This window comes from Acetobacter sp. KSO5 (genome assembly GCF_044094635.1).
Classification (GTDB): domain Bacteria; phylum Pseudomonadota; class Alphaproteobacteria; order Acetobacterales; family Acetobacteraceae; genus Acetobacter; species Acetobacter cerevisiae.
Genome location: NZ_CP172014.1, coordinates 723166 through 777925 on the forward strand (window position 1 = coordinate 723166; position 54760 = coordinate 777925).

Genomic DNA, 54760 nt, shown 5'->3' on the forward strand with positions numbered 1-54760 from the left:
GGATGCCTCCGCATGGAAGCAGAAACTCTCTCAGGGCACATGGGGCGCCATCATCTACGTCCCCGCAGGTATCGCCACCATGACGGGCCTGTAACCGCCTCCTCCCCGCCACGCCCGGCGGGGATTTCCCGCCCAGTGCAGTTTTCTCCTTCCTCCACCAGCCTGTTTCAAAGGATCACCCCCCGGCATGGCCACACCCTCCACCGTTACCATTGGTTGCAAACTGCCCAACGGCCTCGTGCTCTCGCTGGGGGAAACCCGGCATGAGCTGGCCGGCACCCGCGCCTCGGCTGTTATCGGCGGTTATGGTCTCACCCCCATCCCCGCAGACTTCTGGGCCGCATGGTCCCGCAAATATGCGGAGTTCCCGCTGCTCAAAAGCGGCCTGATTTTCGCACAGAGTACGCTGGATAAAGCCACCGGACAGGCGCGGGAACAGGCCGCCCTGCGCACCGGCGTAGAACCCCTGAACCCGGCCACCCCAGCCCCCGGCATCACCCCGGTCTGATACGCCACCGGCATTTCTGCCCCTCACACACCAACGCGGTTTGCCCGCCTGTTCCTCAAGGAGTTCTGCATGCCCCCCGTGCTGTTTGATGCCCAGGCCTGGCAAACCCGCTACCCTGCGCTGTTCGCCACACTCGGGGCAGAGGGCGCGCAGGCCTGTTTCGATCAGGCGAGCCTGTTCCTCGCGAATGATGACACCTCGCCCGTCAAAAACCCCACACGCCGCGCCGCCCTGCTGGGGCTGATCGCCGCGCATCTGGCGCAACTGGGCTTCGGCAGCGGCTCGGGCTCCAGTTCCAGCGTCTGCGCGGGCGGGGCAGGGGATACCACAGCATCCACCTGCGCGCCGACACAAACCACCAGCCCGGAGCAACCCGCACTGGTAGGCCGCATCACATCAGCCCGTATGGGCAGCGTCGCGGTCGAGGCCGATATGGGGCCAGTCACCGCCGCACAGGCATGGTGGGCGCAAACCCCCTACGGCGCGGCCTACTGGGCGGCCACCGCCTTCCTGCGCACCGCCCGCTACGTGCCCGGCCACCCGCAAACCCCGCTCACATGGCCCTGAGCGCACGCCTAAATCCGCAGCGCACGCTCCTCTCCACCGGCCCCTCTCGTGTCGGCATTCTCCCGCACCAGAATAAGGCATTCCCTTCATGCCTCTTCCTTCCGCACCACTCAGCACGACCACCAGCCTTTCGTCCGCACCATCCTTCGGAAACCCCAACGTCAAAGCCGGATTTTTCAAAACCGCGACGGAAGCAGACGGCACCCCCGTCGCCGCCATAGCCGCCGTGCAGGAGTTTGGCGCGGTGGTGCGGGGCAGGGAGGGGCACAGCATCGTCATCCCACCCCGACCGTTCCTGCGCCAGACTGTCGCCACCCGCCGCACCGCATGGGTGCGCCTGCTGGCGCAAGCGCTCAAAATCAGCCTGCGCACACCCGGCAGGGCAGGGGGCACCCGGCACGCTCTGCAAACACTCGTCCAGCGCCTCAGCACGCCCACACAGGCGCTCACCACGGTCGGGAAAGCCATGCAAACCGACATCACGCAAACCATCCAGCAGACCCACACGCCGCCCAACGCCCCTGCCACTATCCGGCATAAGGGGTTTGATAAGACGCTGGTGGAAACAGGAACTCTGCAAAACAGTGTCACCTTTCAGGTGGAGGCATGAACAGCCTGTTCCGCATCGCCGCCGCACAGATCAGCAGCCTCGCACCGCCCATCCTCGCCACCCTGCGTGCGCAGGAGGGCACGACCACACAGCCCGATGGCACGGTCATCCCGCATTATGTGGATATCCTGCTGCGCATCATGGTGCAGGCCGCCTCCAGCGCGGATCTCACACAGGTCGCGGGGCTTAACCAAAGCACAGACACCCGCGTGGTCTATCTGCCCGCAGAACTCAAAGGTATTGACCGCGCCCACCAGTTTGGCGGTGACCTTCTGGTGTTTGAAGGCTCGGAATGGCTGGTCACCGGCCAGCCCGAAACATGGGGAGGCGGCCAATGGTCGAAACTTCTGGTTACCCGACAGCGTCCGTCAGCCTGCCCCCCGTAACGGCGGCAACCACCACGGCGCTACGGGCTTTTTTACAAACCATCCTGCCGCCAGACCTCCCGGTTCTGCTGGCCAGACAAAACCGCATGGCCGCGCCCAACGGCCCCTTTACCCTCATGGCGCTGCTCATGCACCAGCAAATTGCCACCAGCGCCACCCGCTACACCGCCAACGCCCGCATCATTCTGCAACAGCAGGATATCACGGTGCAGGTCAGCCTGTTTGGAGAAGGTGCGGCAGATAACGCCCAACGCATCAGCACCCTGTTCCAAAACGGATGGGCCGCAGAATTTTTCAAGACTTTTCACGAAAATACCTCACCCGAAACAGCATCAGACGCCGCTTCCGATGCACCTTCCGGCACATTTCCACCCCCACTCTCCACACCGCCGCCCCGCATCGCCCCCCTCTACGCCGGGCCAGCCCGCCAGATCCCCTTCATCAACGGTGAGCGGCAATATGAAGAGTACTGGCAGATCGACCTGCATCTTCAGGCCAGCTTCGCCCTTTCACTCCCGCAACCAATGGCCTCTGCCGCCCGGCTTGCTCTGGCAGATGTCACCAGCCCACAGGGTTCCCCTTCCGCATGACGCTCCCTATCAGTTCCCTCGTTACCGTCACACCGGGCGTTCTCTCTCCGGGTGGCACGGTCAGCCTGCTGAACGGCATGGTTTTTTCCGCAAATACGTCGCTTGCATCGGGTGTTTCCACATTCACCTCGGCGGAGGATGTCGCCACCACCTGTGGTGCATCATCCGTGGAAGCCAGCATCGCCAGCATCTATTTCTCGGCCTACACCAACGCGCAGGACACGCCGGAAAAGCTCTATATTTTCCAGCTCCCCGCCACCCCCACTGCGGCAGATTACGGCACCTATCTTTCCACCGCAGCCGATCAGGCAACAGACTGGGCGCCCTTCCTGTTTGCGTCAGAACCGGAACCCGCTGCCAAGACCCAGATCGCCACATGGCTCGCCGCCCATCCTAACCGCTACTGGGGCGTGGTGCAGGATAGTGACACCACTATCCTGACCGCCAACGCAGCGGCCAGCTTCGGGGCCACGGTCAAGGCCGCGAGCACACCGGGCCTGACCTGCCTGTGTAATGTGGAGAATAATAGCGGCACTCTGGCCGGTGCCCTCTGCCTTGGCTGGGCGGCCAGCCTCAACCCCAACCGGGCGAGTGGCCGCACAACGCTGATGTTCCGCAATAATGCGGCGGTTCTGCCCCTCAACAGCCTCACGGCCTCACAGGCACAGGCCCTGCTGGGGAACGGCTACAGCTTTTACGGGTCTTACAAAAGTACTGACTCTACATTCAGTTTTCTGAATAACGGTGCCGTCTCCGGCCCCTTCGCCTGGGCGGATAGCTACATCAACCAGATCTGGATGAACGCCAGCTTCCAGACTGACCTCATCACCCTGTTCTCCAACGCCGGGCAAATTCCCTATAACGCGGTGGGAGATTCCCTGATCGCCACATCCGTGCAGGGCACGATTGATACCGCTCTGTCCTTCGGCGCAATCCAGCCCAACGTCACCCTGTCCGACGCACAGAAGCAGGCCGTCAATGCGGATGCCGGGCGCAGTATTGATACCGTCCTCTCCACCCGTGGCTGGTATCTGCTGCCGGGTGCGTCCACCGCGTCTGCTGCTGTTCGGGCTGCACGCGGCACGGTGCAGGGACGGTTTTTCTATATGGACGGTCAGTCCGTACAGTCCATCGCCCTAGCCTCTGTCGAAGCCCAGTAAAAAACCCCGCAAGGAGGCCAGACCCCATGTCCGATTATGACATCACAGCCGCAAATTCCGTCTACACCCTCACCGTGCCGGGGCTGTATAATGCCCCCATCACGCTGGAAAATTACGCCGCCGACCGCGCGTTTGAAACCGAAGCGCGTGAACTGGCCGAAACCGCCATGAGCATTGACGGTTACCTGAACGCCGGCTGGATTCCCAACCCCGTCACCCAGACCATCGCACTGGCCGCAAGTAGTGAAAGTGCGTTGATTTTTGAGGCTATTGTCATGGCGCAGGACGCCCGGCGCGGCCTGTATCGCATGGGGGCGGAAATTCAGATCCCCGCCATCGGGCGCAAATACACCATGGTGCGCGGCCTGCTCCGCTCCATTGTCGGTGTGCCGACAGCAGGCCGTGTGCTGGAAGCCCGACATTTTGAAATCACGTGGGAACGGGTTCTCCCCGCCGCCATCTGAGCGCCGGGGCCTAGCCCCTCGCTTCTAATCCAGACCCCCGGCTAAAATTCCAGCCAAAGCACCCGCCAGACATCCGCCTACCTGCTGCCCTGTGTCGCATCCCGTCACACCAGACGCAGGCCGTGCCCGTTTCAGGAAGACCTTCATGAAAACACTCGATTATACGCACAGCAAAGCCGGAGCCGATCACGGCAAACGGTTTGTCTTAACGCGCATGGATGCCTTCTCAGCCGATAAATGGGCGCGCCACATCCTGCAGGCGGCCATTCGTGGCGGGGCGCGGATTGGGGCCGATCTGGCAGAAGCCGGTGTTGCCGGTCTGGCCGGTCTCGGTATCGAAATCTTCGGCTTCATGGAAGAAAACGAGCTGGACCGCGCTCTGGACCGCCTGATGCAGTGCGTCGCCCTGCGGCCAGACCCGGCCCACCCGGATACAACCCGCGCTGTCATCGCCACAGATTTTGAGGAACCGGATACCCTGGGCCTTGTCCGTGCAGAAGCCTTCCGGCTGCATGTGGGTTTTTTACTGGCCGCCGCACACCAGCTCTTCCCCGTGGTGGCGGCCTTGCTGGGAGAAGCCGCGCAGGAGACGCCCAGCCCGTCCGCTGCGTAAACGTCTCGCCTGCGCTGGCGGCGGTCATCACTGCGGGTCTCGCCACCCTGCACGAGTTAAAAACGCTTTATGACAGTGAGGATCTTTATGATCTTCTGGAAATCCTGTCTGTCAGAAACTGCAATGCCACCCTCGCCAGCAGGGGTTTTCAGGAACACATGCTCCCCACACCGGGCGGCTGAGGAACACCACGCATGTCGGAAATGCTGATTGATGAACTGGTCGTCCGGCTGGGGCTGGATACCACCTCCCTGCAAACCGAAGCGAGACAGACCAGCCAGCTTCTGGACAAACTCCGCCAGAGCGCAGAGCAGACAGCCGCCAGCACCCGGCAGGCCAGCACACAGGCCACATCCGCTCTTGCCCGCATGCGCGGCGAGGCCGTCAGCCTGCTCGCCGTCCTCAGCGGCGGACGCGGCCTGAACCGCCTGCTGGCCGATCTCTCCACCCCCGGCAGCCAAACCACCCCCCGCAGTGCCTCAACCGGCATCCCGTCGCCCTCTGCCCACGCCACGCGAGAAATCCGCGTCCTCCGCGCGGACCGAAACTTTACTGCGCAGGGAGCACGTTTTCCGTTTTCAAGGCAGGGCAGTTCTGCGAACAGCTTCCGCTCTGGTCACGCCGCAACACCCAGCAGTAAGCCCACCAGCACATCCACAGGCACACGCGCCGGTACACCGACCGGCACGTCGCACCTCTCCCGTTTTGGCCCCTCGCGCACAGACTTTTTTTCAGGTCTGGCCGCGTTACCCGGCACCCAGTCTGCCCCGTTCTCAGGCTCGCAGACCGCCGCCTTTTTATCCCGCCTGCCGGGTGTCACTCACGCCGTCGCCGGTGGGCACAGCGCCGCGACGGGCGATCGTGCAACACAGTCCGCTTCCCGCTCATCCCACGTCATCCCGCGCACAGCAGGGGCTTTCCCCAACACGGATTTTCCATTCCGCAACCAGACGGGGCAGGGCAGGGTCTCTCACCGCACCCGCCTGAGCGCCTCAGCGGCCATTCAACTCACGCCGCCCGCAACAGTCCACCCTGCGCCAACGCGCCAGCACCGCACCCTGGCAAACCCACTTTTGCGACCGTTCTACCGCTCAGTTACAGAACAGGAGAGCATCGCAAAGACAAAGAGACTGCAAGGTTTTTTTGCACCCGTAGCACACCGCACATCTCCGCTCGGCACCTCCTCTTCCAGTTCCCGCACACAGGCAGAGCACACACTCGCCACAGCCCTAACCCGGCTCATCACCCAGACAGCCCACCGCGTTGGCCAAAGCCCAGTCACCCATTCGTCCGGCCAGCGAGACGGCAGCCGCGCGTTCCCTTCGCCCGCAAACCGGCGCGTCTCCCGCACCAGCCTCAAACCCTCCCTGGCCGGACCTGCTGCCGGATATCCTGCCGCACACAGCCTTACCAACCCCATATCCAGTCTTTCCCCCAACCACACCGTCACTGGGCAGGCCCTTTTCCGTTCCCCACACACGGACGCGCTCACAGCCCAAACGCGCACGCTGTCGCGTGCTCTTGCCACGCTGCACGCCCATGCAGGCAGGGCACTCGCGGTGCAACCCTATCTGCCCGGATCTCCCTTGCTGCATGCGGCAGGCTCCCAGACCACATCGCACTTTGCAAGCGCACCGCGCCCCACAACAACGACCCATATCGGCCCCGTTACCATCACAGTCCCATCTGGAAATCCGCAGGCCATCGCGCAGGCTTTGCAAGGGCTTGGGGGAGAGGACAGTCATACCCTCACCAGCCTCGCCACCATCGGCACGGTCTAAAAACAGCCTTCTAACATCAGAACAGTTTTAAAAGGAACACTCCCATGCCCATGGTGCCCGTCACCCTGCCTTCGGTGTGGGATATCCCTGTTGCGGCAGGCGTGCCCGCTCTGTTGGGCCAGTCTGTCTCAACCGGCGTGCGCGCCGCAGCCTCCGTCAGCCTCGGCACGGTGCTGGATGATCTGATGATCAGTCAGGCCGCAGGTCAGTGGGGTATCTTCACCAGTACTGGCACCTGTGTTCTGTCCGCTGCCCGCGTGATGTCTGTTTCGGCAGAAAGCAGCAGTCCCATTGCGACGGCCCCTCTGGAAGACGGCGCTTTTCTCTCCTACAGCAAAGTGCAGACACCTCGGCAGCATCGCGTGCTGATGGTGTGTGATGGGTCGGAAACCGGCCTTTCGGCCACAGAGGCCACACCTTTTTCCGGTCTGGACCTCACGCATCTTGCAGGCATAGAGGCTCTTTATGTGCGCAAGACTTTTTTCAATACGCTTGCCGCATTGGAAGCGGATCTGTCGCTCTACGCCGTCATCACACCAGAACGCAAATACAGCAATGTTAGCATTACCGGCCACCGCTGGGTGCGAGACGCCCGCCACGGCATCACCATGCCCGTGGTGGAAATCACCCTGCAGGAAGTGCGGCTGACGGGCACGCAGAGCTTCACCCAGACACAGGCCCCGCAGGGTAGCAGAACGGTCTGCACGGGTCTGGTCTCTGCCCAGTCCGTGCAAACATCCGGCTCTTCTCAGGCCGCCGCATTCGGCACCAGTCAGAGCAGCACACTCGACGCCGCCAGCCTGCTGGCCAACGCGCTTTAAGGGAAAGTGCCCCTTCAGCACCCGGCACCAGCAGTGACATCAAAGGATTAAGGTTCTCTCTGGTATTTCGGAGCCATCCTCTTTATCTCTTAAGGCTCCTTATTTCCCTTTTGATTTAACCATCCAGACCAATGAAACCTGTTCCAAAAATAGCGCGTCCATCTCATTCTAAAGAGATCCCCCACACACAACGCTGGCTCGTGCCTGTCTGGATGCACTGCCTGGCAGCCGCTTCTGTCTGTCTTCTGGTGTCAGGGTGCGCGGATGATCATGGCAGAGGGGACATGCACGCCGCTGTTTCAGAGTGTTTTTTTAAATACCCCTTTGCAAAAGGGACAGCCTACAAGCGGTTCAACTGCATTTATCAGGCCCATGCCCATTATGGACCGGAGGCCATGGGGGCGCAGTACAGCCTGCGCCTGCAAGTCGATCTGGCATCCCTGAAAGTCGGGCAGGATGTAGATTCCGGCACTCTAACACCGGAAGAAGGCAAGACGACCCTGCGCTGGGTGACAGAAAAGGCCTATGCACAAGCGTCCCAGCAACAGGCATGGGTTGCGGCACAGCCAAAAAGAAACTGATAACGCCTATAAAGAAAAAGAGGGAATTCCGCCTGAGCAACACTCCCTCTTTCCACATAGAAGCCAGAAATTTTTAAATCTGTGTTTTACTGGGCCCGCGGCACAATGGCAGGAGCCGTGGAATTTTTCTCAGTATTCAGCACAGCATTGCCGGACTGTTTGGAGTAGGTCGCAGAGGTAGACTGCTGCGGCGTCCGCGGCGGATGGAAGGCGGAAACCCCAAGGATACCACCAGCAGAGCGCTGCATCGTGCCTTCCGGCTGGCGCGCACACCCACGGGTAATAATGGAACAAACGCCGTCCGTGCCAATCATTTCATCATCATTGCCGGTATAATGCACGTCAGAAACACGGTCATTATCCAGACGGACTACAGCCGTACAGCCCGTGCCGCCGCCGCCGCCCAGCACGTTGACGAGCGTTGAAATATCACCAACCGGAATAAGGGTAGACCCACCATAGCTCGGGGCCGGCTGCGTTCCGGAATAGATGAAGATCTGCGTCGTATCATTAATCTGTTTGGTGGAAGCCGGCAGACCGGCACAGGCCTGCAGATCGTAGGATGTCATCCCGATCATTGTGACTTGTGCCTTATGAGCAGCGCGTGAATCAAAATACCCGCAACCGCTTAAACTGACAGAGAGTGAGGCGACCGCAAACAAACCCAAAAGACGACACTTCATTTTTTCGACTATCCTCACACCGTGTCCAAAATATTCATAACAAGACGTAGAAAGTTATTACGCTACTGTGTTCTTCCTCTGCAATGCAAGAGGCTGAGCGATGCATAAAATATTTCTTTTCTGACAAATATCTTTCCAGCGCCTTAATATCCTGATTGCATTGTCTGTTCTATATCATTTCGATTATAATGGAAAGTGGCTCTCTTCTAGTCTTGCCTTTTCCTCCCCATCATACGCTATTATCATGGGGTTGTTTAATTGTACTGTCTGAGACCTCACGCAGTCCTGCAAAACGGTCCCTGAGGTCAAAGGAGAATTTGCTGATCATGTTGCTTCCGTCCCGTCATCAGGTGCTTACCTGCTCTTCTCTTGTCGTCTCGCTTTTCGCGCTGAGCGCCTGCATGCACCCAGGTCAGCCGCCTGCACCGCCACTGCCCGCTCTGGCAAAAGCCACGCCCTTTACGGCGGCTGATACAAGCTTTGCCTCCAGGCTCAATGATGAGGACCTGACCCACATTGCGCTGGCAAACCTTGCCAAAACACACGCCGCACGCAGCGATATCGCGTTGCTTGGCACGACAATCGTCAAAGACCTGACTGATAACCATGATAAGCTGACAGCACTGGCCACCACCGGCACTGCAACGCTGGCTGCAAAACCTTCCGCGCAGAGCCAGAAGATTATTGATCAGATGCAGCGTCTGCACGGTGCTGCGTTTGACAGAAGCTACGCACGCTATCTGGCAAGCAACACAAAATCGACCAGCCTGTTTATTGATGCCACCAACGCCACGTCCACAAATGCGGATCTGGTGAAACTCGCCACCGACCTCAAAACCAAGCTCCTCGGTTACGAAGCGCAGGTGAAATAAAGCCTTTTCCAAAAGACCAATTGCTTCCCATCCGGACGAAAGGTCTTTTGATATCCTGAGGCTTCCTGCTGACAAGGCAGGGAGCCTCAGTCGCTTTTGCGGAACGCATAAAATTTCCACTCATTGCCAGCCGCCTCGCGTTCCTTTTCAGACATAAGTGCCTTAGACGGCTGTTTGAAAAACACCAAAACAGAGCAAGCATATTCCAAAAGATAACAGGCTGTTATCTCAATACTAAAAATAGAATAGATCTTTATTTCTCAGAATATTTCAGTGAACATCCGAAAAAATGTGCACCTAAAATCAGCTCCAGCTCCAGCTCCAGCTCCAGCGTGCGTGGCCATAGTCTCACATCACCCTCTAAAATTACCAATCCTCAGCAACATGCAATAAAAGCTGCGCTGTTTTTCCAGATCCATAAATATCCCCTCCAAGCCCGCATAACCGGAGTGGCCTCCCCATGCTCTCAGCCACACTGCAACCTTCTCTATCCACCACCCCTCAGGCAACCTCTCAGTGCAGCACGAACAACACTAGCCTGTCTCTGCTCACGGTGCCTCTCACCGCCGTCCCGGCGCAGACATTAAAGGTCGCGCTGTCCGGCACCCTGATCCAGATCACCCTGCGTCAGCGCAGCACCGGCCTGTATGCAGATTTCGATGCCAACAGCACGCGGTTTCTGTCCGGCGTGCTGTGTCAGGACCGCACATGGCTGGTGCGGGATGCGGCAATCGGCCTGCCTGGGGACTTCCTGTTTGCCGATACACAAGGCCAGCAAGACCCGGACGGCACCGCCCTCGGCTCCCGCTTTCTCCTCCTCTACCGTCCCGGCTGGACGTCCTGACGACGACCACCACACAGTCCTGCGCCCGCCACTTCCTGCATTTCGGAAACTCCCGCACCATGTCGCAAACAACGCTTCAAAACCGCGCCGTGGATGTCACATTCCGGCTGCTTTCACAGGCGTTCGGCCCCAATGGGGAAGATACGGTCACTCTCTCCGGCCTGCGCGTGCATGCCGAGGTCACACAGGCCCGCTTCCCCACGGCAGAAAGTGCAACGGTACGGATCGAAGGCATGACCCCGGATGTCATGAACCGCCTCAGCATGGCCGCGCCGGACCCCACGCGCCAGAGTGCAAGTGAGCTTATCCTCACAACGCAGGACGGGGCAGGGGGGAACACCCTCATCTTTCAGGGCGGTGTCACGCTGGCCTATGTGGATTATACCACTGCTCCCAATGTTGCCTTTGTTGCACAGGCTTTTTCAACAGTTCTGCCGAATGCCATGACGGCCACCCCCACGGGCTACCGGGGTGCTGTCTCCGCCGGGCAGGTGCTTGCCACCATTGCCAGCAAGGCCGGCCTGAGCCTGCACATTCAGGATGTGGCCGCCACGCTGCATGATCCTTATTTCCACGGCAGCCCCGGCCAGCAACTTACCCAGTGTCTGGAAACTGTGCCTCTGTGTGCTGGTCTGGGGCGCGGTCAGCTCTCCGTCTGGCCCGCAACGTCTGCCGCCTCACAGCCGACGCCCCTCGGCATCACACAAGCCCTGTCCCTCTCCGCAGAAACCGGGCTGATCGGCTACCCCGCATGGTCCGCTGGTGGACTGGCTTTGCGGATGCTGTTTAACCCGCTTGTCAGTTTCAACAGCCTGATCGCCCTGCACAGTCGCTACCAGCCTGCGGGGTGGGGGCAGCAAAACGGTCCGGTGCCGGTCGGTCTGTGGCGCGCCATACAGGTGCGCCACACCCTGCAAACAGAAACGCCGCACGGCGCATGGTTTACGGACATCGTGGCGCAGGCCTATCGGGAACCCACCGCATGACCCAGTCCAACACAGCCGCGCAAACCGCCAGCCAGAGCGCACCGCAGGCACCCGCCAGCGGCTATCCCATTTTCAACCGGGCTGATGCTGCTGCGTCAGACTTTAATGCTCTGAACAGCGTCATCACGCGCCTGCTGTCAGGCCGCCGGACCATCGTGCCCGTGCAGGTCAAAGCTGTTTCGGGGGCAGGGATGAATCCGGTCGGCACGGTAGATGTGCAGCCCATGGTGCATCAGCAGGACGCCTCTGGCCGCATCATGCCGCATGGCGTGTTGTATAATGTGCCGTATTTTCGGCTGCAGGGAGGGTGCCGCGCTGTTATTCTGGACCCGATGGAAGGCGACATCGGCCTCGCCCTTATCGCGGACCGCGACATCTTCAACGTCAAAACCGCCCGCGCCAGTGCTGCCCCCGGTTCGTTCAGGCAGCAGAACATGGCGGACGCCCTCTATATCGGCGGCTTCCTCAACGGTACCCCGCAAGAGTATCTCTGGTTCAGTGAAAACGGGATTACACTGAAAACGTCTGGCACTGTCAGCATCGAAGCCCAGAACACGCACATCACCGGCCCCGTCTCCATAGACGGCAGCCTCACCGTCTCGCAGGACGCCACCGCCAATGGCATCTCCCTGACCCAGCACACCCACCCCGGCGTGCAGCCGGGTTCCGGCATCACGGGCACTCCGCAGGGGTAACTGCATGGGACTGTTCGGGGACTTCCCAGACGCAGACATAAAAAACGCGACCACAGGGAGACCCATGGTCGCGTTTCTCATTGTTTTTAATGCGTAGTCTCAGTGTGCAAACCTGACTGCGGTATTTGGCAGGATCCTTAACAGAATCTTGCCAAATCGCCTGTCAGCTCACACGGCGTGCACCGACGCCTCACGCGGCCAGAAGCGCAGGGCGCGGCAGGTTTTGATGAACCCTTCCGCATCCTTACCGGCTTTCAGCGCAATCACGCCATCGTCCACGGCGTCATCTACCACACCAGCGCGTTTCAGCAGCGGCAGGGCTGCCGGAACGTAGCCAATAAACTTGGCGTGGGCATAGGCATCCGTCACAAAATCCCGTGCATCGGAATCCTGCGCAAGCTGCTTCGCACCCTCTTCAGATGGCAGCAGAATGACCGCATCAAACAGCACGGACGGTCCACCCGGCACACGCTGGGCCGCAGGCACATGCTTGCCGTCAGAGGTCGTAATCCCGCCAATCTGCGGGGCGACAATCTCCACCTCAGTGCCTTCTGCCTTGGCCGCTTTCTTCAGGGCTTCCAGCAGCGCACCATCCGCGCCATTGGTCGCCAGCACGCCAATCTTGCGGCCCGCAAAGCTCTTCGGCCCGTTTTTCAGAATGCTCAGAGCGGGTGAGGGCGGCAGATCCACCACGGCCCGTGCAGGCGGTGCGGCTTCCGGCAGTTTTTCCAGCCCCAGACCTTTCGCCACGGCTTTGGCCAGGCCCGTATCAATATTCAGCAGGTGGGAGACGACGCGGCTGCGAATAACCGGGGTTTCCACCTTGCTGAGCTCAAAGGTGATGGCCATCTGGATATGCGTCTGCTCGACTTCAGTCTGGCTTTTGTAAAACTGACGCGCCTGACTGTAATGGTCCGCAAACTTCTCGGAACGCACCCGTTCCTTCAGGCCGCTGACTTCAGAGGGGAACGTCTTATATCCCTTCTCCGGGTTTTCACGCGGGCCACCCGCTTCACCACCCCAGGAATTCGGCTCGTAATTCGCACGGCCTTTGGGGTTATGCATGGCCATGTGGCCATCCTGTTGCAGGGTATGGAAGGGGCATTTCGGCGCATTGATGGGGATATGCGTAAAGTTCGGCCCACCCAGACGTTTCAACTGCGTGTCCAGATAGGAGAAGTTACGGCCCTGCAGCAGCGGGTCATTGGTAAAGTCCACACCCGGCACAACATTCTGGGTGCAGAAGGCGACCTGCTCGGTTTCCGCAAAGAAGTTGTCCACCATGCGGTCCAGCACCAGACGGCCCACCGGCTGCACCGGCAGCAGTTCTTCGGGGATCAGCTTGGTGGCGTCCAGAATGTCAAAGTCGAACTTGTCGGCAAATTCATCGTCAAAAAGCTGAACACCCAGTTCCCATTCCGGGAAATCCCCGGCCTGAATGGCATTCCACAAATCCCGACGATGAAAATCCGGGTCCGCCCCGCTGATTTTCAGCGCCTCGTTCCACACCACGGACTGCAAGCCCATTTTCGGCTTCCAGTGGAATTTGGCATAGGTGGACTGGCCCGCTTTATTCACAAAGCGGAAGGTATGCACACCAAACCCTTCCATAAAGCGGAAGGAGCGGGGGATGCCACGGTCGGACATCACCCACATGATCATGTTCATGCTTTCCGGGGTGAGAGAAATAAAATCCCAGAAGTTGTCATGCGCGGACTGTGCCTGCGGAAAAGCCCGGTCCGGTTCTTCCTTTACCGCATGCACCATGTCCGGAAACTTGATGGCATCCTGAATGAAGAACACGGGGATATTGTTACCCACAATGTCCCAGTTGCCTTCCTTGGTATAAAGCTTGACGGCAAAGCCACGGGCATCACGCGCAAGGTCTGTCGAACCCTTGCTGCCTGCCACGGTAGAGAACCGCACAAACGCCGGAACCCGCTCGCCTTCACGCTGCAACACATCAGCACTGGTAATGTTGGAAAGGGAATGCGTCAGTTCAAAAAAACCATGCGCTCCATAGCCACGGGCATGCACCACGCGCTCGGGGATGCGCTCATGGTCAAAGTGGAAAATCTTTTCACGAAAATGGAAATCTTCCATCAGGCTCGGGCCGCGCGCACCTGCCTTCAACGTGTTCTGGTCATCAGAAACCGGAACACCCTGCTGCGTTGTCAGCGTGGGAACATCGCCGCCTGCGGTCTGGTGGGTTTCTCCGCCGGCCCCACGCTGCACGGTTTCGTCCCCGAGTTTTACTGTGGTGTGGTCTGTATGGGTTGATTTGGCGCTCATGATGATGTGCCTTTGTCTGCTGAAATAAAGAACGATGGCGCGATTAAGAAAGTTTTAAGAGAAATCCTCAGTCTGATCCTGCCTGCATGCCCTGCCGGACATGCAGGATTCAGGCCCGTTCAGACCCTCGCTAAAACCGATCCATCGCGTATCTGTCACGACAACGCATCATAGACAGCAAAGTTGCTTATCCGCTCCGTCCTTCGGGCGGATAAAACCTATTCACTTTTGTGGGAAGCGGAGCCGATTGCGCCCCCGCGTGGTCACTCCTAGCGTCCGTGCAGACTGAGCCTCCCCACACGTCCAAACATGCAAAAGAGCTTCCAGATGCAAACCCTGCTTCTCGACCGATCAACCTGGGATCTGGTGGTCGATGCCAGCGGTAGTATTGCCCAGGCGTCCGCGCCTTACGCCGTTGCCCAGAACGTCGCCTGTGCGGTGCGCGTGTTTCTGGGGGAGTGCTGGTACAACACAGCCCTCGGCCTGCCGTATCTCACCAACATTCTGGGCCGCACCCAGTCCGCAGCCCTGTTCCGTGCGGATGTGGAGCAAACCGCCCTGAGTGTGGAAGGGGTCGCACAGGCCGTGTGCGTGCTCACCGGTCTCAGCCCGGCCCGCCGTCTGTCCGGCATCATCCAGTTAACCCTTACTGATGGGAGCCAGACCGTTGTCAGCCTCTAATACCGCCACAGGCACCACATCCGTCCCGGCCCCGGTTCTGGATGCTACGGGCTTCATCATGCCGGAAGAAGCCGACATGCTGACCGGCATTCTTGCCGATATCAACGCTTCTTTTGGCAATACGCTCAATACGGACCTCTCCACCCCGCAAGGGCAACTGGCGATGTCCCTCACCGCCATTCTGGGGGATGCGTATGACCAGTTCCTCGCCCTCGCCAATGGCGTAGACCCCGCTCGGGCCGAAGGCCGCATGCAGGACGCGATCGGGCGCATTTATTTCATGTCCCGCCTGCCAGCCTCCCCGACAACCGTCACCTGTATCTGCATCGGGGCGGCGGGCACGGTCATCCCGCAAGGCGCGCTGATCAAGGATCAGTCCGGCAATAGCTACACGGCAGATAACGCTCTCACCCTAGACGCCACCGGCACCGCGCAGGGCACCTTTACCTGCACCAGCGCAGGGGAAGTGGTCTGTCCGGCAGGGAGTGTCACCATCAGTCAGTCCGTCGCGGGGTGGAGTGCGGTTAGCAACCCCACCGCCGGGGTGACGGGTCGTGCGGTGGAAAGTCGCACAGCGTTTGAGGCCCGACGCAAAACGTCTGTTGCCGTCAACGCCATCGGCCCGCTGGACGCCATTTCCGCCGCTGTGCAGGCCGTTTCCGGTGTGACAGATGCGTATGTTACGGACAACAGCACGGCCGAGAGCATTACCGTCAATGGCGTGCCGCTCGCGCCGCACAGCCTGTATGTCTGCGTCAATGGCGGTACAGATGCGGATATTGCGCTGGCCATTTTACGTAAAAAGCCACCGGGCTGCGCCTATAACGGCAACACCACCGTCACCGTGGCAGACCCATCCAGTTCCTATGCAACCCCGCCGAGCTATACAGTCAGTTTTCAAAGGCCTACACCCACGCCGGTTTACGTCACGGTGCGTCTGGCCTCGTCTGCCGCCGTGCCGTCTACAGTCACCACAGACATTCAGACCGCCGTGCAATCCGCCTTTCTGGGGGATGACGGCGGCACCCGCGCCCGCATTGGCAGCACTCTTTATGCCAGCCGGTTTTATGCTGCGGTGGCGAGCCTTGGCGCATGGGCGCAAATTACGGAAATTACTGTTGGCACCAGCGCAAATCCCACAGGATTTACCGTGCAGATGCAGGCAGACCAGATCCCGACACTGGATGCCTCCACCATCAGTGTGGAGCTGGTGTAATGCAGGATGTGCAAAAAACCGTCCTCTCCCAATATGCCTGCGCCCCCAGCCTGAACGCCCTCATCAATGGCTGGAATCAGGCGTTTGACCCGGCGGCGCTCATTGATAAATGGTATGACCAGATATGGAACATTGCCACCGCACAGGGCTACGGGCTGGATGTGTGGGGGCGGATTGTGGGTGTGCAGCGCGTCCTCACCATTTCCTCTGAAAATTTCCTCGGCTTTGCAGAAGCGACGGACCTGACTGAGCAAGGCTTCAACACAGCCCCCTGGTATAAAGGCACCGCCACCAGCAGCAATATCAGCCTCTCGGATGAGGGCTTTCGTCAGCTTATTTACGCCAAGGCTATGGCCAACATCACAGATGGATCTGTGCTGAGTCTGAACCTCCTTCTCATGGCGCTGTTTGCCGGGCAGGGGGATGCCTGGGTGGAAGATCATGGTGATATGACCATGACCTACGTTTTCAATTTTATCCCGACAGATGTTCAGGTTTCCATCATTCAAAGCAGCGGCGTCCTGCCGCGCCCGGCCGGTGTGGCCGTCTCTTACGCTATCAGGGGGCATGCATGAAGCAGTCTGATTTCCCCACACGCCTCGCAACACCTATTGCAGACAACGCTGCGGCCAGTGATGTGGCAACCATTCCCACAACGCAGGCCCGCTCGGGGGATGGCACAGCCTCGCTCGCGCTGGGGTTTCCGCCAGAAACCTTCATTGCCCGCTCCGCTGGCGGGGTTCCCCCGCGCGGGCAGGACATGAACGGCCTGCTCAACCTCATTTCCAAAATCCTGCGGGCCTATCAGGCCGGATGCTGGGGCACGTTTGACGCCGGATTTGCACAGGCCATTGGCGGCTACCCGGCAGGCGCTGTTGTGTCCGGCGCAACACCCGGCACGTTCTGGGTTTCCACAGCGGATGATAATGTCAGCATGCCGGGTACAGACGGTGCCCCATGGCAAAACCTGTTTACGGGCTATCTGCCGCTCTCAGGTGGTACGGTTTCCTGGCTGAACATCAACGGCCCGGTGGTGCAGGAGGGGTTTGGCGGCATTACCGCGCAGGCGGCCCCGGCCAACCCGCAGAATGGCCAGTATATCAACTATCCTTGCTTTACGTCCAAAGCCGAAGGGCGGGGCAGTCAGCTGCTTTTCGGTTTACAGGAACAAGTCGGCACGACCTTCCGGGCGCTTATGTCTCTGCAATTTGGGGATGGCTCCTGGCGTTATGTCCACTGGGGCGAGAACGAACGCATAAGTGACAGCCAGTATGGGGACGTCGCCTACACGGCTGACCTTGGGGCGTATGTCTCTGCCGATCTTTATAATAGCGATTTCGGAACATCAGACAGCCGTGTGATCAATCTGGCCTATGGCCACCGCATACAGGCTTTTCAGGCGAGTGTCGGGAACGGCTCCACCGCAGGGTCATGGATTACTTTCCCCGTCGCCTTTTCCGGCACACCTGTTTTTTGCGGTGCCCATTCCTGCGGCAATCAGTCTGACCCCACGGATACCGATTACTTCTGTTACGGCGCAACCGCCACCGGCATGTATGTGCGCCCCCGCAGCACAAACGGGCCAGCCAATATCATCGTGATAGGGCCGAAATAATGACAGATGCCAGAACAGCTTATCCAGACCGTTATTATGCAGCCTATGATACCACGGCCCCGCAGCCCACGCCGGTTACCGGCTGGTATGACACAGGCAGTATGAGCAGTCTTGCCGCGGTGCCACCGGCTGCCAGTCTGATCCCCGTCAGTGCAGCAGACTGGGCCAACACCACCAGCTTCCGCCTGCCCAGCGGGCGCGGGGTGCTGAATGGGAAAATCATTGATTATACCGCCCCTGTTCCGCCGGTGCCTCTGGCCACACAGGCGCAGAATGCCCTTGTGGTGGCCCGCCAGGCCGTGTGGGGGAATTATGGCGCGCTAAATGAGCCGACCCCGGAGGCATGGGTGACCTACCTCAAAGCCCTGCGCGCCATTGCGGAGGGGCAGGACACCACCAGCACAACCCTGCCGGAGGCCCCGGCATGACGGCCCCTCTGCCATCCCCCAACTGGCGGCCAGCCCCGGCGCGCACTCTTCCGCTCACTATCCCGCCCGGTTTGCGCCTGCGCGGGCTGGTGGCGGAAGAAGTCTGTCTCGCATGGGCGCCCAAAGCCAGCGGTGATAATCTGGATTTTACCCTTAATCCTAAAAACTGGCTGCACGGAACAGGGGATTATCTGTCGTCCGTTACCGCCAGTGTGCTGACTGCCACTGGTGCGCCAACGGACCTCACCGTTCTCTGGGCGACCGTTTTGCACGGCATGGCCTGTATTTTTCTGGGGGGAGGGCCGCCGGGTACGGTGCAGCAGGTGCAGGTTTCCGTCACCACACAGCAGGGGCGCAGTCTTGTGCAGCCGGTGGCCGTCGCCATTCTGGCAGACACACCCGCTGCACCGCCTCAGCCGGCCCCGTGTCTGGCAGATGGCACCCCGGTTCCACCTAACGCCATGGCGCTGCCGGGGGGCGCAATTCTCACCGGCCCGTCCGGAACCCCTTATCTTATCGCGTAACGGGAGAGCCCATGTCCGGGTCAAGTAGTTTCACGGCATCCACACCCAGTGGCATGCCGCTTTCGGCGTTGCCGGTGCAGCCTCAGCCCGCACCGGCCGATCTTGTTTTTGGCATTTTCAACGGGCAGGGCCAGTTTGTGCCCCAGTCCGCCATCTGGACCGGTGCTGTCTCTAAAACGGGGGATACGCTCTCAGGTTTGCTGAGCTGCGCCCTTGCCCCGACGGATGCCGCGCATCTGGTCAACAAGGCCTATGTCGATGCCCAGAGCGGGCAGGTGAGCGGCACTGTCGCCACGCTCGTCACGCAGGCACAGGATGCCGCAACACAGGCACAAACAGCGGTCGGCCATGCCTCGGACGCGGCGGCCACCATCGTGTCCGAGCAGAAGGGCATTCCCAACGGTCTCGCCACCCTCTCGCCCAATGGCAATCTGGTGCTGGGCGGGCTGGACTGTCTGGGCGTGCAGGACGGGCATGTGCTGATGGCCATGGACCTCCCCACCACAGACCCCGGCCTGCGTGGCGTGTGGTGGAACAACGGTGGTTATCTCTGTATCTCTCAAGGCACATCTTCATGAGCCCTCTTTTCAAAACCCATTTTCTGCTCAGCCTGTGTTCCGGCATGGCATTGCTAGGTGGAGCAGAGGCTAAGGCGTCCGCCCGGCCCAACCACCTGCTGCCGCAATATCAGGCGCTTGGGCAGGCCACCGCGTCTGCATCCGCCAGTCAGCTTTCCACACTGTCTGCGACTGCGGCTGCGGCTGAGACCGCCACCCCGGCCACGGCGTCCAGTTCCGGCACGGCGGCATCTGCTCAAACGCCCACACTTCTGCGTAGTGCGCTTATGGCCAAATCTCTGGCAAGCAGCCTGACTCCTTACGTCCCCACGCGGCCACCGGGCGGGCTGGATGCCGCAACCGGGGTGCCCGCTTTGTGGCAGGACGCCACCATCGGGCAGATTGGCGCGATGGCGGATGGTAGCGTGCAGCAGTCCGACAAAGGTGCGCCAAACGGTGTGGCGGCGCTGGACGCCAATGGGGCCATGACCGCTCCTGTCTCGGGCGATTTGTCCACCGCCACGGCAAAAATTGGTGCAAGTGGCGCGGTCGGCAGGCCGCTGGCCGAACGGTTTGCGGACCAGCTGAACGCAAAGGATTTCGGTCTGGCGCTGGATGGCAAAACGGATGACACCGCTGCCCTTCAGGCTGCCAAAAATGCCGCAGCCTCCGGGGCGGTTATTCAGCTCCCGGCTGGCAAGCTGGCGCTAACGGCCCTGCCCACCGGCAGCACGCCCAATCTGTGGCAGGCCAACGGCACGTTGCAGGCTGATGGCGGCCCGCTGACCACTCTGGGAACCGATGTGCTGGAAAGCACGCTGGAAGGCGGCAAATATTTTGCCCGTGGCCAGACAGCAGCGGATATGGCCCCCGTGCTCCGCAAGGATCTGGACGTCACGCATGCTGGCGGCACGGCGGGATTTGTGATGAATCTGGAAAAGGGAAACTGCACCATCCCCTCCGTTGGGGCTGCGCTGAATGATTACGTCTGGTGCCATTCCACGGTGCTGAACAGCGCGGCCTTTGGCGGCGGCCAGCACGTGGCGCAGGCCAGTCTGGCCCAGCGGCCCGCCAATGCGCTGGCAGATGGCAAGGGTTCGCGCTCTCAGATCTGGGCCGGATATGATGAAACCCGTGATGACACCGGCCAGCCTTCCAATATTGCAGGCAGTCTGGTGGGGCGGGAAATTGACGTTTACGCCAATGCGGATGACCCCAATAACTGGCGTATCGGCCTCCAGCTTCAGATTGCCGGGGCGGATAGTGCTGGCACACCGGGCCGGGTCGGTAAGGGCATTGCGCTGGGGAATAATGACAGCACCAGCGCCTATGGCATCATGATTGACGCCGCAGGCCGGTTTGACACTGCGGGCATTGATCTCTCCCGCAGCACGCCGGTCAATAATGCCCCGGTTCTGAATATCGGCGCAAACCGCAATCTTGCGTTTAGTGATGACCACAAGCCGCATTTTCAGTTTGATTCCGCCGCCTATGCCTTGCGCTACTGGTATGACACCACGCCACTTTTCTCCGTGGGGATGAATGGGGATGTGACCACCGCCATCGCTAATCCCGGCAGCGGTATGGCGTGGACACTGGGCGGACAGGCGCTGATTGGTGTGAATCTGACGAGCCTGAGCGCGCCGGAGGCCATGCGGTTTGGCACAGGGCAGGCGCTCTCCTGGGAGCCAACGGCTGTTGTGCAAACTCGTTTTGCGGACGGCAAACTGACTGATCAGGTCGCCGCAGGTGTCGCCCGCACGCTGGATACGCAGGGCAATGAGACCATTCCGGGCGCTGCCCATAACAGCCAGACCGTGGTCAGCCTCAGCCAGCCCACCGCCGCCGCGTTTGTCGCGCAGGGCACCGCCGCTATCGGGCTGGACACGACCGGCCTGACTGCGCCGGATGCACTGCGCATGGCGGAGGGGCAGCATGTCTCATGGGAACAGACGGCCACCGTGCAAACCCGTTTTGCCAGCGGCATCTTGCAGGACACATGGGGTGGCACGGCCCTGCGCTCACTGGACCAGAGCGGGAATGAAACGCTCACCGGCAGCAACCTGAACAGCGGCATGACCACCAGCATGAACAACGGCTCGGCCAGTGCCATTACGCTGAACGGTACCGCAGGCATCGGCATCAATCTGTCCGGCCTGACGACGCCGCAGGCGGTCCGGTTGGGCAGCGGGCAGACTGTGGCGTGGGAGCCAACCGGCGTCATCACCACGGGCTACACCAGCACTGGTCTGCGGGATACCAATGGCAGCACCACCCTGCGCCAGCTGGATACGGCAGGGAATGAAACGCTCAGTGGCGCGCTGACCCCCGCTGGCGGCATCCGCCTGCCCACCTTCTCCCGCGCGGCCATCAAGGGCATGAGCAACCTGCCGATCGGCACCACGCTCTATGATGCGGATGATGACACCCCGGCCATTTACACCTCCGCAGGCTGGAAACTGGCGGCGCTGACCGCGATGCCGTGAGGGTTTTATGACGTGTCTGGTTCTGCTTGATCCGTCTTATCGCTCTCTTGTAATCTGGTCGTGGATTATTCCGCAGATTATGAGAGGCAAACAGGATTCATGACAAAAAAAACAAAATTTGTCCTGATTGCAGGCGCACTGCTTTTGTGCGGCATGGGGCCGGCGCAAAATGCTTTGGCCCGATCCGTGCATCTCGCACCGCATGTTTCCAGCACAGTTGTTTCTGGCACACTGGAGGGTGAGAGCATTGTGCCCTTCCATGTGAGCCTGAAGGAAGGGCAGAAGCTGGATGTGCTGTGTCATTCCCGCAAAAGCGGCATTTATTTTTTTGTAAAAGATCCGGAAGGCCGGATTGTTTATAATAGTGCGGAAAGTCCGCAGCCCGACAGGTGGACCGGGCAGGCCGCTTCTCCCGGTAAATATACGCTGGGGGTCTTCCAGCAGCATGCGACCGCCCGTAAGGGGCATACGGCATTTTTCCGCCTGCACCTTGCCGTTAATCAGGGTGAGGCTTCAACGACTAGTCTTCTCCCGTAACGCCGCCAGCGCCACCGTCGTGGCGTGGGTGAGCGGTGCGGGCAGGGCGTCCAGCGGGAACCAGTCCAGACCGCTATGTTTGTGCGGCTCCTGCAACACCGGCTGCCCGGTAAAGCCGGAGACCGTATAAACCGGGGCGACCCAGTGGGTGTCGGCAGCACGGTCAATCTGGTCCACCACACACAGCAGGGTGGGGTGGTGTATCACCAGCCCGGTTTCTTCCAGCACTTCCCGCGCCACGGCGGCCGGCACGGTTTCAAACGCATCCACCTTGCCGCCCGGCAGGCCCCAGCATCCGGCTTCCGGCGCACGCAGGCGGCGCAGGAGCAGTAGTTTGCCGTCCTGAATAATCATGGCGCCACAGCCCAGTCGGGGGTCTGTCATCGGGGTGCTCCTTGCTGTGTCTGTCTGCGGTGTGGCCTGCATACCCCGCTGCGGACTTTTGGAAAACAGTGTGGTACACCCCACCCCCTGCCAGCACGGGCAGAGCGGCCTGAAACTCCGGCCGGATGAGACACGAGGGCAGGGGGCAGAGATGTCAGTGGAAAAAAACTTCAAGGCCGTTCTGGATCAGGCCAATGAGAGCATTGCCGTCAAGATGACAATGCTCTTCGGCAGTATCTGGTGCGTTTACGTGTTTTTCGTGTTCTCGCTCATCCCGGTGCTGATGCCGCAATGGCAGAATACGCTGCTCTATATCAGCAACTGTATCCAGCTTGTTGCGTTACCGGCCCTGATGGTGGGGAATGCGGTGCTCAGCCGTGGAGCGGACAAGCGGGCGGCGGAAGACCATCAGGCTCTTCTGGAAATCCTCTCAGACGTGCGGGAAGAGCTGGCGGACCTGAAGGACCGCACAGCGGGGCTTGCGCAAAGTGCGTCAGAAGCCCTGCAGCGCCCGGAGCTGGAAAACGTCTCCATTTCCGACCAGACGTTTGTGGATGTCGAAGGGCAGAACGGCAAGTCGTCCGGCGGCGGAGCATAATGCCTTACAATAAGAAGGAAGCTGGCTGATGACGCCACTGGCCCTGTTTGCTCTGGTGATGACGCTGGCTGCTGTCTTTGCCTTATTGAATGACAGACTGCTCCGCCTGCCGATGAGCATTGGCATTATGATCCTCGCGCTGCTGGCCTCCGGCGGACTGATGCTGGCGGACACCGTGCTGCCGGGCTCCGGCCTTGGGCACGCACGCGCTGTTCTGACGCAGATTGACCTGCCCCATACCCTGCTGGATGGCCTGCTGGTGTTCCTGCTGTTTGCCGGCGCGCAGGCTGTGGATACGCGGGATTTATGGGGGCGGCGCTTTTCCGTTCTGGCTCTCGCCATTCTGGGCACGTTGCTGGCGGTGCTGCTGTTTGCCGGGGCCATGTGGGGTGTTTTTGGCCTGCTGGGCCTGCCGGTGTCTTTTGCGTGGTGCATGGTGCTGGGCGCTATTCTGGCTCCAACGGACCCGGTCTCCGTTGTTGGCATGTTGCGGCGGCTGGGGCTGCCCGGCCCGCTTCAGGCCCTGTTTGCGGGGGAAAGCCTGTTTAACGATGGCGTCGGCGTGGTGATTTTCACCGTCGCCCTCGGCATTGCAACACAGGGCGGTTCCGTCCATGTGGCCGGCCTTGCTGAGCCGTTTGGCTGGGAAGTGGGCGGAGGGCTGCTGCTGGGTCTGGTTGGCGGCGGAGTGTCTCTGCTGGGGCTGCGGGCCGCGCGGGACCCGCATGTGGAATTGCTGATTTCTCTCGCGCTGGCCACCAGTGTTTATAGTCTGGCCGCAGCCTTTGGCATGTCCGGCCCGATTGCTGCCGTTACGGCAGGGCTGGCCATGGGCACACCGACCGCACAGGCCGCCCTCACGTCCGAGGGCCGCAGCGAGATTCCGGCCTTCTGGGGGCTGGTGGATGAAGTGCTGAACGCGCTGCTGTTTGTGGTCATTGGCTTTCAGGTGCTGGCGCTGTCCTTCCACTGGCCGTTTGTGTGGGCGGCGGCGGTCGCGGTTCCGCTTTCCGTTCTGGTGCGTGGGGCAAGCGTGCTGCTGGCCACGCTGCCGCTTTATCTGGTGGGGCGGGAAGCAATGGGTGTGCTGGCCGTGCTGACATGGGGTGGCCTGCGCGGCGGCATTTCTCTCGCACTGGTGCTCAGCCTGCCAGCCGGGCCGGAGCATGACCTGCTCCTGTGCGTCTGTTATAGTGTAATAACATTCACCATTCTTGTGCAGGGGCTGAGCATGCAGCCTCTGGTGCGGGCATTTTATCCTGTCAGCCAGACCGGATCAAAGGAAGGATAAACCCCATGCGGGTGCGCGCTCATGCACGGCCAATCCTGATGGCCACAGTCGTTTTTTCCAGCGCGCTGCCCGCCCCGGTTCTGGCGCAGGCCACACCGGGCGGCGTCGGGTCTGGCAGTGTGACGGCGGAAGAACCGGAACCCACAAAACCGCGCGTGCCTCAGGCCACGGGCGCACGGTCGTCCGGCGTGCGCAAAGCAGGCCCTTCCCGGCAAGCAACCGGGGCTGGTCACACCGGCCCGGTGCAGGCACAGGGCGCGGAGCAGATTGACGTGCATGCGGACCCGGTGGCGCTGCATGCGGGGGGTGGGTTGCTGCGGCCGCAGGATGCGCCAAAGGCTATCAGTGTTGTAGGGTCGGACTTCATTGCCCGGCAGGCGCCGTCTGCCACAGCGTTTGATCTGGTGGCTCTGCTGCCGGGGGCGAACGTGGCGTCCTCCGACCCGCTGGGCTTTTCCCCGCAGACCAATATTTCCGTGCGCGGCCTGAACGGGGATGCCATTGGCTACGTGCTGGAAGGCGCACCGCTGAATGATATTGCCTATTACACCGGCTACCCCAGCCAGTTTGCCGATAGCGAGAACTATGACAGCATTGCCCTGCAGCAAGGCGCTGCGGATCTGGACAGCCCGGTTCTGAACGCAGCGGGCGGCCTGATGAGCCTGCGCTTCCGCACCCCGGCGGAAAAAGCCGGCGGGATGGTGAACATCTCTTACGGCTCCTATGACACCAATCGGGAATTTATCCGGCTGGATAGTGGTGAGATTGGCAAGACCGGCCTGCGCGGCTTTGTCTCCTATTCTCATGGGGCTTCCGATAACTGGCGCGGGCCGGGGCGGGATGTGCGCCAGCATGTGGACTTCAAGCTGCAAAAGGACTGGGGGCACGGCAATACGGCGTCTCTGCTTGGCTCCTGGAATCAGGCCATCGACAGCTATTATCCGCAGGTTTCCAAAGAGAGCTGGGCGCAGGATGGCATCCACGGCGCGAACAATCTGGCCAGACAGTATGATGTGAATAATGAGGCTGCGGGCACGGATTACTGGCGGCTGTATCGCCAGCCCGAACGCACTTTGTATCTGGCCGCCCCGGTGGAACTGCATCTCACGCACGGCCTGACGTTCAAGGCCACGCCCTACGCGCAGGGCGCTTACGGGAACGCGCCCGGTGGCACGCAAATCCCCACATCCGGCCTGTATAACGGCACGCAGCCGCTGGCGGATGAACTCACGCTGCCCAGCACGCAGGATGGCTGGGCGACCGTGCGGGCGGATTACACGCAGCGCAGCTATCGGTCTGGCTTTACCACCGCAATGGAGTGGAAGCGCGGCGTGAATGATCTGGTGCTGGGCTACTGGTACGATTATTCCGACGATAATGAAAAACAGCAGTTCACCGCGATCTCGGACGGCGGCTATGCATCCAACATCTGGGGCAATGGCGGCGGGAGTGGCATTCACCTCTCCGATGGCTCTCTGCTGCTCGGCACCAATAACCACACCGTCACGCAGACCAATGCGCTGTTTCTGGGCGACCGGCTTTCCCTGCTGCATGACCGGCTTTTGCTGACGGCCGGCTTCAAGGAAGTGATGATGACGCGCACCGGCACCAACGCCATGCCGGGGGCGGCTTACCATGCCAATACCAACAGTGCTGTGCCGCTGCCGCGTCTGGCCGCACGGTTCCAGATTACGCCGCATCATCAGGTGTTTTTCAGCGCCACCACCAATTTCCGAACGCCTGCGGAAACCGCGCTGTATGATGTGTTTGACCCCACCTCCGGCCAGACGGAAAACAAGGGCACCACGCACGTCAAGAACGAATATTCCATCTCGGAAGAGCTGGGCTATCGGTATGCGGATGATCGGTTTGTAGGCAGTGTCACGCTGTTTAACTACAATTTTACAAACCGGCAGGTAGAAACGCTGACGTCACAAAACGGATCGTTCGTGCAGTCCACCATGAACGCTGGCGGCCAGACCAGCCGGGGTGTGGATGTGGAATTTGGTCTGCGGCCCTGGCATCACCTCAGCCCGTATGTGTCGGGCGAGTATCTGCACGCCACCATTGATAACGACATTGCCGCCAACGGCGACCTTCTGCCCACACGCGGCAAGACCGCCGTGCGCAGCCCAACCCTTCAGGCGGCGGCGGGGCTGACCTATGATGACGGGCACTTCTTCGGCACGGCCACCGTCAAATATACAGGCCACCAATATGCCACGTTCATGAATGATGAACGGATGTCCGACCACGTGACGGGTAATCTGGCCGTGGGCTACCGGCTTGCTGATGTCGCCATGCTCCATAAACCGGAGTTCCGCATGAACTTTATCAATATCAGCAACCAGCATTATCTGTCCGGCGTGGCAGACCCGACGCTGAACGCGAAGGACACCACAGGTCGCTACGGCAGCACCATTGCGGGCAGTGCGCCGGATTACTACGTGGGCGGCGGGTTCGCGGCGCTGTTTACCGCCTCCACCGGGTTCTGAGCAGCGTGACCGGTCTTCTCGCCCGCCTCTTTTCCGGCCAGCCCCCCAAGCAGTCTCCGGGCACCGTGCCCGGCCAGTTTGGTGTGCATGGCGTGCAGGATAAGCGCGACTGGCCCCCGCTGACGGAGGCGGAAGTGGCGGGCGTTCTGTCCCACTATGCGTCTCTGTCGCCCGTTACCTCCATTCTCTGGCACAGTATGCGGCCTTTTTCCGCCGCTGGCATTGTGCTGCTGAAAGGCGATGGCCCGAAAACGGTTGTGGTCAAGCGGCACCATACGCAGTTGCGCAGCGTGGCGGCGCTGGAGGTGGAACATGCCTTCATGCAGCATCTGCGCGAGCAGGGTCTTCCGGTCAGCACCGTTCTGAGCACGGGCAACGGAGCCACAGCGGTGACTCAGGGGATCTGGACGTATGAGGTCTTTCTGCCGTCGGACGGGGAGGACCTGTATCGGGATACCATGTCCTGGCAGCCGTATCAGTCAACAGATCACGCGCGGGTCGCCGGGGGTGAGCTGGCGCGGCTGCATAAGGCGGCGGAGGGGTTTGATGCCCCTGCTCGGGGTGAGACCTGTCCGCTGGTCTCCAGCATGGTGGCGGTCGGACAGGCGGAGCTTCTCCCGGCGCTGCGGGCGTGGGTTGCCCGGCAGCCGGGGCTGGCCCAGCAACTGGCAGGCCGCCCGTGGGAGCAGGATGTGCAGACGGTGCTGGAACCATTCCACGCAAAACTCCGCCCGCTATTGGCAGACGTTAGACCGTGCTGGGGGCATGGCGACTGGCACGGGTCCAACCTGCTCTGGGGAACGGGTGATGAGGCCGGTGTTGCCAGCGTTCTGGATTTCGGCATGGCGGACCGCACCTGCGCGGTGTTCGACCTTGCCGTGGCGCTGGAGCGGAGCGGAGTGAAGTGGCTTGATCTGCCATCACCCGGCGTTGTGGTGTATCCGCAGATGCAGGCCTTGCTGGCAGGCTACCAGAGCGTGCGCCCGCTGAGCGAGGCGGAACGGGCCTTGCTGGTGGCCTTCATGCCGCTGGTGCATGTGGAATTTGCGTTCTCGGAAGTGGCGTATTTCGGCACGTTGCTGAAGGACGCGGCCTCGGCTGAGGTGGCGTATACGGAGTATCTGCTCGACCACGCCCGCTGGTTTGCCTCCAAAGAAGGACGCGCCCTCCTGCGCTGGCTCCCGACTGAACTGGCGCGCGTCCCGGCCGCCAGACCATGAGCCTGCTGGAACTCCTTGCCGTGCTGTTCAGCGCGGCGGGTGTGTGGCTGACAGGCCGCAGGGCGGTGCTGTGCTGGCCGGTCATGCTGGTGGCTTCCGTGCTGTATGGCGTGGTGTTCTGGCGGGCGCATCTCTATGCCGATGCCGCATTGCAGGGCGTGTTTGCCGCCCTCTCGCTCTATGGCTGGTGGCGCTGGCTGCGTGGCGTGCGGGATGAAGGTGCTGTGCAGGTTATCCAGCCCCCGCAGGGTGTGATGGTGCGCGGCGTTGTGCTGAGCGTGGCGGCTGGTGTGCTGCTGGGCGGTGTGCTGCAAACCTGGACGGATGACCCCAACCCCCTGATGGACGCGCTGCTCAGCACCTTCAGTATTCTGGGACAGATGTGGATGGCCCGGCGCTATCTGGCCAGCTGGCTGATCTGGCTGGGTGTGGACGTGCTCTATACCGGCCTGTTTGTGGTGCGGGAGCTGTATCTGACAGCGGGCCTCTACGCCGCATTTGTCGGGCTGGCAGTGGCTGGCTGGCTACAGTGGCGGGCTGTTTGCGTTATAACAGAGCCCGAAAAACCGCCATTTGAGTAGGTGGACTCTTCTCCACTTGACAATAATTCTCATTATCACGTAAGCGCCGCATATCGGTAACGTATGTGTGGGTAACAAGGTAGCTATGAGAATTTCGCGCTCTGTGAAGGGTGTGCTCCCTGTGCTTTTTCTGGCGGGAGCAGCCACATCGTCGGGCGCAGTGGCAGAAACGCTGCCTGTGCCGGAAAGCCAGTCCGACACGGAAAAATCTGCCGGGAAAAACAAGGCGCGCAAGGCGAGAGAAAAGGCGGAGGTGGTGATTGTGACCGCCACAGGCCGTTCCAGCGCCTCGGCCTCCACCAAAACCCGCACGCCGATTATTGAATCGCCTCAGACAATTTCCATTGTCAGCCGGGAAGAAATCGAATTGCGGGCGTCTCCCACCGTGGCCGATGCGCTCTCCTACACCGCAGGTGTGCAGGCGGAACCGTCCGGCATTGATAGCCGCGTGGATGAAGTCTCGGTGCGTGGTTTTGGCGCAGGCGGATTTTCCTCCAACAACAACTTTGTGGATGGCCTGCGCCTGCCGTCCGGCGGCCAGTGGACCCGGACCTCGTTCGACCCGTTCGCGCTGGAACAGATTGAAGTGCTCAAAGGCCCGTCCGGCGCGCTGTATGGCCAGACGGCACCGGGCGGGGTGGTCAATCTTGTTACCAAACGTCCGACTGCCAAAAGTGAGGGCGAGTTCTTCCTGCAAGGCTCCGGCTTTACCAATCTCAATAACGGGCAGGGGCAGGCCTCGGGCGATCTGTCCGGCAGGCTGAACAAGAGTGGCACAGTCACAGGCCGGGTTGTGGCACTGGCGCGGTATGGTGGCACGCAGGTCAACAGCGTGAATAATGGCCGCTATTACATCTCCCCCAGCCTGACATGGCAGCCCACGGTCAACACCAGATGGACGCTGCTGGCGCAGTATCAGCGGGATCAGGGTGGTTCCACCTTCCAGTTCCTGCCCGCCACGGGCACGCTGTATCCGTCTCATGGCCGCTATATCAAGAACGATGCCAATATTGGTGAGCCGAAGTGGGATACGTTTGACCGCAATCAAGCGCTGATCGGCTCCTTTCTGGAACACAAATTCAGCAAGTATCTGACGGTGCGGAACAACACGCGCTACACCTATCTGGACACGCTCTATCGGGCCACCGTGCTGTCTGGCGATACGCTGAGCAAATGCCCCGCCACCATTGCAGGCTGTGTTGCGGGTGAGACCGTTAACCGCCGTGCCGTGGAAGGGCGCGGGCGCTCACAGGGTGTGGCGACGGATACGCAGATTGAAGGCCATGTGATGACCGGCCCGGTGCGGCATCTGCTTCTTGCTGGCACAGACTACTTTTATACCGACTGGAACCATGACCGCGATCTGGTCAATTCCTCACTGGTCCTGCCGGTGCTGAATATTTTTGATCCCCAGTCACGCGGGTCTGCGGGCTATGGCGCGGCGTTGTCTCCGCAGGTTTATACCTCTACGGAAAGCCGCCAGAATGGCATCTATTTTCAGGACCAGCTCAAGTTTGACCGCCTGCGCGTGACCATCGGCGGGCGGCAGGACTGGGCGCGGGATGATACGCTGAACATCCTGACCAACAAACGCTACATCACAAAATCCAATGCGTTCACATGGCGCGCGGGGGCGGTGTATCTGTTTGATAACGGGCTGGCCCCGTATTTCAGTTACGCGCAGTCCTTCCAGCCGCAGGTGTCGGACCCCTCCACCTCGCGCGATGGCACGCCGTTCAAACCCACCAAGGGGGACCAGTATGAGGCCGGGCTGCGCTACCAGTACGGCAAGAGCATCTACATCACCTTTGGCGGTTATCAGATTACCCAGACCAACATGACCACCCCGGACCCGGACGGCGCGATGTGCGGCACCTCCACCTGCCTTGTGCAGACGGGCAAGGGCCGCGTGCGCGGGCTGGAACTGGAAGGGCGGGCAAACCTTGTGTGGGATACATCTGTTATCTTCACCGGCACGCGGAGTGACGCCAAAGTAACGCGCTCCAACTATGCCGCGCAGGTGGGGAATTATCTGCCACAGGCTCCCAAATGGATGGCGTCTCTGTTTGTGGACAAACGCTTCCGCTCCGGCGTGTTGCAGGGGGTAGGGGCTGGCGGTGGTGTGCGCTATACCGGGCACAGCTATGGCGATACGGCCAATACGCTTTCCATCCCCGGCTATACGGTGTTTGACATGTTCCTGCGGTATGATTTTGGGGCGGCGCGGCCCCGGTGGAAAGGTCTGACCTTCTCCGTCAATATGCGCAACATTGCCAATAAACGGTTTGTGGCAACCTGCACCGCTGTCTCCGCCTGTTATTACGGGCAGGGGCGGAGCGTGATTGGCCGTCTGGAATATCGCTGGTGAGTTCTGTGCTTTTTGACACCTCTTTATGCGCTCTGGCGGTCATGTGCAGTGTAGAAGCGGGTGTGTGTGTCTATCTGACTGCGCCGCGGCAGATGCTGCTGCGTAAGGCGCTGCCTGTTAAAACCGGACTGGGGGTTGCGGTGGCTTTGGCTTTGGCTGCCCTGCGGCTGTTCTGCCAGGTAGTGGGAGTGTTTACCGCCGTGTTTGCCCTGGCGGTGGTGCTGATGAGCGTCTGGTCGCTCCTGCCGCTCTGTGTGGCGCTGGCGCGCCAGGGGCAGGACCGATCATGAGCCGGCCTGTGCGGACGTTCAGTAGCAGGAACTGGTTTTTCAAAGTGCTGGCGGCAGTCTTGCCGGGCGCGTTGCTGGTGTGTGGCCTGATGGGGGTTGTGGGCGTGTTGTGCCACACGGATGGCAGCCCGCGCTCAGCCTCCGGCCAGTATCTGATGTGGATGGGCGCATTGCTCTGGAGCGCGCTGCTCAGCGTATGTTTCCTGTTCCGCTCCGGTTTGCAGGCGTGGGGCGTTCTGATTGTGGCGAATGGCGTGGTCTGGGGTCTGTTTGTTGTGCTGCGGAGTGTCCTCTCATGAAACTGCGTGCGGACCTTGTGCAGCTTTACCGCGATGTTCATAGCTGGGTCGGCATTGTCGCCGGACTTTTCCTGTTTGTGGCGTTTTACGCCGGGGCCGTCACCATGTTTGAGGAACCGCTGCAAAGCTGGGCCTCTGCCCCCGTTGCTTTGCCGCCGCCGGTCAGCCTTGAGCAGACACCCTTACTTTTGGAAAAGGCTCTGGCTGCTTACCCGGAGGCACGGGATGACTACACGATTGCCGTGACCCCGGAAGACGCACAACGCGGCCGCCTGACATGGGATGGTAGCGGCGGCCAGGTGCATCATGGCCCTACGCAAAGCATGGCGGCGGGGCTGGATGCGCAGGGAAATCTTGTTGTGGTGCCCAAAACACCCTCGGAGGCCGCGCATTTTGTGGATGTGCTGCACCAGCAGGTTGGTCTGCCTTTGCCGCATACGCAGGCTATGGTGCTGATGGGGGCCGTCGCGCTCCTCTATGCCGTTGCCCTTGTTTCCGGCGTGATTGCCTATCTGCCGGCTTTGATGAAAACGCTGTTTGCGGTGCGCTTTGGCCAGAGTGTGCGCAAGCGGTGGCTGGATGTGCATAATCTGCTGGGCCTGTTCTCACTGCCGTTCCATCTGGTCATGGCCATTTCCTCCGTCGTGTTTGCCTTCCACGGACAGATTTTTGCTGTGGAGCACATGCTGTTTCCCGGTTCCTCTACCGGTCAGCACGGTGGTCAGCACGGTGGCATGCATGGCGGTGGGCACGGTGGCGGCGGACATGCCGGAGGGCATGGCGGGGCTTCTGGTGTGGGGGCACCCTCGGTAACCGGGGCGGCCAGCGCGTCTTTCACACCGGTTTCCTCACCCGCGCCTGTGCCCGTATCGGTGCCCGTGCTGGCCCCGACCGAGATCCTCGCCATTATGGCGCGGCAGGCTCCGGGGTTTGTGCCGGAAGTGCTGAATTACATGCAGCTTGGCCACGGCAAGGATGTGGTGCGGGTGTTCGGGCATGATGTGCGCTACCCCACACGCGGCCCGACGGGCGGCTTTGTGGTGCTGAACTCCCACACGGGCGCGGTGCAGTCCGGCGAGTATATGCCGGGGCATCAGCCTGCAAAATTTGCGATTGTAACGACGTTTTTTGCCCTGCACTTTGGCAGCTTTGGTGGCACGCCCGTGCGCTGGGGGTATGTGGTACTGGGGCTGGCCGGGGCGTTTCTGTTCTATACGGGTAATCAGCTCTGGATTGTCAGCCGCAGGCGGCGCGAGCGGGAAAGTGGTCTGGTGGTGGAAACTCGCGGCACAAAACTGCTGGCCGCTTTGACATCCGGCTGCACCACGGGGTGTGTGGCAGGGATTTCCGCCGTGTTCTGCGCGGTGCCTCTGTTGCCCTATGGCGGGACGTATGGCGCAGTTTCTGCTGTATATTACAGCATGTTTTGTGTGTTTGTGGTGGCTGCCTTCTGCCTGCCCGGCCAGCGCGGCATCCGGCTTTTGCTGGCGGCAGCGGGGGTGGTAACGGCTTGTGTGCCGCTCATGCTCTGCCTGCACGGGGCGCACCTGCTGCGCACGCCGGAAGGGCTGGGTGTGGCCCTTATGGCTGCTCTGCTGAGTGTGTTCCTGTTCGCCAGCGCGGCAAAGCATACGCGGGAGATTTAGGGGAAGCGGTCTTTATATCAACTACTGTCTGAATGACCTTGAGAACGATGTTCCAAAATCCCAGTCTTTTTAATGTTTCTCTTAGTGGGTGCCCGTCAATGCCATCTGCGCCGCCACAAAAGCGGTGACGCCGGTATTATAGAGCGCGTGGCAGGCGGCGGTGGTCCAGAACGGGCTGCCGCGCCGGGATTTTGCGGTCAGGTAAAAACAGGCAAAGAAGCAGAAAGAGCCGCTCAGCCCGACATCCAGAGCTACGGGCCAGTTACGGTGGGGGATAGCCGTATTACCGCTGGTATGGTGGTCCCACGTAAAAAGTAGCGTGGTGGCAGCAAAGGAAAGCCCCCACAGCCAGCTATGATTTTTGATGAACAGCCGAAAAAACTGGTGCGGCAGATAGAAGAAAATAAAGGTCTCCATAACCGGTGCAACCAGCATGGCTAACACGGCCAGAAGCGGGAGCGATGCCGGAGAGGGACCATTATCCACGGCCCCGCAGAGCCACAAAAGCATCAGCCCCAGCGGACACAGAATGGCCTGAGCCAGCAGGCAGCGCAGGCAATAGCGCCAGTTGACAGCAAACCGGCCTCCCGCCCGCGCAGCGTTGCCAGCGTTGCCAGCGTTGCCAGCGTTGCCAGCGTTGCCAGCGTTGGGCGGGGCGGCCTCTGTCGTCTGGTCCGGGAAGAGCATGGCGCGGGCTTTTTCTTCAGGAAAAGATGATGGTGCGGTGGCCGTTGAGCATCACGCGCTGTTCCACATGCAGTTTTACCGCGCGGGCCAGAACCTGAGATTCAATGGAGCGGCCAGCCGCCACGTAATCCTCGGCGGACAGACTGTGGGTGACGCGGGCGGTTTCCTGCTCGATAATCGGGCCTTCATCCAGATCCGGCGTGACGTAATGCGCGGTTGCGCCAATCAGCTTCACGCCCCGTGCAAAAGCCTGATGATACGGCCGCGCGCCCTTGAAGGAGGGCAGGAAGGAGTGGTGGATGTTGATGATGCGGCCACTCATTTCCGTGGAGAACGCATCGGAGAGCACCTGCATATAGCGGGCCAGCACAATCAGATCGGCTTTGGTTTCGCTCACAAGGGCGCGCAGGCGGTCTTCCTGCTCGGCTTTGTTGTCCTTGTTCACCGGCCAGTAATAATAAGGGATGCCAGCCTGTGCGGCAGTGGCCGCGCTGTCCTGATGGTTGGAGACAATGGCCACAATCTCGGCCCGCAGCCAGTTGACGCGCACCTGATACAGCAGGTTGAGCAGGGCATGGTCAAACTTTGAGACCATGATAATCAGGCGTGGCAGGACTGCTGCATCATGCAGGCGCATGGTCATGTTGAATTCGGTTCTGACCGGTTCCAGACAGGCGCGAATGTCTTCCATGGAGGCAGGGGTGGTAAAGGCCAGCCGCATGAACAGGCGGCGGGCAGTCCGGTCACTAAACTGGTGGGTTTCCAGAATGTCTGCGCCCTTGTCTGCCAGAGCGGTGGAAACAGCAGCAACAATGCCCGGTTTGTCCGGGCAGGAAAACGTCAGGGTAAAGTGCATGGCGCGTTAGCGGTCCTTGTGTCGGCCAGCCCGGCAGGAAGGCAGCCGGGCGTAAGAGGGCGTGGAGTGTGCCAAGGGCCGGGCCATACGGCAACCAGCCGCCGGACTCGCCAGAGAACGCGGGCGGAAAGCCTATGATGTGGATGACTCGCCTCTTTATCGAATCGTTAAGACTGTCGATCCGGCAGATGAGTCAATCACAAAAATGTCAAAAAAGCTCTGAGACGCAGAAAACAGCCATTTATACCAGCTATGTTCTTGAAGAAGAGAGTCTGTTTATCCACAGAAGACGGGGAAAGACTGTGGGAAAACTCTGTGGATAGTTTTGTGTAAGGCTGACAGACAGTGCATTCTTTTCACGTTTCCCGGTTTGTTCTGTTCCGCCGGGTTGAGAAAAGCAAAGGGAGTGTGTGCCGTAAGTGCGGCTATGTAAATTTCAGGAAATGGTTTTCACACAAAATGCGGTCATTTCTGTGTTTTGATGATGCTAACAATTTCAGGAATTTAACAATATATTTAATATTATGATCTACGGGTAATGCTGCGCAGGCTGATTACGGTCTGATGAATCTGAGTTTTAAGGAGGAAACTCCTTATTATTTATAGGATTTTGGAAATGGGCAGCAGCTTTTCTACCGGCGGAACAAATTCGTCAAGTCAGACTTATCCAACAGCGAGCAACCTGTCGGGAGCGTCTTATACCCTGACGAATGCATCTGGCGGTCAGTTGCTGTTCACGCTTCCCGGTGGCGGCTATATCAATAATATCTATGGGAATCTTGTTAATAACGGAATTATATCCGATATCCCATCATCACCGGGGACAGGAAGCACCTTTAATATAGGAAGTCTTGGGGGCAATAACACCTTCAAAAACACTGGAACACTGACGTTTAAGCAGCTGGATGCAACATCAGGAGCCACTGTTAATTTATACTATAAAACAATTGAGAATGCCTCTTCTGCAACAATTGATCTGGAGAGTGCTGGCGCTTCAACCATCTCCGCAGCTTATGTCGCAAATCTGACGAATGATGGTACTATCAAAGTTGTCGATACCAGCGGAACAGGTATGACATCTAATTGGGGAAATGGAACCGGTACATTCAGTAATAACGGCACATTTTCCATTGATGATTCTGCCGCCACATCGGGGTCAACAACCAATTTAAATTTTTTAGGAATCAATAATAGCGGAGCGTTGACGTTAGCTATTCCTGCTGCATCGACTGCTATCACAACGGTTGGAAGTGGTGGATTTACCAATTCGGGAACATGGTCCATCAATTCAGCCAGCGGAGGAAATATTCAAATTATCGGTGGAACCTCCGCCTACACGAATACCGGTACCATCAATGTTAGTGACGCTAACCTGAATATTGCAAATGCTCTGACAGGCACAAATGGCACTGTAAATCTTTCCAATGGTGCTGATGTCACATTGGGCGGTAATAGCAGTGGAGCCGGGCAGACTTTCAATTTTTCTGGCAGTGACAATACGCTGAATGTAACAAATGGTACAACTTTTACCGGTGTTATTCGTGGCTTTAGTCAAGGCGATCAGCTTGATCTGAATGTTGCCGGTACTCCCTCATACGATTCCACAACTGGTATTCTTACAATCACCACGAGTGGTGGAAAAGTTTATACGTATGATATTGGTGCTGGTTACACAGGGTCGTTTGCCAATACTGTAGGGGGAGTGGTGACTTACTCTGGCAGCACTCCTTGTTTCCTTGCGGGTTCAATGATTCGAACGAGCCAGGGAGAGGTGAGTGTAGAAAACCTCCAGGTGGGGGATGAGGTCGTTACGTTCGACTGGAAAAAAGATCAGTATGTCAGCCGTTCTGTTGCCTGGGTCGGGAAGGCAAGCGCTACTGTGCGTTCTCACCTTCCGGATGATGAAGCGGGCTGGCCTGTCCGCATCCTCAAGGATGCCATTGCCGAGGGCGTGCCCTACAAGGATATGCTGGTGACCTCTGAGCATTGCCTGTTCTTTGAAGGTAATTTTGTCCCGGCACGGATGCTGGTCAACGGGGTATCTGTCTTCTACGATAAGTCCTTCACGTCGTATGAGTACTATCATGTGGAAACGGAGCAGCACTCCGTTATCATCGCTGATGGGATGCTAACAGAAAGCTATCTGGATACAGGAAATCGCTCTTCTTTCCGGGTGGAAGGGAAGGTCGTCAGGCTTTTTGGAAGAAATGCGAGCTGGGAAGACGATGCTGCTGCGCCTTTGTGCGTAGACCGTGATTTTGTTGAACCATTATTCCGTAAAATTGAGCTGCGGGGGAATCGTGTTCATGCTGGGCATATTCCCACTGAGACCGTTGAGCTGACACCATATCCAGATGTGCATCTGGTAACAGCAACGGGTGGCCGAATTCGTCCAATACGTACGAATGGTCAGCACTATAGCTTCATGCTGCCATTCGGCACCGAATCCGTTCGCATCGTGTCCCGCACCTGCTGTCCTTCTGACGTGATTGGGCCCTTTGTGGATGATCGTCGTTCTCTGGGGATTGCCGTGGCGGATATTCGTCTGATTCTTGGTAAGCGTCAGCATGATATCAGCGCGCATCTTCAGGCAGAAAAACCAGAAGGTTGGTATGAAACCGAGTCAACTGAATGCGCATGGACTAACGGCAATGCTGTCCTGCCCCTTGGTGACCACCTGTTGCAGGAAAAAATAGGGATTCTTTCTCTGACCATTACAGCGGCTGGACCGTATTTGCAGAATTCTGACGATAGGGAAGTCAATCAGAGGAAAACTGGGTAATCTCTTAGAAGTCGATTTTTTTGAGTGCAAAAGCTGTTCCAGTGGGTCGGGTTAATCCCGATCCACTGGTGCAATGTGTCACGCGTTTCAGGCGGCGTTCAGGGCATCGTCCAGCGTGGTAGCCGGACCGAAGACTTCACGCCGCAGGCGGTCTTCCGGCACCCCGGCAGCGCGCAGGCCGGTAATCATCTCCTGCATGAAACACTCCGGGCCGCACAGGTAATAGATGGCGTCTGCCGGTGTGTTGGCTTTGACCCAGTCCGGCGTGATGCGCCCGGCATGGGCTGTGGTGCCGGGAGCAGCCTGATCGGCCAGGGTATCTGCCGTGCTGTGCGTGTAGAAAACATCCGCCTTAATCGCCCCTTTGGCGGACAGATCTCGCACCAGTGCGCCAAAAGCTTCCGTCCGTGGGGTGTCCGTGCCGTGGATGTACTGCAAGGGCGCGTGGGCACTGGCCGGGCAGCCATGCGCAGCGGCGGCGGCGCGGGCTTCCAGCATGGCGATGAACGGGGTCAGCCCGACGCCAGCACTCAGCAAGACAATGGGGGCAGACTGCGGTGAGGGCAGGGTGAAGGACCCGGCAGGGGCGGAGACCAGCACGTCCGTGCCGACCTGTGCGCTGTCATGCAGCCAGCCTGAAACCAGCCCTTTTTCGGCCCGACGTACGCTGATGCGGTAGCTGCGGCCATTGGGTGCTGAGGAAATGCTGTAATTGCGGCGCTGGTTGCCGTGGCCGGGCACGGTCAGGGAGAAGCTGAGATACTGGCCGGGTTTGTGGGCCATAACGGGTTTGCCGTCTGTGGGCACCAGATCGAAGGAGGTGACCAGTGCGCTCTCTGGCGTGCGGCTCTGGATGGTAAAGGGCCGCCAGCCTGCCCAGCCACCGGGCGCGGTCTCATGCGCCTTGTAAATCTGGCTTTCCCGGTTGATCAGCACATCCGCCAGCAAGCCATAGGCTTTGGCCCATGCATCCATAATTTCCGGCGTGGCAGCATCCCCCAGCACCTGCGCAATGGCACCCAGCAGCGCGCGGCCGACAGCGGGGTAATGCTCGGGCAGGATGTTCAGCCCCACATGTTTTTCCGCAATCCGTTCCACCATGCCGCCCAGCTGATCAAGACTGTTGATGTTGCGGGCATAAGCCAGCACGGCGAGTGCCAGAGCGGTGGGCTGGCTGCCATTTTTCTGATGCGCGCTGTTGAACAGGGCGCTGATGGCGGGGTCTGCCAGCAGGCGTTTGTACATCTCCGTAGTGATAGCGACACCGTGGGCTTCCAGTGCCGGAACGCAGGCGGTGACGGTAGCGCGGGTCTTGTCATCGAGGGGGGTGACCATCGGGTGGTCTCCTGTTTTTGAAGGTGTATATTCCATACACCTTATAGAGCGCTGGAAAAAATGCTGTCAACTGGACTACACTTGGCGCCATGCGCCTGACTCTGTACACAGATTACGCCCTGCGAACGCTCCTCTATCTGGGAGTGCACGCAGATCGTCGCGTCTCCATTCGCGAGGTGGCGCTGGCCTATGGCATTTCAGAAAATCATCTGGTCAAAGTCATTCACCATCTGGGCAAAGGTGGGTTTGTGGATACTTTGCGTGGGCGCAATGGCGGCCTGATGCTCTCCCGCCCGCCCGAGCAGATCAATCTTGGCGACGTGGTGCGCCATACCGAGGATGATATGGCGCTGGTCGGGTGCATGGCTCCCCCCGGCAAGGAAGGGACCCGTGCCGGGGAAGGGTGTGTTCTGGCTCCGGGCTGCACTTTGCGGGGGCTGCTGGGGGAGGCGCTGGGGGCCTTCATGGCTGTGCTGGATGGCCGCACACTGGCGGAGCTTCTGCGCTCCTATGAGGTAAAGACGCTGCGCGACATAGCGCCCGGCACCGGAAAAAAGGCTGAATAACGGCCTTTCCCGCCCTCAATTCTCCCATGGAATGCAACTTGGCCTTTTAAAATCGATTTAACGGATTAAAAACCGGAGCGCCTTCCTCTATCAACGGGCGGCACAAAAGAAGGGCTGTCCGTTTTCTCATGTTGCATTTCACGCCAGACTCACCGTCTTCCATTATCGCGCTGCTGGTCTGCGGCCTTCTGGTTTGCGTGTTTGAGTTTGTGAACGGGTTTCATGACACCGCCAACGCTGTGGCGACGGTCATCTACACGCGCTCGCTCCGGGCGGGTACGGCGGTGGTGCTTTCGGGCATCATGAATTTTCTGGGCGTGCTGACGGGCGGCCTGAGTGTGGCTTACGCCATGGTGGAACTGCTGCCGCCGGATGTGCTGTCCCCGCCTGATGGCACGCCTGCGGTGCCCATGCTGCTCTCCCTGTTTGGCACGGCGCTGGTGTGGAACCTGCTCACATGGCGGGCGGGCATTCCCAACTCCAGTTCCCATTGCGTGATTGGTGCGATTGTCGGCGTGGCCATTGGGGATGCTCTGGTGCATGCGCGCAGCCTGAGCGAAGGGGTGGACTGGCATCAGGTCACCAAGGTGCTGGAAGCGCTGGCCGTCTCGCCCCTGCTGGGGCTGGTAGGGGCCGCGCTGTTCTATCTGGCGATGCGGTCCGTGGTGAAGGACCCGGCGTTGTATCAGCCCCCCACAGGCGACGCCCCGCCACGCGGCTGGGTGCGCTGGCTGCTGGTGGCCAGTTGCAGTGGCGTTAGTTTTTCTCATGGTAATAATGACGGGCAGAAGAGTATCGGCCTGATTATGCTGGCGGTGGTGGGGCTGATGCCCGCCCTGTATGCGCTCAACCCGCTTGAAGCCCACCGCCTGCCGCTGCCCGTTGTGCAGGCCACGCAGATTGAAACCCTGCTGACCCAGTATGACCATAACGGCCTGCGCGCCGAGGCGCTGGCTGCGGCGGCTCGCCTGAAAGCGGAGGGGGAGGCCGCAGCACAGCATGCCGGGACTACTCCGCAGGATGGGCCGCGGACCGTTGTGGCGCAGCGGGCCGATGTGTTTGAAGTGCTGGCCGGGCTGAAGCAGGTTGAGCATGTTTCCAGCGTGCCGGGTGCAGAGCGTGCGCAGGCTAAAAAGCTGCGGCAGGGGTTGCAGCCGGTGGTGGAATTTGCGCCCTGGTGGGTGCGGCTGCTCAGCGCCCTGTGCCTCAGCCTTGGCACCATGATTGGCTATAAGCGTATTGTGCATACATTGGGTGAAAAGATTGGCCGCACCCATTTAACCCCAGCACAAGGCGCTTCCGCCGAACTGGTGGGGGCAGGACTGATTTTGACGGCGGGTTATACCGGCCTGCCGGTCAGCACCACGCACATTATTACCGCAGGCATTGCAGGCAGCATGCTGGGTGCAGGCAGCGGTGTGCAGAATGGCATGGTGGGGCGTATTGCATTGGCGTGGATTGCCACGCTGCCGGTGACAATCCTGATGGCGGCTGGATTGTTTTATGTGCTGAGTTTGTGAAGTAAATAACGTGTTTATGGGAAAGTCAGCGCGAAAATCTGTGATAATTTCTTGAGTAATGCGTTTGGGATAGAGCGATAGGTATTATTTTGATTTTATGGTGATAATCGATCAATTGCTATCAAATTACCAAAGCGTTCTTTTTAATTTTTCTTTTTAGAACAGCAAAAAACTAAAAAAGGTGGTAGCTCGCCCCAATATTGCAACGAAGAAAATTAATTTTCAAATTAAGGATATCGTATGAAAAAGGTATCAGACAAAAGAGCCGTTATCATGAGAACAAAGAAGTATTACGCAATATATTGTCAGGATGTTTTGAGTGGTAGTATTTTTTCTTCGACGGGATCTTCTGTTGTTTTGCCGAGAAAAGAAGTGACCGTCCAGTGGATAGGAGAAAATTTAAGAAAATCTCTTATGGAGAGTCATAATTATTATTTGGATTTTTATAATTGTTCGGCTGATGATCCTGAGCGTGAAAAAATTATAGATTTGTCCCGGTCTGCGGAAAGAGCGTTCTGGTTTGGAATCAGGGACAGGTTTGGCTTCAAGGACCATCTTGTCGCGGTGTCAAAATCGGCTGCTGTCTTTGTCAGTTGGGAGTATGAGCAGACAGATCAGATCTGTTTTCTGGCCACCCGAGGGCGAGGTGGGGGCCATTCTGCCTGGTATTTGGGAGAAAACGAGGGCAAGGTCTTCTACGTTTCAAGTCATGCTTCTGATGAAGAGATCGCGAGTGTGGCTCTTCAGGCGCTTGATGCGTGCCAGCCTAATTATGCGTGAGATGTAGCCGGTCGTTTATGCAGCTTTCCAGGCCTGCTCTGTTGCGATGGTATGGTAATCCCCACACAGTAAGGATTGCTACGGTTGACGATAATGCTTGACGAGGTATCCTGATGTTTAGACCGCCCCCTTTAACGTCTGAGCAGATTAAAGCGCAGTATCGTAAAAGCGCCGATTTTTGCCGGACACCAAAATTTGTCGCCATTATTTCAAAAGAAATTTGGAGAGGAAGCTATTTTTCCCGCACGGGCTGGTGTGCGCATGCACTGGTGGAGGAGGCCACGCCTCTTTGGCTGGGGGAAAATTTTCGTAAGGCTCTTTTGAGTAGTGAATATTTCAACAAGCCGGGGGCGAAAGAGCTGGGGCTGGAAAATATCATTCCAATGGAGAAGGCGTCAAACACCCGGCGTCTGGCTTTTTTCGAGGAGATGCGCCAAGCCTATGGGTTTAAAACTATTGATACGATGTGGCGGAAAGATGATATTGTTGCTTCCGACTGGCATTATCGTATTGATGATTTTATGACTTTATACGCCTCGCGTCGTGCAGGTGGGGGTGGCCACGTTGGCTGGCCACGGGTCAAGTTTCCCCAGAAATTTCTGGATGTCCCGCTGTCTGTGTCAGATGAAGAGCTGGGGCAGGCATTGCTGACGGTGATGGACCAGTGTGAGGGCTATAACGTCAAACGTCCCGTCTCCGCGCGTCCGGCCTCGAAAAAGCCGAAAGACTGAGGCGGTGCTAAACGGACGTGGGGCGTGTCATCGCGCCCCGTGACACTCCCTGCTCTTTTGACGCATGGTGGGCGGAGTTCCCCCTTTATGGAGAAGAGAGCAATGACACAGCCCCTCAAGACAGTTCTCGTCACCGGTGCCACGGCAGGGTTTGGCCACGCCATTGCGTTGCGGTTGGTGAAGGATGGCTACCGCGTAATTGCTACGGGTCGCCGTCAGGAGCGGCTGGATGCGCTGGCAAAAGAGGCTGGACCCGCACTGCTGCCGTTCAAGCTGGATGTGACGGACCTCGCCGCAGTCAAGGCGCTCCCGGCCTCGCTGCCGGAAGGCTGGCAGGAGGTGGATGTGCTGGTGAACAATGCCGGGCTGGCTCTCGGGCTGGGCAAGGCATGGGAAACCAAACCCTCTGACTGGGAGCGTATGATTGCCACCAACGTGACCGGCCTTGTGGAAATCACCCGTGCGCTGCTGCCGGGCATGGTGGCGCGCAATAGCGGGCACGTTATTTCACTGGGCAGCACGGCGGGCACGTATCCGTATCCGGGGGCCAATGTTTACGGGGCCAGCAAGGCGTTTGTGGAGCAGTTTATGCGCAACCTGCGGAGTGATCTGCTGGGCAGGCAGGTGCGAGCCACAACCATTGCGCCGGGCCTGTGCGGCGGCAGTGAATTTAGTGAAGTGCGTCTGGGCGACAAAGAGAAAGCGGATGCCGTGTATAACGGAACCAAACCGCTGCTACCGGATGATATTGCGGAAACCGTGGCGTGGGTTCTCGCACTGCCCGCGCATGTGAACATCAACCATGTGGAAATGATGCCCACCTGTCAGGCCTCCGCCGGTCTGGCGGTCGATCGGACGATGGCGAACTAAAAGCCTCTTTGCGGCCCATATGAAAATGCCGTGCCTCTTTTAAAAAGGGGCACGGCATTTTTTGTGTCAGGAGGTCTGTCTTGCGGAGCGCGACTTATTTGGTCGGGGCGATTTTTTCCGCAATGGCCTGCTGGCGGTCCCGCAGGGCTTTTTCCTTGGCCTGTTTGGCAGCAATTTTCTCCGCAGCCTTGGCGGCCTTTCTGGCCTGCATGCGTTCCAGTCGTTCCTTCATGGCCATGCGTTCATACCGGATGCGCTGGCGGATCCAGTTGAGCAGGCCCGAGAGGGTGACAACCACAATACCCACAAAGGTCCAGCCATCCAGCGGCTGATGGAACACCAGATAGCTTAGCGCCACGCCCCATACCATCTGGCTGTATTGCGGCAGGGCAACGCGGTTGGCGGGTGCGCGGGCCGTGGCCATCATCATCAGCAACTGGCCTAGGGCAGCCAGAAAGCCATAGCCAAACAGATAAACCCATGTGCTGACACCGTGCGGCCATGTGGCGTGCGCCCACATCAGCACACCATTACCGATCAGCGGGCCAACCAGACTGGAGCCAAACAGGGAAAGCCGCGCGCTGTCCTGCCCGGCCAGACGGTAGGCAATCACGCTCACAGCGTTGGCAACGGCGGCAATCAGGGCACACAGATGCCCGAAGTGTAGGGCGCGCACGCCGGGGCGCAGCACAATCAGCACACCAATAAAGCCCAGCACCACGGCCAGCCAGGCCCAGGCGGTCACCTTCTCCTTGAGCAGCACCACAGAGAGAATAGTGACAAACAGCGGCATGAGGAACATCAGCGAGAGCGCTTCGGGCATGGACAGCAGCATGAACGCTTCCACGCTGGCGGCCGTCGCCACAAACGTACAGACCGCCCGCAGCACCCACATGGCGGGTTCCTGCGTGCGGAACACGTCGCGGTAGGATTCCTCAGGCTTGCGGATAAATGGCAGAAGAAGCAGGCCGAAGACCCCGCCGGAGAAGGCGACCTCAAACGGGTCGAGCCGTCCCCCAAGCAGCTTGGAGAAGGCATCACTGATAGCGAAGGAGGCAAATGCCCCCAGAGCCAGCGTAATGCCGGAGAAGAGAATTTTGGGGTCCATATACTGCCTGTACTGTTCTGGTGGTCGAGCCGCGGGTGAGAGAAGAGTGTTCTTGCACACCGGCATGTTCCGGCTTCTTCTCGCGCAATAAGCAAAAAACGGCGCGGGTTGGAAGTACATTTGCACAGGTTTTGGGGAGGGCAGAGGAGCCCTGCGCATTCTTAATGGCCAGCGCGCCCGGAAGAGACGATTGAGCCAGCGGGCCGAACACCCTATAAAAGCAGCAAGGGGATGGGGTTCCCCCTTTAACCGCCCTTGCAAGGGCTGATGACTCCTGCCGTAACCATCTGGCGGGAGACGTGCGTCTTTTTCCCGCCGCAGCACGGCGGGCGTTCTGGAAAGCCCGCCAGAATGAAAGGCCCGAGAATGTCTTTTGCCTCCTGTCTTCTGGTCATGCTTGGCGGTGCGCTGGGCACGCTGGCGCGTTATGTGATGACGATGCTGACCGCTCCCCTCAGCCGCATGATGCCCTGGGGCACCATTGTGGGCATTAATGTTGTGGGGTCGTTCATCATCGGCTTTTTCAGCACGCTCACGCTGGCGGACGGTCGCTACCCGGTTTCTGACAATACGCGCCTGTTTGTCATGATGGGCCTGTGCGGCGGCTACACCACCTTTTCGTCCTTCAGCCTGCAAACGCTGGACCTGCTGCGCAGTGAGGCATGGGGGCGGGCGCTGGCGAACGTCACGCTGTCTGTCCTGCTGTGCATCAGCGCCGTCTCACTCGGCCACCTGCTCGCCACGCACCTGAACGGCCAGTATGTGCAGCTGACACAGGCGGAGGAACAGAGTGATATGGAAGGGGAGATGGAGGGGTAAAACCGGTCCTGCTCTTGTGTTGCAGGAGTGTGCGGGGCAATCTCATTTCTTATTCGGAATGAGAGGCGTGAGGTCACGCTGGCTCCCCTGTTTGAGAAGCCCTATGCCTGCACGGAGCATCCGCTCGGCCAGTTGCACGGTGCGGGGGATGCGCTGGGCACGGACTGCATGGTGGTGGGTGGTTTTGAAAGTGACCACGGCTTTGCCAAAATGTATCGGGGTGACGGCACGAAAAATACCGACTGGTATGGCTGGCACACGCCTGTGCATGCGCCGATTGATGGCGTGGTGAAATATATTCACCTCAACACCGAGACCAACACCCCCGGCACCATGGGCAAGCCACCTGCCAGCATGATGGTGTTTGAGCGGGCTGACGGTGTGACTGTTGTCTACGCGCATCTGGCCGAGCCGGTTGTAAAAGTGGGGGACCACGTGACGGCGGGGCAGGTTGTGGCGATTGATGGCAATAACGGCGTGGCGCGGAATCCGCATATTCATGTGGGGGCGTATCGTGGGGGTGAACCCCTGCAAATCCGCTGGGATCTGCGGGCTATGGGCAAAGTTCCGAGGATGACTGATAATTGATTTTACTCTGAATGCGGAATTCCCTTGCATTCTATCCCGGATAGGCGCACCACAGTGGCCAGCGGGTGCTTTTATCCGGGTTTTCGGCGCGTGTTGCGTTCGGTATATCTCCTTAAAAGTTATGATTTCGTGTGTGTTTTGTGCACGACCGCATTTGTTTGTGAAGGAGCCTTTGTTATGGCAACAGGCACCGTAAAATGGTTTAACCCCACCAAGGGTTTTGGTTTCATTCAGCCGGAAGATGGTGGTCAGGATGCGTTCGTTCACATCTCTGAACTTGAGCGCGCTGGTATGCACACTCTGAACGAAGGCCAGAAAGTCTCTTACGAGCTCGAAGCTGGTCGTAACGGCAAGACATCTGCAGTGAGCATTAAAGCACTCTAAGTGCTTTAGGCCGCAGATTTGCTGTGTGGAAAAGCCGCCCTTTGGGGCGGCTTTTTCTGTTTTAAGTGTTTTTCGGCTCAACGCTCTGAAAACCGTAGGTTTCATAGCGTGTTTTCAAAACACCATTATCCACATCCACCACCATAAAGCCCTCTGGCGTACCAAGCCGTGTGCCATGCCACCAGTTGCCGCACACTGCACCACCGGTAATGTAGGGCACACCATGCCACTCCACCCGTTCCACAATATGGGTATGGCCCTGAAGCACGCCGATAACGTTATACGTGTCGAACAGCGGCAGCACTTCATACGCATTCACCACACTGATGCCGTGATGTTTTTCCGGCTTTGTTGAGCGCACGTCGTAATCTTCTATCGCAGTCACCAGCGGGATGTGGGTGACGATAATAATCGGCGTCCCTTTGGGCTGGGCGGCAAGATCCCGGCTCAGCCAGCCAATCTGCTGCGCATCAATCCGGCCTTCATACATCCGGTCATCCGTAATGCCGATGGAATCCAGCACCACAAAATGCACGCCTTTATGGTCGAAGGAATAATAGAGCTGGCCGAACTGGTCCTCGAAATATTTCTTGCCATAAAGCGGGTCCGTCGGTTGTGTGCCGCTTTTGGTATACACGCCAAAACAGTCATGATTGCCAATGGTGTGATGCACCGGCAGCGTGAGGTCATCTGCTGTGCGCTTATACAAATCCATCAGCATGTTGGCGCGGCCTGCATTTACGCCAAGCGCGTCATACACATGGTCACCACCCTGAATGGCAAAATCGGCCGGAACCGCGCGGGCTTTCAGGAAGGCGCTGTGGCAGCCGGCGTTGGCGTTCAGTTCCGGCTGGAGGTGCGTGTCGGTAATGAACAGGAAGGTGAACGGATCATGCTTGCGCAGCGGGGGCCGGTTGGGCACGGCGGCGAGGGAGCGCGTGAGCGGGGTAAAAGCAAGGCCCGCAGTCAGCGAGAGAAACGTACGGCGGTTGAACTGGACCATGATCGGCGGTTCCATATGCGGGGGAAGGGAGTGAACAGGCCTCCACTGTGCGCAAAATGGCGCGCACTGCCAGATCTGTCATAAATGTTTCATACTCTGTGCGGCTTCTGGCGGGCGTTCTGCTGAGGCGCAGACACAAAAAACCCGTTTCCTGAGCAATAAAGTCAGAAAACGGGCTTAAAGTTTTTAACCTTTCCGCTGCCGGAAGGCAGGGTTATTTGGCAGGCATGACGTAGAGCGCGCAGAGCTTGTTGCCGTCCGGGTCACGCAGATACGCCAGATAGAGATCCCCATTGGGGGTGTGGCGCACGCCCGGCGGGTCTTCAATGGCTTCCCCGCCATTGGCCACGCCGGCTTTGTGCCAGGCATCGGCTTCTTCCGGGCTGGCCATGGCAAAACCAATGGTGCTGCCATTACCAGCGGTGGCGGGCTTGCCGTTCAGCGGTTTGGTAATAACCAGTCGGCCTCCGCGATGCGTGTAGGCCAGACGACCCTTGGCGTTGGGTTCGGCTGGGGCGCAGCCCATGGCGCCCAAAGTGGCATCATAAAACCGTTTGGAGCGGGCAATATCGTTACTGCCAAGCATGATGTGGCTGAACATGAAGCGTTTTTCTCCTTACCCGGTATGGGAAGGCGCAGAGTAGCGCGATACCGGGCATCGTCAAATTCTGTGCGGAGAACTTATGGCAGGCCGACGCCGCCATTGGCGCCAATAATCTGGCCTGTCATGTAGCTGGCATCATCCGAGGCCAGCAGCACATAGGCCGGGGCCAGTTCCACCGGCTGGCCGGGGCGCTTCATGGGCACGGTTTCCCCAAATTTCTCGACATTGTCCATCGTCTGGCCACCGCTGACCTGCAACGCCGTCCAGAACGGGCCGGGGGCAATGGCGTTGACGCGAATACCTTTACTCACAAGCTGCTTGGCCAGACCTTTTGCAAAATTGGCAATGCCTGCCTTGGTAATTGAGTAGTCCAGAATATTGGTGGAGGGGTCATAAGCGTTGGTGGAGGAGGTGAAGATCATCGCGGAGCCGGGCTGCATGCGCGGAATAACCGCTTTGGTCAGCCAGAACAGGGCGTAGAGGTTGGTCTTCATCGTCCAGTCGAACGCTTCTGTCGTCACCTCCAGAAGGTCATCATGCGTCTGCTGCCGGCCTGCGCAATTGACGAAGATATCCAGACCATCCAGTTCCACAAAGGCTTTTTCTACAAGCTGTTTGCAGAAGGCTTCATCCCGCAGGTCACCGGGCAGGGCGACAAATTTGCGGCCTTCCTTGCGGACCAGATCACCCACTTCGGCAGCGTCGGCTTCTTCCTGCGGCAGATAGTTAATGGCGACATCCGCTCCCTCCCGCGCGTAGGCAATGGCAGTAGCGCGGCCAAGGCCGGAATCCCCGCCGGTAATCAGCGCCTTGCGCCCCTTGAGTTTGCCGCTGCCAACATAGCTTTTTTCACCATGGTCGGGCCGAGGGTCCATTTTGGAGGCAAGGCCGGGCCAGGGCTGCGGCTGGGCTTTGAAGGGGGCATGCGGATACAGGGTGCGGGGGTCTTTAAGCGGGGAGGAAGACATAGCATTCTCTTTCACAGTCTGGGCCGCGGCAAGGTTGACGAAGACGGGCGTGCCAGCCGCTGCCGCCACGCCTGCCATTTTCAGAACGGTGCGGCGGTAGGTGCTGTGTTTGGGGACCGGTGTTTCGTCAGTCATGCGGAGGTCCTTTCGCATCAGGCCACAAATTCGGCCTGAATGTGTCTGTCTGGCCAGCGGCTTTAAGGGTTCACACAAACTGACGTTCCGGCAGCGGAGGGGTTCCCGGCTGCGGGTTGTGTGCGGTGCATGGCAGTTGGCAAAGAAACAGGCTGCACAAAAGGGTGATTGCAGAAGGGGTGTTATTCGTTAAATGATGAGAACGAATAAAATCAGGCCGATGCGCCCTGCATGTGTGATGCGGAAAGACTGAGGGAAAAGGGTTTAGGAATGTCTGAAGTGCCGTCTCTGGAAACGGATCGTCTGCTGTTTCAGGCCCCGCGACGGGAGGATTTTGAGGACTTCGCCGCCATGCGGGCCGACCCCATTGTCGCGCGCTACACCTCTGGCAAGCCGGAAAGCGCCAACGCCACATGGGGCAGGCTGCTGCATTACAGAGGGCTGTGGGGCATTATGGGCTTTGGCTTCTGGATGGTGCGGGAAAAGCAGACAGGCCGCTTTGTGGGCACGATCGGCTTTAACGAGGCGCATCGCGGGCTCACGCCGTCCATGGATGGCATCCCGGAAGCGGGCTGGGTTCTGGCCTCATGGTGCCACGGGCAAGGCTTTGCGACGGAAGGCGTGAAGGCCGCCTGCGCGTGGCTGGACACACAGACGCCGTATAGGCGCTCCGTGTGCATTATTGCTCCAGCCAACAAACCATCCATCCGCATTGCAGAGAAAAACGGATTTTCACAGTTTGCAACCACGCAGTATCTGAATGAAGAAACGCTGATGTTTGAGCGGAAGGTTACGGCCTGAGACGCTTATTCAGCAGGCTTTTTGAACCCGGCCTAAACGCTGGCGCAGAATGCGGTTGAGCGGTTCAGAAAAGGTGCGGCTGATGAGGCTGGCCAGCAGGCCGGAACCGATGAGGAAGATGGGCAGGACGGCCAGTCTCTCAAAGCCGGTTTGCGGCAGGGTTCCGGGCGGCAGCACAGTGCGGAGCAGGCCCAGAATAATCAGGTGGAACAGGTAGAGTTCGTAACTCAGGCGGCCCGTCCATTCTACGCCGCGCAGCAGGCGGGAGCGGGTGGCGAGGGGGCCGTTTGCATGATGCGCGGAGGCAATCAGCAGCACCGCAGTCCCCAGCGCCATGACTGATACGCCCCAGATATTGGTGGCCCCAATGGATTTCCAGAGATACAGCGCCACCATGACCGCAATAACGGCAGGCTGAAGCAGGCGTGCCGCAAGCCCGTCCAGCCGCCAGTGTGTGGCCACCACAGCGGCCATGCAGCCAATGGCAATGCCGTCGAATGAGGCCAGATAGGCAAACAGGAAACCGGATTCATCATTCTGATGCGCCATGCGGTAAAACGGACCAACCACAGCAACCAGCGCCCAGAACAGCATGATAAGCGGCGGACGACGCAACACCAGCGCGACCAGTGGGAAGGTGAGATAAAACACTTCCTCCACGGACAGGGACCACAGCACGCCAAGCGCGTAATTGGCCCAGTCATAGTGGGCAATAAACACGTTCATGCTGAAGGTGAGGGCGGCCAGATTGGCCCGCATCATGGCGGCAAGGGGAGACAGGCCGGGGATGTGCGTGGCGAAAATGGGCACGCCCGCCAGAGCAAGCCCATTGACCAGCGCCAGCAAAAGCAGCAGGCACGGCACAATGCGCGCAATGCGAAAAGCGTAGAAGGTGCGGGCCTTGATGGCGGCCAGACTGCCATAACGGGCCAGCGTGTTGCTGGTAATCAGAAAGCCGGAAATGACAAAAAACAGCGTGACGCCGTAATTGCCGTTGCGCGCCACGGCCCGCACGCCCTCTGGCGTGAGCAGCGTGCCCAATGCTGAATGGCCCAGCGGATAGGCAATGCAAAAATGGTGGAACAGCACCAGAAGAATGGCAATGCCGCGGAGCAGATCAATCCGTCGGTTGCGGTGGCCGGGGGTGACCGGCGTGGGGTCAGGAGACCCCGGCCACGCGGGCAAATTTACGCTGGCGGCTGAAGAACAGCTTTTCCGTGATGAAGAACGCCAGATCCTGAATTTTGCTGTGCGGTGTCAGGCCAATGGTCTTGAACACCATGCTCGTCACGCGGCGCAGGTGGCGCGGCTGATAGTTCTTCATGGCGCGGGACATGTAGGCCGCAATGCAGCGGTTGTGGTCGTAGGGTAGGGAGGGCGGTTCGTTGGTGGTGTAGTATGCGGAGGCGAGTTCATCATCCTCGCTTTCCGTCACCCGGCCCAGAGCGATGCGGGCGCGCTGGAGCGTGCTGATGCGTTCGCGCTTCAGGTAGCGGTGCATGTGGTCATAAAACAGTTTGAAGTGCCGGAATTCATCGGCGGCAATCTGCTTGCACAGGGCTTTCAGCACCGGTTCATCCGTGGCATCGGCCAGTGCTGAGTAGAAGGAGGACGTGCCGGTTTCCACCATGCAGCGGGCAATCAGTTCCCCGGTGCGGGAGCCACGCACGGATTCTTCGACTTCCAGCGGGATATGGTAAAAGTCCCGGTACCGCTGGAAGGCCGCCTGATAGTCCCATTCCGGGTCGGCCAGCATGGCCCAGCGGCCCAGTCCGTCCCCGTGCTGGATTTCTTCCACAGCCCAGTGGTCCGCCGCCTGTTTGAAGTCCGGGTCATCATGAAACACGTTGTTCAGGTAGATGGCGTAGTCCACGCTGTTGCGCTCCACCACGGCGGCCGCCTTGATGGCAGGCACAAGCTGCGGGTCCACGCGGGAGGGGTCAAATTTATCCCAGGGTAGCTGGTCAATCTGCCAATGTTTCATCTGCGCCGGTCTCCCGTCCTGCTGCTTTACAACCGTTAGCCGTCTGGCCGTTCCCACGGTGCGCGTATTCGCGAGATGGCCCAGACTGTTGCTCTAGACCATTCCCCGCTGAGACGGAATGCCATGACAGAAAAAAGACAGGCAGAGGAGCCCCGCAGGCTTTCAGACCGTAGGGGCGCTATTGGGCGAGTTACCGGGCGTTGCGGGCGGCAGCGGGCGGGGGCGGCGGTTTTCATCCAGCGCCACAAAGGTGAAGTCGCCTTCCGTCACCTTGGAGGTGAGATGCGTATGGCGGGCGCGGCGCCATGTCTGCACATGGATGGTCATGGATGTGCGGCCTTCACGGGTGATGTGGGTGTAGATGCTTACCTCATCCCCCACCACCACGGGTTCCAGAAAGACAACGCCGTTAATGGCGACGGTGGCGGCACGCCCGTTGGCCCGGAAGGCTGCGGTGGTGCCGGCGGCAAGATCCATCTGGGAGATGATCCACCCGCCGAACACGTCCCCTGCGGGGTTAGTGTCGGTCGGCATGGCGATGACGCGGATGGTGGGAACGCCTTCCGGCAGTTGTGAGGCAGAAGCAGCAGGCATGAGGTTAAAGCCCTTTATCAGAAAGAATCAGCATGTGTGATGCAGGCGGTTACCGGAAGGGGGGCTCATCAAACCCACGCAGTTTGCGGGAGTGCAGCCGGGTCACACCCTGCTGCCTGAGCAAATGCATGGTCTCGATGCCCACCATCAGATGCTGGCTTACGCGCTCACGATAGAACGCATTGGCCATGCCGCGCAGCTTCAGTTCTCCGTGAAGTGGTTTGTCCGACACACAGAGCAGCGTGCCGTAGGGCACCCGGAAGCGGAAGCCATTGGCGGCAATGGTGGCGGATTCCATATCCACGGCAATGGCGCGGCTCATGTTGATCTGGGTGAACAGATGCGCCAGACGCAGCTCCCAGTCCCGGTTATCGGTGGTCATCACCGTGCCGGTGCGCAGGCGGGTCTTGATGGCGGACTCGGGTAGGCCTGTCACGAGTGACGTCGCTTCCTGCATGGCCACCTGCACCTCGGCAATGGGGGGCACGGGCACCCATGTGGGCAGGTCTGCGTCCAGAACGTGGTCATCCCGCACATAGCCGTGGGCCAGAACGTAATCCCCCAGCATCTGGGAACGCCGCAGGCCCGCGCAGTGGCCGACCATCAGCCAGCAATGCGGGCGCAGCACGGCCAGATGGTCCGTCATGGTTTTGGCATTGGCGGGGCCAACGCCGATATTGATGAGCGTAATGCCATCTCCATCCGGGCGGCAGAGATGATAGGCGGGCATTTGCGGCAGGCTGCCTGTGGGGCCGTCCGCAGGGGCGCTGCCGGGGCCGGTATAGATCTGCTCTCCGGGTTCGATAAACGCGTTGTAGTCCCCCCCGGCATCCACCTGTGCGCGGGCGTAATCGCGGAAGGTATCCACATAGCGCTGATAGTTGGTGAGCAGGATAAACCGCTGGAAGGAGCGGGGCGTGGTGCCTGTGTAATGGTGCAGGCGGGCGAGGGAGTAATCCGTGCGCTCTGCTGTAAACAGTGCCAGCGGGCGTGGTGTGGTGGCGTCGGGCAGCAGCTCGCAGTTGGCAATGCTGTCATCCGTGGCGTGCAGGTTGGGCAGAGCGAACTGCTCCTGCAAAAGCCGCAGGTCGGCTTCCGTCAGGCCGGTGACGGCATCTTCCATAACATAAGGCAGCGGGATGGGGTGGCGGGAGCGACCCACCAGCACCGGCTGGCCGTAATGGTGCAGCAGCGGCTCAATCTGCTCCCGCAGATACTCCCGGAACAGGGCGGGGCGGGTAATGGTGGTGCTGTAAAAGCCGGGGTCCAGAATAACATCAAACGGCGGGCGGCCCTGTATGGGGGTGCCGGGGGGCAGTTCCAGCGCCAGACACGGATAAGTGGCCTCCTCCGGCGGGCAGCCCTGCCGGGCGCGGAAGGCGGCGTGGAGCCGCTGGGCACTCTCATCATACAGGGCGCACAGGCGGTCAATGGCGGCGTCTGCGGTGGTGAAGGCTTCAAAATCCGTTCCGGCGGCGGCGCGGAGGGCGAGCATATCAGGCTGTGTCATGGGTCTCCTGTGGTGACGGGGTGACCAGATTTATCCTGCCACCTTAACGCGAGAACGGGCCGGATGTGCAACCGTGCCAGCAAAGCCGGGCTGGTCCGAGAACGGTTTTCTGCGCCGCGCGGCATATCTGCGCACGAAAAAGTGCGCTATACGCGCGCCACCGCTGACAGATGAGGGCCAGAAAAGCGCGATGATTGCCATCACCCCGGAACAGACCGCCATTCTGGACACGCCCCCCACCGCCAGCTTTCGCGTGATTGCCGGAGCCGGGTGCGGCAAGACCTCCACGCTGGAGTGGTTCAGTAAGACATGGACGCGCCACCGGGGGCTGTATCTGGCGTTTAATACTGCGATTGCCAAAGAGGCCCGCGCCCGCTTTTCCAACCAGATTGAAGCACGCACCGCCAATAGTTATGCCTATCGCATCCTGAATATCGGGCAGCTGAACCGCAAGGTGCAGGGGCGC

General features: G+C 59.5%; 59 protein-coding genes and 1 riboswitch (2 of these 60 running past the window's edge). Of the genes, 45 read left to right on the plus strand and 14 right to left on the minus strand.

What is annotated here, in order from left to right:
• The 12 genes from ACHQGU_RS03375 to ACHQGU_RS03430 form a co-directional block, all read left to right on the plus strand.
• Positions 1-94, plus strand: the 3' portion of a protein-coding gene (locus ACHQGU_RS03375) for a major capsid family protein (RefSeq protein ID WP_395495877.1). It extends 944 nt beyond the left edge of the window; the window shows 94 of its 1038 coding nt (coding positions 945-1038); the start codon falls outside the window, past its left edge; it ends in the stop codon at positions 92-94.
• A 93-nt stretch (positions 95-187) separates the two neighbouring features.
• Positions 188-508: a hypothetical protein gene (locus ACHQGU_RS03380; RefSeq protein WP_395495878.1), complete on the plus strand. Its 321-nt coding sequence runs from the start codon at positions 188-190 to the stop codon at positions 506-508.
• Positions 509-577: 69 nt separating this feature from the next.
• Positions 578-1075, plus strand: a complete 498-nt coding sequence (locus ACHQGU_RS03385; RefSeq protein WP_395495879.1) for a DUF4054 domain-containing protein — start codon at positions 578-580, stop codon at positions 1073-1075.
• A gap of 88 nt (positions 1076-1163) precedes the next feature.
• The gene (locus tag ACHQGU_RS03390; RefSeq protein WP_395495880.1) at positions 1164-1685 is read left to right on the plus strand and encodes a hypothetical protein; all 522 of its coding nucleotides are present in this window, start codon (positions 1164-1166) and stop codon (positions 1683-1685) included.
• A complete protein-coding gene (locus ACHQGU_RS03395; RefSeq protein ID WP_061506711.1) occupies positions 1682-2071 on the plus strand; it encodes a hypothetical protein in 390 nt (129 codons plus the stop codon). Before ACHQGU_RS03390 ends, ACHQGU_RS03395 begins: the two co-directional genes overlap by 4 nt.
• A complete protein-coding gene (locus ACHQGU_RS03400) occupies positions 2020-2661 on the plus strand; it encodes an LIC_12616 family protein (protein WP_395495881.1) in 642 nt (213 codons plus the stop codon). The genes ACHQGU_RS03395 and ACHQGU_RS03400 overlap by 52 nt, the downstream gene beginning before the upstream one ends.
• On the plus strand, positions 2658-3821 hold the full coding sequence (locus tag ACHQGU_RS03405; RefSeq protein WP_062271817.1) for a DUF3383 family protein: 1164 nt from the start codon (positions 2658-2660) through the stop codon (positions 3819-3821). Before ACHQGU_RS03400 ends, ACHQGU_RS03405 begins: the two co-directional genes overlap by 4 nt.
• 26 nt (positions 3822-3847) lie before the next feature.
• On the plus strand, positions 3848-4285 hold the full coding sequence (locus ACHQGU_RS03410; RefSeq protein ID WP_062144596.1) for a phage tail fiber protein: 438 nt from the start codon (positions 3848-3850) through the stop codon (positions 4283-4285).
• Positions 4286-4430: 145 nt separating this feature from the next.
• Positions 4431-4898, plus strand: coding sequence for a hypothetical protein (locus ACHQGU_RS03415; RefSeq protein WP_395495882.1), 468 nt, complete (start codon positions 4431-4433; stop codon positions 4896-4898).
• A 194-nt stretch (positions 4899-5092) separates the two neighbouring features.
• Positions 5093-6679 carry a hypothetical protein gene (locus tag ACHQGU_RS03420; RefSeq protein WP_395495883.1) on the plus strand — a complete coding sequence of 529 codons (1587 nt, stop codon included), beginning with the start codon at positions 5093-5095 and terminating at the stop codon, positions 6677-6679.
• Between the two features lie 44 nt (positions 6680-6723).
• Positions 6724-7500 carry a phage baseplate protein gene (locus tag ACHQGU_RS03425; protein ID WP_395495884.1) on the plus strand — a complete coding sequence of 259 codons (777 nt, stop codon included), beginning with the start codon at positions 6724-6726 and terminating at the stop codon, positions 7498-7500.
• 395 nt (positions 7501-7895) lie between these two features.
• Positions 7896-8081: a hypothetical protein gene (locus tag ACHQGU_RS03430; protein ID WP_395495885.1), complete on the plus strand. Its 186-nt coding sequence runs from the start codon at positions 7896-7898 to the stop codon at positions 8079-8081.
• A gap of 86 nt (positions 8082-8167) precedes the next feature.
• On the opposite strand, the gene ACHQGU_RS03435 is transcribed toward ACHQGU_RS03430, so the two are convergent.
• Positions 8168-8659, minus strand: a complete 492-nt coding sequence (locus ACHQGU_RS03435) for a hypothetical protein (RefSeq protein ID WP_062144584.1) — start codon at positions 8657-8659, stop codon at positions 8168-8170.
• 431 nt (positions 8660-9090) lie between these two features.
• Between ACHQGU_RS03435 and ACHQGU_RS03440 the strand changes: the two genes are divergently transcribed.
• The 4 genes from ACHQGU_RS03440 (at position 9091) to ACHQGU_RS03455 (ending at position 12161) form a co-directional block, all read left to right on the plus strand.
• The gene (locus tag ACHQGU_RS03440; protein WP_062271825.1) at positions 9091-9636 is read left to right on the plus strand and encodes a DUF4142 domain-containing protein; all 546 of its coding nucleotides are present in this window, start codon (positions 9091-9093) and stop codon (positions 9634-9636) included.
• Positions 9637-10096: 460 nt separating this feature from the next.
• Entirely contained in the window at positions 10097-10480 is a 384-nt protein-coding gene (locus tag ACHQGU_RS03445; protein WP_395495886.1) for a hypothetical protein, read from the plus strand.
• Between the two features lie 59 nt (positions 10481-10539).
• Positions 10540-11466 (plus strand): baseplate hub protein, encoded by a 927-nt coding sequence (locus ACHQGU_RS03450; RefSeq protein WP_395495887.1) that lies wholly within the window; start codon positions 10540-10542, stop codon positions 11464-11466.
• Complete coding sequence (locus ACHQGU_RS03455; protein WP_395495888.1) at positions 11463-12161, plus strand: baseplate assembly protein; 699 nt, start codon at positions 11463-11465, stop codon at positions 12159-12161. The genes ACHQGU_RS03450 and ACHQGU_RS03455 overlap by 4 nt, the downstream gene beginning before the upstream one ends.
• A gap of 168 nt (positions 12162-12329) precedes the next feature.
• Here ACHQGU_RS03455 and ACHQGU_RS03460 read toward each other — a convergent pair whose 3' ends face one another.
• Entirely contained in the window at positions 12330-14453 is a 2124-nt protein-coding gene (locus ACHQGU_RS03460; protein WP_395495889.1) for a catalase, read from the minus strand.
• A gap of 327 nt (positions 14454-14780) precedes the next feature.
• Between ACHQGU_RS03460 and ACHQGU_RS03465 the strand changes: the two genes are divergently transcribed.
• The 9 genes from ACHQGU_RS03465 to ACHQGU_RS03505 all read left to right on the plus strand — a co-directional run bounded on the left by ACHQGU_RS03465 (position 14781) and on the right by ACHQGU_RS03505 (position 22497).
• Positions 14781-15134, plus strand: coding sequence for a hypothetical protein (locus ACHQGU_RS03465; RefSeq protein ID WP_395495890.1), 354 nt, complete (start codon positions 14781-14783; stop codon positions 15132-15134).
• Entirely contained in the window at positions 15106-16350 is a 1245-nt protein-coding gene (locus ACHQGU_RS03470) for a baseplate J/gp47 family protein (protein ID WP_395495891.1), read from the plus strand. Before ACHQGU_RS03465 ends, ACHQGU_RS03470 begins: the two co-directional genes overlap by 29 nt.
• Positions 16350-16925, plus strand: coding sequence for a DUF2612 domain-containing protein (locus ACHQGU_RS03475; RefSeq protein ID WP_062142877.1), 576 nt, complete (start codon positions 16350-16352; stop codon positions 16923-16925). The genes ACHQGU_RS03470 and ACHQGU_RS03475 overlap by 1 nt, the downstream gene beginning before the upstream one ends.
• A complete protein-coding gene (locus tag ACHQGU_RS03480; RefSeq protein ID WP_395495892.1) occupies positions 16922-17965 on the plus strand; it encodes a phage tail protein in 1044 nt (347 codons plus the stop codon). Before ACHQGU_RS03475 ends, ACHQGU_RS03480 begins: the two co-directional genes overlap by 4 nt.
• Positions 17965-18393, plus strand: a complete 429-nt coding sequence (locus tag ACHQGU_RS03485) for a hypothetical protein (RefSeq protein WP_395495893.1) — start codon at positions 17965-17967, stop codon at positions 18391-18393. The genes ACHQGU_RS03480 and ACHQGU_RS03485 overlap by 1 nt, the downstream gene beginning before the upstream one ends.
• Entirely contained in the window at positions 18390-18917 is a 528-nt protein-coding gene (locus ACHQGU_RS03490) for a hypothetical protein (protein ID WP_395495894.1), read from the plus strand. Before ACHQGU_RS03485 ends, ACHQGU_RS03490 begins: the two co-directional genes overlap by 4 nt.
• Positions 18918-18928: 11 nt before the next feature.
• Positions 18929-19495: a hypothetical protein gene (locus tag ACHQGU_RS03495; protein ID WP_395495895.1), complete on the plus strand. Its 567-nt coding sequence runs from the start codon at positions 18929-18931 to the stop codon at positions 19493-19495.
• Positions 19492-21960, plus strand: coding sequence for a hypothetical protein (locus tag ACHQGU_RS03500; protein ID WP_395495896.1), 2469 nt, complete (start codon positions 19492-19494; stop codon positions 21958-21960). Before ACHQGU_RS03495 ends, ACHQGU_RS03500 begins: the two co-directional genes overlap by 4 nt.
• A 99-nt stretch (positions 21961-22059) precedes the next feature.
• Positions 22060-22497: a hypothetical protein gene (locus ACHQGU_RS03505; RefSeq protein ID WP_395495897.1), complete on the plus strand. Its 438-nt coding sequence runs from the start codon at positions 22060-22062 to the stop codon at positions 22495-22497.
• Here ACHQGU_RS03505 and ACHQGU_RS03510 read toward each other — a convergent pair.
• Positions 22474-22881, minus strand: a complete 408-nt coding sequence (locus tag ACHQGU_RS03510) for an NUDIX domain-containing protein (protein ID WP_395495898.1) — start codon at positions 22879-22881, stop codon at positions 22474-22476. The two genes, ACHQGU_RS03505 and ACHQGU_RS03510, sit on opposite strands and share 24 nt — an antisense overlap.
• Before the next feature lie 151 nt (positions 22882-23032).
• On the opposite strand from ACHQGU_RS03510, the gene ACHQGU_RS03515 reads away from it, so the two are divergent.
• The 9 genes from ACHQGU_RS03515 to ACHQGU_RS03555 all read left to right on the plus strand — a co-directional run bounded on the left by ACHQGU_RS03515 (position 23033) and on the right by ACHQGU_RS03555 (position 33669).
• Positions 23033-23479 carry a hypothetical protein gene (locus ACHQGU_RS03515; RefSeq protein WP_062142860.1) on the plus strand — a complete coding sequence of 149 codons (447 nt, stop codon included), beginning with the start codon at positions 23033-23035 and terminating at the stop codon, positions 23477-23479.
• A gap of 28 nt (positions 23480-23507) precedes the next feature.
• Positions 23508-24770 (plus strand): cation:proton antiporter, encoded by a 1263-nt coding sequence (locus ACHQGU_RS03520; RefSeq protein WP_395495899.1) that lies wholly within the window; start codon positions 23508-23510, stop codon positions 24768-24770.
• 38 nt (positions 24771-24808) lie between these two features.
• Positions 24809-27265 carry a TonB-dependent receptor gene (locus ACHQGU_RS03525; RefSeq protein WP_395496371.1) on the plus strand — a complete coding sequence of 819 codons (2457 nt, stop codon included), beginning with the start codon at positions 24809-24811 and terminating at the stop codon, positions 27263-27265.
• A 65-nt stretch (positions 27266-27330) separates the two neighbouring features.
• A complete protein-coding gene (locus ACHQGU_RS03530) occupies positions 27331-28485 on the plus strand; it encodes a phosphotransferase enzyme family protein (RefSeq protein ID WP_395496372.1) in 1155 nt (384 codons plus the stop codon).
• A complete protein-coding gene (gene pnuC, locus ACHQGU_RS03535; protein ID WP_062271846.1) occupies positions 28482-29066 on the plus strand; it encodes a nicotinamide riboside transporter PnuC in 585 nt (194 codons plus the stop codon). Before ACHQGU_RS03530 ends, pnuC begins: the two co-directional genes overlap by 4 nt.
• Positions 29067-29151: 85 nt before the next feature.
• Positions 29152-31434 carry a TonB-dependent siderophore receptor gene (locus ACHQGU_RS03540; protein ID WP_395495900.1) on the plus strand — a complete coding sequence of 761 codons (2283 nt, stop codon included), beginning with the start codon at positions 29152-29154 and terminating at the stop codon, positions 31432-31434.
• The gene (locus tag ACHQGU_RS03545) at positions 31431-31724 is read left to right on the plus strand and encodes a hypothetical protein (RefSeq protein ID WP_395495901.1); all 294 of its coding nucleotides are present in this window, start codon (positions 31431-31433) and stop codon (positions 31722-31724) included. Before ACHQGU_RS03540 ends, ACHQGU_RS03545 begins: the two co-directional genes overlap by 4 nt.
• Entirely contained in the window at positions 31721-32023 is a 303-nt protein-coding gene (locus ACHQGU_RS03550) for a hypothetical protein (protein WP_395495902.1), read from the plus strand. The genes ACHQGU_RS03545 and ACHQGU_RS03550 overlap by 4 nt, the downstream gene beginning before the upstream one ends.
• Positions 32020-33669: a PepSY-associated TM helix domain-containing protein gene (locus ACHQGU_RS03555; RefSeq protein WP_395495903.1), complete on the plus strand. Its 1650-nt coding sequence runs from the start codon at positions 32020-32022 to the stop codon at positions 33667-33669. Before ACHQGU_RS03550 ends, ACHQGU_RS03555 begins: the two co-directional genes overlap by 4 nt.
• An 81-nt stretch (positions 33670-33750) precedes the next feature.
• Here the strand turns inward: ACHQGU_RS03555 and ACHQGU_RS03560 are convergent, their stop codons facing one another.
• Positions 33751-34356 carry a hypothetical protein gene (locus ACHQGU_RS03560; protein ID WP_395495904.1) on the minus strand — a complete coding sequence of 202 codons (606 nt, stop codon included), beginning with the start codon at positions 34354-34356 and terminating at the stop codon, positions 33751-33753.
• A gap of 16 nt (positions 34357-34372) precedes the next feature.
• Positions 34373-35212 carry a formyltetrahydrofolate deformylase gene (gene purU, locus ACHQGU_RS03565; RefSeq protein ID WP_395495905.1) on the minus strand — a complete coding sequence of 280 codons (840 nt, stop codon included), beginning with the start codon at positions 35210-35212 and terminating at the stop codon, positions 34373-34375.
• Between the two features lie 616 nt (positions 35213-35828).
• Here purU and ACHQGU_RS03570 point away from each other — a divergent pair.
• Positions 35829-37994 carry a Hint domain-containing protein gene (locus tag ACHQGU_RS03570; protein WP_395495906.1) on the plus strand — a complete coding sequence of 722 codons (2166 nt, stop codon included), beginning with the start codon at positions 35829-35831 and terminating at the stop codon, positions 37992-37994.
• 87 nt (positions 37995-38081) lie between these two features.
• Here the strand turns inward: ACHQGU_RS03570 and hmpA are convergent, their stop codons facing one another.
• Positions 38082-39329, minus strand: a complete 1248-nt coding sequence (gene hmpA, locus ACHQGU_RS03575) for an NO-inducible flavohemoprotein (protein ID WP_395495907.1) — start codon at positions 39327-39329, stop codon at positions 38082-38084.
• 89 nt (positions 39330-39418) lie between these two features.
• Here hmpA and ACHQGU_RS03580 point away from each other — a divergent pair, with 89 nt between their 5' ends.
• The 5 genes from ACHQGU_RS03580 to ACHQGU_RS03600 all read left to right on the plus strand — a co-directional run bounded on the left by ACHQGU_RS03580 (position 39419) and on the right by ACHQGU_RS03600 (position 43796).
• Positions 39419-39895, plus strand: a complete 477-nt coding sequence (locus tag ACHQGU_RS03580; protein WP_395495908.1) for an RrF2 family transcriptional regulator — start codon at positions 39419-39421, stop codon at positions 39893-39895.
• A gap of 128 nt (positions 39896-40023) precedes the next feature.
• Positions 40024-41415 carry an inorganic phosphate transporter gene (locus ACHQGU_RS03585; RefSeq protein ID WP_395495909.1) on the plus strand — a complete coding sequence of 464 codons (1392 nt, stop codon included), beginning with the start codon at positions 40024-40026 and terminating at the stop codon, positions 41413-41415.
• Positions 41416-41655: 240 nt separating this feature from the next.
• Positions 41656-42195 carry a hypothetical protein gene (locus ACHQGU_RS03590; RefSeq protein WP_395495910.1) on the plus strand — a complete coding sequence of 180 codons (540 nt, stop codon included), beginning with the start codon at positions 41656-41658 and terminating at the stop codon, positions 42193-42195.
• A 269-nt stretch (positions 42196-42464) separates the two neighbouring features.
• On the plus strand, positions 42465-42926 hold the full coding sequence (locus tag ACHQGU_RS03595; protein ID WP_395495911.1) for a hypothetical protein: 462 nt from the start codon (positions 42465-42467) through the stop codon (positions 42924-42926).
• A 102-nt stretch (positions 42927-43028) separates the two neighbouring features.
• A complete protein-coding gene (locus tag ACHQGU_RS03600) occupies positions 43029-43796 on the plus strand; it encodes an SDR family NAD(P)-dependent oxidoreductase (RefSeq protein ID WP_395495912.1) in 768 nt (255 codons plus the stop codon).
• 94 nt (positions 43797-43890) lie between these two features.
• Here the strand turns inward: ACHQGU_RS03600 and ACHQGU_RS03605 are convergent, their stop codons facing one another.
• Positions 43891-44904: a DMT family transporter gene (locus ACHQGU_RS03605; protein WP_197463935.1), complete on the minus strand. Its 1014-nt coding sequence runs from the start codon at positions 44902-44904 to the stop codon at positions 43891-43893.
• 218 nt (positions 44905-45122) lie between these two features.
• A riboswitch (Fluoride riboswitch) is annotated at positions 45123-45188 on the plus strand.
• Positions 45189-45270: 82 nt separating this feature from the next.
• On the opposite strand from ACHQGU_RS03605, the gene crcB reads away from it, so the two are divergent.
• The 3 genes from crcB (at position 45271) to ACHQGU_RS03620 (ending at position 46695) form a co-directional block, all read left to right on the plus strand.
• Positions 45271-45723, plus strand: coding sequence for a fluoride efflux transporter CrcB (gene crcB / locus ACHQGU_RS03610; protein WP_062144411.1), 453 nt, complete (start codon positions 45271-45273; stop codon positions 45721-45723).
• Positions 45724-45750: 27 nt separating this feature from the next.
• Entirely contained in the window at positions 45751-46311 is a 561-nt protein-coding gene (locus ACHQGU_RS03615; RefSeq protein ID WP_395495913.1) for a M23 family metallopeptidase, read from the plus strand.
• Between the two features lie 177 nt (positions 46312-46488).
• Entirely contained in the window at positions 46489-46695 is a 207-nt protein-coding gene (locus ACHQGU_RS03620; RefSeq protein ID WP_043551757.1) for a cold-shock protein, read from the plus strand.
• 61 nt (positions 46696-46756) lie between these two features.
• Here ACHQGU_RS03620 and ACHQGU_RS03625 read toward each other — a convergent pair whose 3' ends face one another.
• The 3 genes from ACHQGU_RS03625 to ACHQGU_RS03635 form a co-directional block, all read right to left on the minus strand.
• Complete coding sequence (locus ACHQGU_RS03625; RefSeq protein ID WP_395495914.1) at positions 46757-47698, minus strand: metallophosphoesterase family protein; 942 nt, start codon at positions 47696-47698, stop codon at positions 46757-46759.
• Positions 47699-47912: 214 nt separating this feature from the next.
• Positions 47913-48299, minus strand: coding sequence for a VOC family protein (locus ACHQGU_RS03630; protein ID WP_395495915.1), 387 nt, complete (start codon positions 48297-48299; stop codon positions 47913-47915).
• Between the two features lie 80 nt (positions 48300-48379).
• Positions 48380-49405, minus strand: a complete 1026-nt coding sequence (locus tag ACHQGU_RS03635; RefSeq protein ID WP_395495916.1) for an SDR family oxidoreductase — start codon at positions 49403-49405, stop codon at positions 48380-48382.
• Positions 49406-49675: 270 nt separating this feature from the next.
• On the opposite strand from ACHQGU_RS03635, the gene ACHQGU_RS03640 reads away from it, so the two are divergent.
• Positions 49676-50206 carry a GNAT family N-acetyltransferase gene (locus tag ACHQGU_RS03640; RefSeq protein WP_395495917.1) on the plus strand — a complete coding sequence of 177 codons (531 nt, stop codon included), beginning with the start codon at positions 49676-49678 and terminating at the stop codon, positions 50204-50206.
• A gap of 9 nt (positions 50207-50215) precedes the next feature.
• On the opposite strand, the gene ACHQGU_RS03645 is transcribed toward ACHQGU_RS03640, so the two are convergent.
• The 4 genes from ACHQGU_RS03645 to ACHQGU_RS03660 form a co-directional block, all read right to left on the minus strand.
• Positions 50216-51391: an acyltransferase family protein gene (locus tag ACHQGU_RS03645; protein WP_395495918.1), complete on the minus strand. Its 1176-nt coding sequence runs from the start codon at positions 51389-51391 to the stop codon at positions 50216-50218.
• The gene (locus ACHQGU_RS03650; protein WP_062144471.1) at positions 51366-52190 is read right to left on the minus strand and encodes a ferritin-like domain-containing protein; all 825 of its coding nucleotides are present in this window, start codon (positions 52188-52190) and stop codon (positions 51366-51368) included. The genes ACHQGU_RS03645 and ACHQGU_RS03650 overlap by 26 nt, the downstream gene beginning before the upstream one ends.
• Positions 52191-52352: 162 nt before the next feature.
• Positions 52353-52784 carry an acyl-CoA thioesterase gene (locus ACHQGU_RS03655; RefSeq protein WP_062248218.1) on the minus strand — a complete coding sequence of 144 codons (432 nt, stop codon included), beginning with the start codon at positions 52782-52784 and terminating at the stop codon, positions 52353-52355.
• Between the two features lie 49 nt (positions 52785-52833).
• The gene (locus tag ACHQGU_RS03660) at positions 52834-54294 is read right to left on the minus strand and encodes an AMP nucleosidase (RefSeq protein WP_395495919.1); all 1461 of its coding nucleotides are present in this window, start codon (positions 54292-54294) and stop codon (positions 52834-52836) included.
• Positions 54295-54367: 73 nt separating this feature from the next.
• Here ACHQGU_RS03660 and ACHQGU_RS03665 point away from each other — a divergent pair, with 73 nt between their 5' ends.
• Positions 54368-54760, plus strand: the start of a protein-coding gene (locus ACHQGU_RS03665; protein ID WP_395495920.1) for a UvrD-helicase domain-containing protein. Its footprint extends 1227 nt past the window's final position; only the first 393 of its 1620 coding nucleotides appear in the window; its start codon is at positions 54368-54370; its stop codon lies beyond the right edge, outside the window.

What these genes read in the sequence shown, in the direction of transcription:
- ACHQGU_RS03380 (WP_395495878.1), top strand. Translation starts at nt 188, where the DNA reads ATGGCCACACCCTCCACCGTTACCATTGGTTGCAAACTGCCCAACGGC.
- ACHQGU_RS03385 (WP_395495879.1), top strand. Translation starts at nt 578, where the DNA reads ATGCCCCCCGTGCTGTTTGATGCCCAGGCCTGGCAAACCCGCTACCCT.
- ACHQGU_RS03390 (WP_395495880.1), top strand. Translation starts at nt 1,164, where the DNA reads ATGCCTCTTCCTTCCGCACCACTCAGCACGACCACCAGCCTTTCGTCC.
- ACHQGU_RS03395 (WP_061506711.1), top strand. Translation starts at nt 1,682, where the DNA reads ATGAACAGCCTGTTCCGCATCGCCGCCGCACAGATCAGCAGCCTCGCA.
- ACHQGU_RS03400 (WP_395495881.1), top strand. Translation starts at nt 2,020, where the DNA reads ATGGTCGAAACTTCTGGTTACCCGACAGCGTCCGTCAGCCTGCCCCCC.
- ACHQGU_RS03405 (WP_062271817.1), top strand. Translation starts at nt 2,658, where the DNA reads ATGACGCTCCCTATCAGTTCCCTCGTTACCGTCACACCGGGCGTTCTC.
- ACHQGU_RS03410 (WP_062144596.1), top strand. Translation starts at nt 3,848, where the DNA reads ATGTCCGATTATGACATCACAGCCGCAAATTCCGTCTACACCCTCACC.
- ACHQGU_RS03415 (WP_395495882.1), top strand. Translation starts at nt 4,431, where the DNA reads ATGAAAACACTCGATTATACGCACAGCAAAGCCGGAGCCGATCACGGC.
- ACHQGU_RS03420 (WP_395495883.1), top strand. Translation starts at nt 5,093, where the DNA reads ATGTCGGAAATGCTGATTGATGAACTGGTCGTCCGGCTGGGGCTGGAT.
- ACHQGU_RS03425 (WP_395495884.1), top strand. Translation starts at nt 6,724, where the DNA reads ATGCCCATGGTGCCCGTCACCCTGCCTTCGGTGTGGGATATCCCTGTT.
- ACHQGU_RS03430 (WP_395495885.1), top strand. Translation starts at nt 7,896, where the DNA reads ATGGGGGCGCAGTACAGCCTGCGCCTGCAAGTCGATCTGGCATCCCTG.
- ACHQGU_RS03435 (WP_062144584.1), bottom strand. Translation starts at nt 8,659, where the DNA reads ATGATCGGGATGACATCCTACGATCTGCAGGCCTGTGCCGGTCTGCCG.
- ACHQGU_RS03440 (WP_062271825.1), top strand. Translation starts at nt 9,091, where the DNA reads ATGTTGCTTCCGTCCCGTCATCAGGTGCTTACCTGCTCTTCTCTTGTC.
- ACHQGU_RS03445 (WP_395495886.1), top strand. Translation starts at nt 10,097, where the DNA reads ATGCTCTCAGCCACACTGCAACCTTCTCTATCCACCACCCCTCAGGCA.
- ACHQGU_RS03450 (WP_395495887.1), top strand. Translation starts at nt 10,540, where the DNA reads ATGTCGCAAACAACGCTTCAAAACCGCGCCGTGGATGTCACATTCCGG.
- ACHQGU_RS03455 (WP_395495888.1), top strand. Translation starts at nt 11,463, where the DNA reads ATGACCCAGTCCAACACAGCCGCGCAAACCGCCAGCCAGAGCGCACCG.
- ACHQGU_RS03460 (WP_395495889.1), bottom strand. Translation starts at nt 14,453, where the DNA reads ATGAGCGCCAAATCAACCCATACAGACCACACCACAGTAAAACTCGGG.
- ACHQGU_RS03465 (WP_395495890.1), top strand. Translation starts at nt 14,781, where the DNA reads ATGCAAACCCTGCTTCTCGACCGATCAACCTGGGATCTGGTGGTCGAT.
- ACHQGU_RS03470 (WP_395495891.1), top strand. Translation starts at nt 15,106, where the DNA reads ATGGGAGCCAGACCGTTGTCAGCCTCTAATACCGCCACAGGCACCACA.
- ACHQGU_RS03475 (WP_062142877.1), top strand. Translation starts at nt 16,350, where the DNA reads ATGCAGGATGTGCAAAAAACCGTCCTCTCCCAATATGCCTGCGCCCCC.
- ACHQGU_RS03480 (WP_395495892.1), top strand. Translation starts at nt 16,922, where the DNA reads ATGAAGCAGTCTGATTTCCCCACACGCCTCGCAACACCTATTGCAGAC.
- ACHQGU_RS03485 (WP_395495893.1), top strand. Translation starts at nt 17,965, where the DNA reads ATGACAGATGCCAGAACAGCTTATCCAGACCGTTATTATGCAGCCTAT.
- ACHQGU_RS03490 (WP_395495894.1), top strand. Translation starts at nt 18,390, where the DNA reads ATGACGGCCCCTCTGCCATCCCCCAACTGGCGGCCAGCCCCGGCGCGC.
- ACHQGU_RS03495 (WP_395495895.1), top strand. Translation starts at nt 18,929, where the DNA reads ATGTCCGGGTCAAGTAGTTTCACGGCATCCACACCCAGTGGCATGCCG.
- ACHQGU_RS03500 (WP_395495896.1), top strand. Translation starts at nt 19,492, where the DNA reads ATGAGCCCTCTTTTCAAAACCCATTTTCTGCTCAGCCTGTGTTCCGGC.
- ACHQGU_RS03505 (WP_395495897.1), top strand. Translation starts at nt 22,060, where the DNA reads ATGACAAAAAAAACAAAATTTGTCCTGATTGCAGGCGCACTGCTTTTG.
- ACHQGU_RS03510 (WP_395495898.1), bottom strand. Translation starts at nt 22,881, where the DNA reads ATGACAGACCCCCGACTGGGCTGTGGCGCCATGATTATTCAGGACGGC.
- ACHQGU_RS03515 (WP_062142860.1), top strand. Translation starts at nt 23,033, where the DNA reads ATGTCAGTGGAAAAAAACTTCAAGGCCGTTCTGGATCAGGCCAATGAG.
- ACHQGU_RS03520 (WP_395495899.1), top strand. Translation starts at nt 23,508, where the DNA reads ATGACGCCACTGGCCCTGTTTGCTCTGGTGATGACGCTGGCTGCTGTC.
- ACHQGU_RS03525 (WP_395496371.1), top strand. Translation starts at nt 24,809, where the DNA reads ATGGCCACAGTCGTTTTTTCCAGCGCGCTGCCCGCCCCGGTTCTGGCG.
- pnuC (WP_062271846.1), top strand. Translation starts at nt 28,482, where the DNA reads ATGAGCCTGCTGGAACTCCTTGCCGTGCTGTTCAGCGCGGCGGGTGTG.
- ACHQGU_RS03540 (WP_395495900.1), top strand. Translation starts at nt 29,152, where the DNA reads ATGAGAATTTCGCGCTCTGTGAAGGGTGTGCTCCCTGTGCTTTTTCTG.
- ACHQGU_RS03550 (WP_395495902.1), top strand. Translation starts at nt 31,721, where the DNA reads ATGAGCCGGCCTGTGCGGACGTTCAGTAGCAGGAACTGGTTTTTCAAA.
- ACHQGU_RS03555 (WP_395495903.1), top strand. Translation starts at nt 32,020, where the DNA reads ATGAAACTGCGTGCGGACCTTGTGCAGCTTTACCGCGATGTTCATAGC.
- ACHQGU_RS03560 (WP_395495904.1), bottom strand. Translation starts at nt 34,356, where the DNA reads ATGCTCTTCCCGGACCAGACGACAGAGGCCGCCCCGCCCAACGCTGGC.
- purU (WP_395495905.1), bottom strand. Translation starts at nt 35,212, where the DNA reads ATGCACTTTACCCTGACGTTTTCCTGCCCGGACAAACCGGGCATTGTT.
- ACHQGU_RS03570 (WP_395495906.1), top strand. Translation starts at nt 35,829, where the DNA reads ATGGGCAGCAGCTTTTCTACCGGCGGAACAAATTCGTCAAGTCAGACT.
- hmpA (WP_395495907.1), bottom strand. Translation starts at nt 39,329, where the DNA reads ATGGTCACCCCCCTCGATGACAAGACCCGCGCTACCGTCACCGCCTGC.
- ACHQGU_RS03580 (WP_395495908.1), top strand. Translation starts at nt 39,419, where the DNA reads ATGCGCCTGACTCTGTACACAGATTACGCCCTGCGAACGCTCCTCTAT.
- ACHQGU_RS03585 (WP_395495909.1), top strand. Translation starts at nt 40,024, where the DNA reads ATGTTGCATTTCACGCCAGACTCACCGTCTTCCATTATCGCGCTGCTG.
- ACHQGU_RS03590 (WP_395495910.1), top strand. Translation starts at nt 41,656, where the DNA reads ATGAAAAAGGTATCAGACAAAAGAGCCGTTATCATGAGAACAAAGAAG.
- ACHQGU_RS03600 (WP_395495912.1), top strand. Translation starts at nt 43,029, where the DNA reads ATGACACAGCCCCTCAAGACAGTTCTCGTCACCGGTGCCACGGCAGGG.
- ACHQGU_RS03605 (WP_197463935.1), bottom strand. Translation starts at nt 44,904, where the DNA reads ATGGACCCCAAAATTCTCTTCTCCGGCATTACGCTGGCTCTGGGGGCA.
- crcB (WP_062144411.1), top strand. Translation starts at nt 45,271, where the DNA reads ATGTCTTTTGCCTCCTGTCTTCTGGTCATGCTTGGCGGTGCGCTGGGC.
- ACHQGU_RS03620 (WP_043551757.1), top strand. Translation starts at nt 46,489, where the DNA reads ATGGCAACAGGCACCGTAAAATGGTTTAACCCCACCAAGGGTTTTGGT.
- ACHQGU_RS03625 (WP_395495914.1), bottom strand. Translation starts at nt 47,698, where the DNA reads ATGGTCCAGTTCAACCGCCGTACGTTTCTCTCGCTGACTGCGGGCCTT.
- ACHQGU_RS03630 (WP_395495915.1), bottom strand. Translation starts at nt 48,299, where the DNA reads ATGTTCAGCCACATCATGCTTGGCAGTAACGATATTGCCCGCTCCAAA.
- ACHQGU_RS03635 (WP_395495916.1), bottom strand. Translation starts at nt 49,405, where the DNA reads ATGACTGACGAAACACCGGTCCCCAAACACAGCACCTACCGCCGCACC.
- ACHQGU_RS03640 (WP_395495917.1), top strand. Translation starts at nt 49,676, where the DNA reads ATGTCTGAAGTGCCGTCTCTGGAAACGGATCGTCTGCTGTTTCAGGCC.
- ACHQGU_RS03650 (WP_062144471.1), bottom strand. Translation starts at nt 52,190, where the DNA reads ATGAAACATTGGCAGATTGACCAGCTACCCTGGGATAAATTTGACCCC.
- ACHQGU_RS03655 (WP_062248218.1), bottom strand. Translation starts at nt 52,784, where the DNA reads ATGCCTGCTGCTTCTGCCTCACAACTGCCGGAAGGCGTTCCCACCATC.
- ACHQGU_RS03660 (WP_395495919.1), bottom strand. Translation starts at nt 54,294, where the DNA reads ATGACACAGCCTGATATGCTCGCCCTCCGCGCCGCCGCCGGAACGGAT.